The organism is Moorena producens 3L (assembly GCF_000211815.1).
GTDB lineage: Bacteria > Cyanobacteriota > Cyanobacteriia > Cyanobacteriales > Coleofasciculaceae > Moorena > Moorena producens.
Map to the genome: position 1 here is coordinate 24,901 of NZ_GL890939.1, position 56,912 is coordinate 81,812.

Sequence of the window (56,912 nt, forward strand, 5' to 3'; positions counted from 1 at the left end):
ATCCGGGGCGGGCTGTCTCACAAGGCGCGACCTTTATAGCAGAAGTCAGAAGTCAGAAGTCAGAAGTCAGAAGTCAGAAGTCAGAAGTCAGAAGTCAGAAGTCAGAAGTCAGAAGTCAGAAGTCAGAAGTCAAAAGCAAGCTAGGACTAGGTTTCGGAGTTTAGGAATGTCCTAACAGTAGCGCGTAGTGCTATATCACGCACCCTACGCCTCTTACCCCGATTCCCGATTCCCGATTCCCGATTCCCAATTCTAAATTCTAAATTCTAAATTCCCAATTCTAAATTCTAAATTCTAAATTCTAAATTCTAAATTCTAAATTCTAATTAAAATCGATTTTCATACTCTACAGTTATCTTGGTATCGTCTGAAAAATCCGTAGCACCGCGCAGCAGAATTTCTTCATTAACTCGATAGCGCAAGTTGTACTGAATTGGCTGATCAGTAGTCAACACTTTTAACAACGAAAATGATAAATTATTAGTAATATTAATCCCCGCTTCAGCACCTAGCTCTAACCTATCAGTGCGCCTATTATCATCTGTAACTGTAGTGGGGAACAGGCGAAACTCATCTAATCCTGCGGCATCACCAATCAGGTTGCTGACATTACTCAGTAGTGCTGACCCAGCTAAGTTGGCCAAACCCAAGGTACTATTGCCTCGACCCAAGGTATCCACAAAGCCACCCCCTAATAGGGCAACAATTTCCCCTTCACTACGTTTTGGCATACTATTGAGTTCCACTCGGTCAAAGAGCTGACTTGCTAGCCCTTTTACTTTTGCTTGAACCCGAATAGTTTCTGTAGTGCCAAAATTAGTTGGGCGATCGCTAATTTCATTAGCAAAGGTTTCACTGGTAATGGGTTGTTTCCTAGACTCAATTACTGATGCCACCATCTGCACATCTAACTCTGGGTCTCTGCCAAGAGTGGCTACAAATCGGGCGTTGTTGTTGTAATTTTTATCAAGGCGAAACTGGGTGGTAAACAGATTCACCTGACCGCGCAGCAGCTGAATGGTTCCTTCTGGTCTAATATCACTCATGTCCCCATTAATTAGAAGGGTACCGCTGGCGAGAAAATCTAATACTGGTAGCTGTCGAACTAGGATGTTTTTACCTAAGGTTAACTGTAAGTTATTGAACTCTATTAGTTCCTCACCTGCAGATCCGCTACTCCCGCTCGGGGCAGTTTGAGATTCAGAAATGGGTACTCGACCATCAAACAATTCGATGTAACCACCAATTCTAGGATTAAATAGAGTCCCAGTAATAATAGTCTTACCTTTAACACCACCACTGTAAATCCCTTTGAGATTGATGGCTAGTTGATTCAGGTCAACGGTGAGGGGATTCTCTAATGCTCTAGGTAGGTCTCGCAAGGGCAAATTCCCTACCGCTACTAATTTACCACCACCAAAATTCCCTTGTAAGCTGTCTACAATTTCCATGCGGTTGAAGTTAAACCGGATTTTGCCATTGACTTCTGTCAGGGGTTCTGGTAAAGCTTGGGCAGCAATAGTAGCGTCTTCTACATTAATGTTACCGACAACGGTAAGTTGCTCCAGTTGCTGTAGCCAATCTTGGTCTTGGTCAAAGGTACCAGAAATATCTAAATCTACTTGTCCTTTACCATCAACCCAAGCGATTTGTTGATTGGTAAGCATATTTAATCGGGCAAGTCCTTCGTTTTCAACCTTGAGTTGTACACTGACTTGCCGATTTTCTGGCTCTACTTCGGCAAAGGGTAACTTGTAGGGGATTTTGGCATTTACAGTTAGGGGTTCAGACTCTTTGGTCAGAAAACTTTGGGCAAAGACGTTCAACCGCGCATTCTTGTAACTAAAGCTGCCTTTGATGGATTCGAGGGGTGTTTGGTTTAAACTGGCATCCACGACCGATATTGCTCCCCTGGCTTGGGGATTGCTGAGACTTCCATAAAAGTCCGCTGTGGCATCAACAAATCCTCCATAACCAACAGAGCTAGGAAATCTGAACACTTCTCGAATCAAGGAAACCGGGACTTTCTTGAGCCTGAGCTGACCCGATGGACCAAGTTCACTGATACTACCGGACAAGGTGGCTAGGCTCTGACCCGATTGAATCCGCACAGGTAAAAGATTCAGTACCCCTTCTGCAAAATTTCCTTGGGCAATAATTGTCTCAGCTTTATAGGAACCCCATTGCCAGTTTTCCCCTTGGAAATTAAATTCAGCACGGATGCCATCTTTGACTGAACCGACCAGACTGATACTGCCAGTAAAAGCACCATTGAGCTCGGTAAGCTCTGGTAACAGAAAGCTCTCTTGACGCTGCTGCCGTTGTCTGTTTAGGAGCTTGACTATTTCTGACATCCGCCGCAGGGGTTTTTTGAGACCATTTTGTGAATTACCTACTCCACTAACGGCAAGATCAGCGGCTGTGCCGTAGACGGGGGTTTGGAAGCCTCGACCTAGGTCAGTGATCTCAAATAGTTGTAGGGTAGTTAGAACATCCTGGATTTCTCCGAGCTTAGCCTGGAGTTCCCCGTTAAATTCTGGGCCGTTGGGGGTTGGGGTGACGTTGGCAGCAAATAAGTATTGACTATCACCTTTTTCAAACAAGCCATCGGTCAGAGTCATCGTCCCTTGCTGGTATTGGAAAAAGCCTTCTAACATATCACCTCTGAGGTTGTCAAAGATGGGATTTGCGATCTCAATTTTACCGGATGACCCAAAAGTCTTGAGGTTCAGAGCCATGTTCCCACAGATGTCTCCCGCCAAGGGTTTGCTTAACCATGGTTCGAGGTTTTGACCGTCTACCATACCACTACTCAAAGCCAGACTCTTAATGGTATTGATCGGAAGATTCTCCACGGTCATTTGTAGCTCATCCCCTGACCGAATCCCACTAGCGGTCTTGTCCTGATACTGCACCAAAAAGGATACGGGTTGGTAATTGGGGTCTAGCACAACCTCCAGTTTTTCTTGATTCCCTGCTAGCTGGAGATTTACCCCTGACTTTGGTGCTATACTTACTCGACCTGTCAGTAGGGATTCAAACTCCAGAGGACCAGCAAAAAAGTACCGCAGTCTTAAGTCACCGTTAATTGTCGGAGCTTGAGGAGTACCGGCAATCCGACCGTTAAAACCGACTAAGCCTCCTAAATTTAACGCATAAGGCAGGTCAGCCGGTAATCGTTGCAAATTCAAATTCTCTGCTTGTACCTGGAAATCAAAGGTCTTAATTGCTTGTAAACCCTGACTGCCTGGGTTTAGATTGACAAAACCATTAGCATTGAATCCCTCGGCTGTGGCTTCTTTAATCTCTAGCCTTTGACCATTCCAGTCAAAGGATGTGGCTAGGGAACGCTCAAGTACAGAAATGCCTTTACTAAAATTAAGCTTACCCTTAGCTTGGATTGCTGATAGAGCTTTATCTGGTGTCAATAGCAACGGAGCAGAAATATTGACACTGCCATTGAGACGTCCTCGTAAATCGGGATTAATCTCCCACAACTGGAGATTAGTAGGCTGGAAAACCCCCTGAAATTTACCATTGCTAAACTCAGCTGTTCCTAGTAATTGACCACCAGCAACATTCAGTTGTCCAGACCCTTTGCCCTGAATGGCGTCAATGGTTAAATTATTTAGATTACCAGAGACAGTGACATTCCCGGAAACAGGGCCATTGAATTGGGGCGGGACCGGAGCAAGAGCACCCAAGTCGAGGTTAGAGGTTTGTACCTTGGCCTGGAAGTTACCATTGGCAATATCGATTTGAGAAGCCTGAATTCTACCCCCTTCCACATCTAAAGTACCAGACCCACTAGCAGTAATGGTGCTAGGACTTACCGAATCTAGATTCCCTGAGATGGTAAACTCCCCGGACGCTGGACCGTCGAATTGGGATGGTATTGGTCCGAGACGACCTAACTTGACATTGGATGCTACGACTTGAGCTTTGAAGTTACCTTTAGCGATATCTACTGCATCAGCTTTAATGGTTCCTCCTGCTACATCTAAACTACCAGACCCACTAGCGGTAATGGTGCTAGGACTTACCGAATCCACATTCCCTGAGATGGTAAACTCCCCGGAGGCTGGACCGTTGAATTGCGGAGGTATTGGTCCGAGACGACCTAACTGGAGATTGGATGCTACTACTTGAGCTTGGAAGTTGCCATTAGCGATATCGACAGCATCAGCTTTAATGGTTCCTCCTGCTACATCTAAACTACCAGACCCACTAGCGGTAATCGTACTAGGACTGACCGAATCCACATTTCCTGAGATGGTAAACTCCCCGGAAGCTGGACCGTTGAATTGGGGGGGTATGGGGGCGAGACGACCTAACTTGAGATTGGATGCGACTACTTGAGCTTGGAACTTGCCTTTAGCGATCGCGATCGCATCGGCTTTAATAGTCCCTGCTGCTAGGTCTAAACTACCAGACCCATTAGCGGTAATCGTGCTAGGACTCAAAGACAAAACATTCCCTGAGATAGTCAACTCCCCTGAGATGGGACCTTTAAATTCAGAAGGTACTGGTGCTAAGGCTTCTAGAGGAATATCAGAGGCTTGGACTAGGGTAGAAAAACCACCATTGATCAGTTTTACCTTGGTAGCACGCAAGGTACCAGCATCAACCGTTACGCTGCCGTAACCGCTAGCACGGAGGGTTTCTGGTTGGAAAGAATCAAGACGACCGGATAAATTAAATTGACCATTGAACGGTCCAGAGAATTGTGGCGGTAGAGATGGTGCAGGCAAAGTTTTGATGATTGGTGCCACGGAAATATTCTTAGCTTCTACTAACCCCTGCCAGCGCCCACCCCCCACTTGAACATTAGTAGCTCTGAGAACACCATCACCCATGGGCAGATTAGCATAACCAGTGGCACGAAAATTCTCGGGCTTGTCAAGGGGAGAAAAGATCTGGGTTCTGCCATAAACTCGACCCAGAGGAATGGGTAGATTAAATCCATACTGTTTTGCGATCGCATTCGCAGGCACATTCACAGCTTTAAGATCAAATACTGCCCCCCCCTGATCCATAAATTTGATATCCCCCTTGCCTGTGACTAAGCCACCCACTGTTGGTTTTGCCTGCAAGTTTCTAATGGCCAGCTCAGTATTAATAACGCTAAAGTCAGCAGTAATAGAGCTGAATTTCACCTGGTCAAGGGTGGCGGGAGTGGTGGTAAACGCCTCTCCAATCACAATCGGGTTGTCGATAGCTCCAGTGACCTGAAACGTAGCCTGTGCTTTACCTAAAGTTTTTACTGGTAGCTCTTTGATCCCAAACGTCTGTGCATACTGCTGTATCTCAACCGGTTCGCTTTTTACTCTGAGCTTGTAGCCTGACTCAATATCCAGCATTCCCCCAATTTGGGCAGGTACTTGACCGAATCTGGTAGTTATGTTATTGAGCCAAATCTGACTTCCTCGAAAGCTCAGCTTACCGTTGCTTTCAGTGAACAGTTGGGGCAAGGGTTCTAAGCGGGCGATGGTGTCGGAAAAGTTGATCGTACCCCAATACTGCCAAGGCTGTTCAGCATTATTCCGTTGTATTCTCAGGTTGCCACCCAGTTTACCCCCTTGAAGCTTCAGGGGAATCAGAAGTACTTTACTAACCTCTGCCGCACTCACGTTATCGACATCAAGGTGCAAGTCAGTTTCTTCTTGAGAGAGGCGGTAATCTCCCTTAACCTTTAAATTTCCCCCACTTAACGGCTGACTATTTACATCAAAGCGAATCAGCTCACCTCCGTCGATAAATTTACTTTTCCCCCTAACCTCAGTAAATCTCATCGGTGGTTGTTTGATTCCCACTTCAGATCTTGGCACCACCACCACATCCGCATCCCGCCACCGCACCACCTTTGGGTCTACCTTAAACGCAGAATCTTGGGCAGTTTGTGTAAATGCTGTAGACACCCAGTTTAAATCTTTGTCCTGTTCAACATATATATTAGGTTCAACTAGGGTTACATCCAGTTCTAGAGTTCTGGTAAACAGCAGTTTAACGGGGTTATAGCTTACCTTCACTGCCTCGGTAAAAAGATGATCGGGATCCGTAGGGGTAGCTGGTATTTGCGAAGAACCAAACCTTACACCATTTAGGGAAAAGCCCTCCACTGGTCCGACATTGACTTTCCGGTTAAGAAAGCTAGATAAATTTTTCTCTACCGTTGGTGCTAATTGCTTCTGGATGAAATACCAAGCAAAAAGGCTTCCGCCCCCTATCCCAGAAACTAGAATCATGACCATAAGCATGAAGACCGGACGTAGCAGCCTCTGCCAAAACCCTCTACTTACCGTAGGTTCTGGAGTATTTTCCGGAGTAGGCTCTGGTAGATTACCAGGATTGGGAGAGTTACTCATCTTGATTGGTTTGCACCTTACAACTGGAGTTCCGAGGGAATATGGGGGCATCGTCATCTTAATTTATCAGGGAAATACAGGGAGTAGGGGTATCAGTTATAGGTGCCTAATACCAAGTGCGTTTCAAGAGGATATCACCATTCCCAATCATGATTAGGAAGAAGGGGCAAAGGGGGAGGAGATGGAAGAAGGTGCTATGTCTCAATGGTGTGAATGCAACTCGGGATCAGGCAGATAAGACTACTACTTTTTTTCTCTGACGAAGCTCCCTATCTTGATAGTTTCCAGAGCCAAGATTGATCCGTAGGTTTAACCCTATAGTTATGGGTGGTTTCAATTCCCTGACGCAATTCCTCTGACGGTCGATAAAGTAAAACATTTTTGAAACCCTCCGGAATCTCCGGTATGTTGGTAGAGCTATTGGATTTATCCAATAACATCAGCTGTACATCCGGACGAAGTAGATGACACAGAGATAGAACCCTACCGGGAATTTCATTACTGATCAAGAGTGGTTGTGGGATTTGATTAATCCAAGCGGCTACGGGGGGATTATTGCGACTCTTTGCATAGCTCTTGTGCCACCAAACTGGCAGTTGAGAGCTGACGATACAGGAGAGTATGCCGCTAAATGCCAGAGCAATTGCTATAGACTTCCAAGTTTTAGGATTTTTTCGGGTTTTTTCCATGGGCACCATGTCATGGTCACCCCTTACTTGCCCATCTTGTCTATCTTCGGTATTTGCTAAATTTCCATTCATCATGCCCATGGTGGGCAATCCCTTTTTTCCCTTATCTTTGGTAAGTTTTCCTGAGTTTTTAGCTTGGGTTGTCAGGAAATAAGCAATAGCTAACTGAATGCCTAGATAACAGGGAATAGCATAGCGAGTAATGCTAGAACGGCGACCACCTAAGAGCACATCTGGACCGATTAGAGCAATTCCTGTCACTCCAATTAAGGTAATAATAAATACCCAAGCATGCTGAGGAGCCTTACGACAAAGATAGTAGAGGGCGTATACTGCTAAAAATAAACTGAGATAGTGGAGGGGACTCAAAGGATGGATGCCTTGGTTAACATCAAAGAAAATCCGACTGAGGTTTAAGGTCCAAAATAGAGGTAAGAAGCCTGAACGACTATGATTAACTGAGTCAGTATTAGCGATAAATTTGGAGAAATTAGTGATAACAATGATTAGCCAAGGTGAGAATAGTACTATTCCTCCTAAGGAGGCTAGTAAATAGCTAGTTACTCCCTTAGTCCAGCGACCACCTTCGGTAATTAATACATACAAGCCCTGTCCAATTAAGATCAAGGCAGAGAAAGGGTGAGTATAAAGTGCTAAGGCAACAGTAAAGCTATAGATAATCCATCGATAAGGTTTTTTAATAAATTGCTTTATTCTAGAATAATTCATTGCCCATAATAGGACTGCACTAGAAAGCAAAATAGTAACGGTCCATAAACTATATTCTCGGGCTTCTTGGGCATACAAAACATGAAAGGGAGAAATAGCAATTATGGCAACAGCTACCCACCCGATTAATTTTGAACCAAATAGTTCTAAACACAGCCAGTAAGCACAGGGCAATGCTAATAAGCTAATTATTACTGATAGCAGTCTAATAGTTACTACGGAATTGCCAAAGGTTTGTAACCATAACCTCGCCATTAGGTAGTAAAGGGGCGAATGTTCTGGATTACCTGCTAGGGAATTAATGGTGTCATTGATATCTTTTTTATGATTAGGAAATTGGTAGTATTTTAACAAATTTTCTACGCTGATAATCTGACCATCGAAAATTGTTTCTACTAGTTCGGTTCGAGTGTGACCAGAAATTCGAAGGGAGGTCATAGTCTCGTCGTACCAGTAAACTTTACGGTCTAGGTTGTAAAATCTAAAGACTACTCCCAGTACGATTACGATGATCAGTAAATTTCTAAACCAGATAGAATCAAGAGTAATTTTCTTGATCATGCTAACTACGATAATTAGGGGATAATTGAAACTATAGCAAAGGGAACAGGGAATAGGGAACAGGGAGTAGGGAGTAGGGAGTAGGTAGTAGGGAGTAGGGAGTAGGTAGTAGGGAGTAGGGAGTAGGGAGTAGGGAGTAGGGAGTAGGGAGTAGGGAGTAGGGACTTCGGAGCAGGGAGAAATAGGAAAGAGATCCAAAGAGTTTTTGATGTTATGATCAATCATCAAGATTGTTAATGAGCTATTTATAAATGCTATAGTAAAGATGGTTTTAAGGGAATTAGCATCAAAGAATACTGTACCTCATAACTCCGATAAACGCTAATCTAAAATATAAAAAGGATACTTGAAAAGAAATACCTTAAAATTGGCAATTATAGCTTTTTTTATCCTAATGAGGTACATTCAAGTTTCTTACCCCGACTCCCTACTCCCTACTCCCAGATCCGCTGTTCCCTTTCCTTAATTACCAAGTAACAGCAACGTTTCTCAAAATTGTCATTGGACCTTGGTCTTTCAGACGTTTCATTTGCTCTTGGTTTCGGACTAGGAGAGCTCCGGCAAATCCGAGGGAATTGACCCCAATTGACTGGAAATCTGGTTGAGAACGGGGTAAAAGCAACATCCATTGCCTTGTGGCGAGGAGATTGTAGGCACCAGATTGCTTGTTACCATTGGCATTATTCCATGGCAACCCCACTGCACTCAGTAATCTATGGTACAAATCAAGGGTGGCTTGAGCGGCATCCCACGGAGAGTTTACCCAACTAGGGTCAAGCTCAGCAATAGCATGGATGAAGGGCAGGGTTGGGATGGTGCCAACAGAGTCCTGAAAGTTAGCTGATGCGATCGCATTTTCGATCGGGATGTTAACTCCTTCAGGAGCTAGGGGCAGAGGAACTAGTTGCAAGTGCTTGTGTCGTTGACTCGCACCACCAATCTTTCCAGCATTATAGAAAGCCAAGCCATCAATTTCCCCAAGACATGCCCACATAGCTGCAAAATCCTGCAAGGTCAGCCAAGTATCTTGCTCCTCGAAGGCACGGGTGATGATCAGCAGGTGATGGTCAACTACGTTGTATTTGTTCAACAGACACAGGTGGGTGTCGGAAAGGTCTGCTACAAATAAATCTTGTTCGTAGGGAAGAAAAGGGTTGAAATCCTTCGATGAAGTAGCTGTTTTTTCGTCTTGCTTCTTCTTGGCTTTGTCTTTCCATACCAGATTAGACAAAATCCGCACCAGGAAGCGAATACCCTCCTGTTCTACGAATTCGTATTCTGTCGCTATGGAGTGGAGTGCTTTACATTCAAGAGCGTGTTGGGTTTGTGCTTTCAGTTTCGGCCACAATGTACCTGGTTCTAGTACTAGTGTTCTTTCGGTAATTGGTTGTTCTTCAATCATAGCGATCGCATTTCCTTCAGCTTCTATTGCAATCTTAAATCATTTGTCAAAAAGCAAGCATTCAGCGGTCAGCCGTGAGCTAAAAGCTCACGCTACTTGAGGTGCTTAAAATAAACCTCGAATAGGGACTTCGGAGCAGGGACTGAGGCCGTAGGCCACGCTACGCGTTCGGAGCAGGGGGAAGAAAGTTGACTGTACCTGATCAGAATAATAAACGCTATACTCTTATAGAGTAACATTCAAAAAGTAACCCTATCAATTAAAAATAAAGTAACTATTTTAAAATATAAACTACTATAGTTATTTTTAGTAATATGTATTAAAATTGATTTAGAATAACTCAAAAAAACTCTGATACCTTTGCTACTACTCCCGATTCCCGACTCCCTCGGTGCGCTTTCCGTAGGCGAATTAAATTCGCCACGGGTCGCACCGCTCCCGACTCCCGACTCCCTAAAGACCAGTACAAAAGTTACTCAACCAATTGAGCACTGCTATCAATAAAAGTAATCCTAAAGAGGTAATCCTATACCATGATCACAGGAAATTATGAACTGGCTGAACACCGGGTAATTTGCAAAAATGTCAGTTGGCAGATATTTGAACAATTACTCACAGAATTAGGAGAAGACCGCTCCACTCGCTTGGCTTACGATGACGGAACATTAGAAATTATGACTCCCTTAGGCCCCCATGAAAATAATAACCGCTTTATTGAACGCTTGATTGGTGCGATCGCTGATGAGTTAAATCTAACTATCAAAACCTTTGGCTCCTTGACTCTTAAGCGAGAAACACGATTAAAAGGGGCAGAACCTGACTCCTGTTACTATCTCCAAAATGAGCCATTGGTAAGACATAAGCAAACTATTAATTTAGATCATGACCCACCGCCTGATTTAGTATTAGAAATCGATATAACCAGTGGTTCTTTAGATAAGCGTCCTATTTATGCAGCGCTTGGTGTCCCTGAATTGTGGCGTTATAATGGACAAAACTTAGAAGTTTTTGTGCTACAACAACCGATTTTAATTTATAATCAAGTAAATCAGAGTCCAACCTTCCCTTGGATGCCTTTGAATGCTATACCTAGGTTTATTAACCAAAGTTTAGTTGATGGCGAAACAGCAACGTTACGGGCGTTTAGGGCTTGGGTTAGAAAACAAAATAATTTTGAGTGATAACTGCTAGCTTATTAGCTAGTATCTCAAAATAGATAATGACCTAAACACTGATTTATAATAACACCAAATAATATAGCAATTATTATAGCTATGAGGTACAAAGCGATCCCCCTAAATCCCCCTTAAAAAGGGGGACTTTGAGGTTGAGAAGCGTACCTCACAACTGCAATAAACGCTATAATCGGATTTCTTTACTCCTGTTCCCTATTCCCTACGGGTGCATCTCATTTTTGCTATTTGACCCAGTGGTGCGTTACGGGGTGGGCTATTTCAAAGCTGGCGAAGAGCTGGAAAATCAGGGCGATCCCACCCCTAACGCACCCTACGCAAAATTTACTGTTCTCTATTCCCTGTTCCCGACTCCCTCGGTGCGCTTTCCGTGATGGCGAGCAATCCCTCGCCATCACGGGTCGCACCGCTCCCGACTCCCGACTCCCTAAACAAATGACTAAAAACTTAATTCCCGAGAGTGAAGCTCCTGCTTCTCCTAAAGAAACCCTACCTACCATGTATGATCTGCCGAGTGAGAATCCGGAGGAACCTGGTTTGCCAGACGAATTTCACGATTTACAACCCGAATTATTAAGTCGCACCTTTCGTTGTCAGTATTACCCTTCTGAGGAAGTATTTATTGGTACAGATTTAAATCTTTACTATGATGTGCGCCATCCTCAATGGTATAAACGTCCAGATTGGTTTTTAGTAGTGGGAGTTCCCCGTTTATACGAGGGCACTGATATTAGATCTAGCTATGTAATTTGGCAAGAAGGAGTTAATCCCTTTGTAATTGTAGAATTGCTGTCACCCACAACTGCAAAAGATGATTTAGGGGATAATCTAGAGCAAGAATCTGAAGCATCTAGAAGAGTTGCTGGAAATAGTGATAAGATTCAACTACACGATAGTAATAAAACTAGTAATAGTAGCAGTGAGCTTACCCATCAAACTATTCCTTCCAAGTGGGAAGTCTATGAGCAACGATTACGGGTACCTTATTATCTCGTGTTTAGTCGCTATACCAACCAAATTCGGTTTTTCAAATTAGTCGGAGCTGGTTACCAAGAGCAAGGTATTTTAGCTGATCCACCCCAGATTTGGATTCCAGAACTAGACATAGGTGTGGGATTGTGGTGGGGAGAGTATGCGGGGATAACTCGTAATTGGTTGCGCTGGTGTGATGGTTCCGGAAATTGGCTTCTGACTGATACAGAACAGGAACGGGAAGCAAAAGAACAAGCCCAGCAACAAGTGAAACAAATTGTAGTCAATCTGTTGAAATCAGGGATGGATATTGAACAAGTTGCTAATATCACTGGACTTGATCGGGAGGAAATTAGAGAGTTAGCAGGAGAATCAGATGGGAGCAGGTGAAAAGTAAGCACTCAGCGGTCAGTGCTCAGTGCTCAGCCCTGAAGGGTGGCTCAGATAGTAATCAACATTCCATCACCGTAGCTTAAAAACCGAAAACGGTGTTGAAGAGCATATTGATACACTTCTTCAAGTCGCTTTCGTCCAAGGAATGCTTCAACAAGCAGCAGATGAGTCGTCTGTGGTTCGTGAAAATTGGTAATGACACCCCCAACGAGCTCAAACCGGAAACCGGGGGTAATAAAAAGATTTGTTTGGCCACTCATACCACGAACAGCGCTTTCAAGAGCCCGAACAACCGTTGTTCCAACAGCAATGACACGCCCACCCGCCTCTTTCCATCTATGTAAACGGTTTAACGTTTCTTGGGAGACCTCGAACTGTTCAGAGGAAGGTTTTTGCCTAGATTCAATGCAAAGAGAGCTGGAACTCCCGACCTGTAGCGTCACAAACTCCACCTGCTTCCCACTAGCACGTAGTTGACTAATAAGTTCGGGTGTAAAGTGCAAACTTGCCGTCGGCACTGCAACAGAACCAGCTTTATTTGCAAAGATTGTCTGATCATCGATCTTGTCTTGGTAGTCCCCCGATCCCTGTCGAATGTTGGGAGCCGTATCGTTAAACACCAAGAGATCACGAGAGCCAAGATGTTGAGGGAGAGAAGCGAAGGTTGTTTCCTCTATCTCTGCATCTGGAGAGGTAATCAGAAGCTTTGCCGCTTCAGGCGGTTGAATCGGACGTTGGGCGATAAACTCTGTTGGGAGTTCATAGGTAAATATTTCCATGGTTGGTATTACCAGTCTGTGTTTGCTTGGAGTATGTGGGGTCTGCTTGTATAATTCAAATTGAGGCGTTGCTTATTGTGGCTATGATTGAGCTCCCATAGCCATGCCCAATTTTGCCCCCACAATTGATAGCCCTGGCGAAACATTAGACCTTTTGCAAAAGTCTTTCGCGGTCTAATGGGTTATTGGCAATTTTTGATTTAGCGTACGCTTAAAACTAACAAACTTGCTTTGTGCTCTCTTTGTATATAAACCTAGTACACAATCAAGCTAATTTGTCCCAAAACTCTGATTCAGTACCATCTCCTGCTCAACTATCGCCAGTTATGCTTGAGTAGCGACATTATTAATCACCCAAGCTGCATACTGTTCGTTGACATGCTGTGTACTTAGTACCACAAATTCAGGGGTATCGTAGGGATGATAATTAGTTACAGTCTGCTCTGCTTTAGAGATCAGCTCCGTAGTTGTTTTGATGAGTAGCAGCACTTCAGAATCAGACTCAACCTCACCCTCCCACCAATAAACTGAAGATATCCCGGGAATAATGTTCACACATGCTGCCTCTCTACGCTCCAGAAGCTGATGAGACAGATTATGGGCAACAGCATTATCAGGACAGGTGACAAGTATTAAAACTATGTTCATGCTTTTGCTTAATTTTTTTTTGACCCGGGAATATATTAAACCAGATTCCTGACTTTACAATGTTTTATAAAGAAAACGGTTAAATCCGGATGGGAGCCACCTATTCAGGAATGGCTGGAAAACTCGATCAAGGATATTGCTATTTTGGAGAATGAGCAGTTTGGCAGTATTGAAAGTCAATCCGGAAACAGCTAAAAGTCTCCTTGCTGAATTTTTGAATGAATAAGAGTGGGGTAGGCATCCTGCCTGCCCTAAGCAGGAAACAGGCAAGATGCCTGTTCCACGCCTGATGCCCATTCCACAGCAAGATGCCCATTCCACGCCTGATGCCCATTCCACGCCTGATGCCCATTCCAGAAAACTCTTAAAATCATTCCATTATTAAGTAAGGCCGAAAAAGTTAGAGGAGTTAAGGATGGAAACTAGAGCCTTAGGCACTTCGGAGGTAAAAATCAGCCCGATTATCATGGGCACTTGGCAGGCCGGTAAATCTAGGTGGGTAGGTATTGAAGATGCTGAGACCATTAAAGGGCTGCGAGCAGGATTTGAGGCGGGGATAACTACGGTTGATACTGCAGAAATTTACGGGCAGGGTCACTCGGAACACATTGTTGGTCAGGCTCTAGCAGAGGTAAGGGAGCAACTGGTTTATGCTACCAAAGTGTTTCCAAATCATCTTAAATATGACCAGGTGATCGAGGCTTGTGAGGGTTCCTTAAAAAACCTGAAGACAGATTATATCGACCTCTACCAGATTCACTGGCCTTCTGGCACCTTTCAAAGTGAGGTAGTGCCAATTGAGGAAACCATGAGCGCTCTCAATAGGTTGAAAGAGCAAGGCAAAATTCGGGCAATTGGAGTCTCCAATTTTTCCCGCAGCCAGTTAGCAGAAGCTTCTCAGTACGGACGAATTGATAGCTTGCAGCCTCCCTACTCTCTGTTTTGGCGTCAGGTGGAGCAAGATGCTATGCCTTACTGTGTAGAGCACAATATCTCGATTATCAGAGTGGGAGAGTTTGAGAGGGAAAATTCATCCCCGACCTAAGAGGACGGGGTATTCTTTTCCCTCTCAAATAGTGTTAATATAAAAAGTAAGGGTCTCAAAAAAAACTGGGTATTGACCCTACTCAGCTACCCTCGGTGCGTTCGCGTAGCGTGGCCATAGGCCAGGGAAAGTTACGCCCATGGAGATAACAACCAACGCTGGTTGTGCCTGGGAATCCCCATTCCTCTTAGGATGGGGAGGTTCAATGCCTATTCTTCCTTAGCTCAGGGATTATTAACTGGCAAGTTTGGTCGAGAGCACAAGTTTCAGGAAGGGGATCATCGCAGCAAAAATAAGTTGTTCAACGGTGATAACTATCAACGAGCACAGCAAGCATTAGCTCAGCTACGACCAATTGCAGAGCGTCATCAGTGTACCCTGGCTCAGTTGTCTCTGGCATGGTTGATGTCTCAGCCACAAACGAATGCGATCGCAGGATTCCGAAATAGTGCCCAAGCTATTGACAATGCTCAAGCTGTTGAGGTTAAGCTGTCTGCTGATGAGCTACAAGAAATTGATCAGATTGGACGGCTGGTTACAGACCATTTAGATGATAATCCAGTGATGTGGGATCTTTAAGGGATGCTTCAACCTTACTTCTTGATGTCAGCGGTCAGCCGTCAGGGGTCAGGGGTCAGGGGTCAGCGGTCAGCGGTCAGCCGTCAGCTTATTTTATTCAAAAGTACTTCAAGTAGTATGGCCTACGGCCAATGACTGATTGCTGATAACTGATAACTGATAGCTGATTGCTGATAACTGATAGCTGAAAGCTGATTGCTGATTGCTGATTGCTGATTGCTTACTGTCAGTAACCAAAACCATTTCCCAGATAGTTGTTTAGACTATTTGGGGATTAAAGGGAATTAACAATGGTAATCCAAGTTGATCAATTTAGGCTATCGAGTGGTCAATCCTCCTTTGCTTCTTTAACTAACTTAGTTATCGCTTCGATCAGCTTCGTTATGCCTCCTAAGATTGTTGTAGAGTAAACAGTTAAGACAATGACTGCGGCCACTGCTGCTCCACCTTGGATCAGGAGGATCGGTAGTTCGCCATTACTAGAAGGTGTAGGGAGAGTTGATGGTACAGCTTCAGTAGCAACAACCTCGCTAACTTCCACATTGAAATCGGGATTTTGATATGCTAGCTTCAGATATTATGGGCTCTTTAAGAGCCGTGTTAATGTTGTTAGTTGTTAGCTAAGACCGCGATTCATCTCACACTCATGCTACCCCTTGAGATGTGAGATGAATCGCGGACAGGAACGTGAGATGAATGGGTTGAAAAATGCTATAATAAAAATAGCAGGGAAGACAAATTAAGAGCTAACCGCCACCTGCGTATTTAAAACTTGAACTTTTTGTTGTATTGTTCCGGTGCGGAGGGGCATCCCGTATCGTTAATAAAGCTTGCCGAGTATCCTAACCGATAGGTGGAGTTGGCAAGAAGCCCACACTTAACTCAAAGAGTCAGTGTGGGAGTATGTCACAAGGACAGCAGCCAGAAACGGCCTGCGAAACTGATTCTGGCTGAGTCTTTCTATTATGAAAATCTGGCACTACTCCACCTACATGGCAACGAGGCAAAGCACAGTAAATCACACAGATACACTGTGGTAGAGGTACCAATGACTACGATAATTGAAGGCTAAAACACTCCTCCACTTCCCTAAGTTATAGATTTACAACCCTAAGTTATAGAATTACAACTTTGAGATGCACCCGACAATGGCTCCTATAATCAGGAGCCGGTGATGGTGATAGTCTCACCTAGGGTTGTGTGGACGTAGCCTTCTAGAAGGGTAGACGAGTCAGTGGTAGACTCACTGGCTTTTTAAGAATACCTCTTACATCGACCATTTCCAGATTAGGAGCATTACCAAGAGCTGCCAATCAGAATGAGTCCATAGTTAGATCCCATATGACTCTAAAAAATCTGAAATGCTAAGCCCTTCGAGATATATGCAGATTATCTCGAAAAAGCCTATTCTGTCAAGGGATTTTTGGAAATTTGTAATAATTACCTACTTATATAGATATCATGTATTGATCTACCTGTGTTGCATAAATGGGGATTTTGTTATAAAAATTTACATTTAGAGATTGACAGGCGATCGCTTCAACATCAAACTAATCTTTCAATCCAATTATCCCCACTTATCTGGGGATAAATATTAGCTTGTCAAACTCCAGGGTAAACGCATCTTATTTTGAAATGGCTACTGGATATAAGATTCATGGGATAAGTATTTTTGCTTATGAATTTTGAAATCTTTGTCTTGATGCCGTAGCGAATGGGGTAAACCACGCCAGTTGCTCATAGGAGGAACCCCAAGAGCGCACTGGCTCCCCTTTGGCGGCGCTGCATCCCTACCAACTCTCCGAGTGCTCTCTTACTTAGATCCTTGTGATAGCAACCCCTGCAGCTCAAAAGCTGGCACATTAGCCAGTTCCTTCGGTTCTAATTTATACATGCCTCCACCATAAACTCTACCTTCAGCAACCATAGCTTTCCCAGTAATCTGGTTAAGAGCTTCTATCAGCAATTTGTCCAAGTTGGGATTTTGGTTTATGGCGTTTTCCAAATCTGGCTTGGGGTAGAGAATAAGATATGAATTGGTAACAATTGCTTTTGATTGGTTGAGAATAAATCTAAAGGGCTTTTTCCCTTGTTTATCTGAACGTTGTAATCAACTTGCTGATAGCTGTTCGCGTAGCGCATTAGCTAATAGCTGATGACTAAATGTTTACGGATAGAGAGAATTAACATTTTCATCAATTAGATAGTTAAGACTCATTCCCTTGTTGCCTAGCTTTTATTATTGCTCTTAATTGGCGCAGTTTCTCGGAAACAGGAGGCGGATTGAGTCGTTGCTGCTCCCTCATGGTATGACAATGAAAGAGCCAGTTTTTCATATATTCGCTGACAGCGTTTTGATTTTGCAGGTAATAGAGGATAGTAGCGTAGACTTGTTCTAGGGTTAATGATGTATAAGCTTGAGCAATTTCTTCTGGGGTTTTATGACAGTCTAGATAGTCATATAATATGGTTTCAATACCAATTCTTGTTCCTTTGAGGCGAATATCAGTAGGAGCAAGAAAGTTGAAATAATCTGTTAAAGCTTGATTTGACATGATCATTAGGTAAATAAACTAGTAAGTTTTATTGTAAACAGAAGTCTTTAGGTTATTGATGTGTAAACCCCGACAGTTACGTAGGGTGCGTTAGGGAAGGGCGAGCCCTCATTTTCTCGATAGCCAGGGTTAGGTTGCTGCCCGTAACGCACCACGGTGTCTACCTGTTTACCACTATCCCTAGGGCGAATAACCTTCAAGATTATTTCCACATAATCGCTCCAACAACTCCCTGGGAATAGCATCGAAATTTTCTAACAAAAAGTCCATCAGAGCAAGATGTCGTAAAACCTCAGCAGCAGGAGCCTTATAGCGCTTAGTTCCAGCAAACCAGCTGTTAACTGTACTGATGGAGCGGGAGCAGATTAATGCTATGTCTTCTCGACTGACCTCCCATTTCGAGATGAACTCCTTTGGTGTCATGGCCAGTTGCCAGTGACTGTACATTTGGATCAGGATACGGTCTAGGTCAGTTAGGGGACGAGGATAGGATTTTGGGCGGGTGGGTTTATTGCCTGCTAGTTGTGCCAGGCGGTCTAGGTATCGCTGATAGTAGATAGCATGATCAGTTGAGCGTTTTTTTGGCATGATGGAATTATCTCCAATGTCCTTGGGGAATAAGCCGCGCTGTTGGAATGATCGTCTCAAGAAGCGCGGCTTTTTGTCCGATAATCATCTCGAAATACCAGACATTTTTATTATTACTAATAAATCATAATGTGTCAAGATTATTTCTGGTATTTTTAACAGTTTTTAACAAACCAAAAATTTACTTTTGGCAATTTTAACGATTAGCTATTAGTGAAATTTATGGAGCAGTAATTTAATCAAGTAATATAGATTTTTTTAAAATAGGTAAGGTAAGCATATGCGCTACGCGCACGCTGCTTGAGGTGCCGTCAGCTTTCAGCCGTCAGCCATTCGCGAGCTGATAGCTGATAGCTGATAGCTGATAGCTGATAGCTGATAGCTTAGCTATCAACAATACATTTCGCCTCCAAAACCACCAATCCCTTAGTTTCAAACACCGAACAGGATGCCATCACTTGTTCCAAAGCAGGTTTTATCCCTTGTTCAAGTTGTTCAATAGCATGATTAGCGGCTGGCTGATACTGATTCAACCACTTTCGATCTTGAATAGCATCAGCCCTTAACTCGATTGGGTTTAGTACCCAAAAATCAATATCATAGGTTTTAATAAACTCCTTAACAACTGATAGATTAGCACTATATTGGGCATCAATTAAATCTAGAGTTCGTTGTCGAAATTTCTGATAATATCCGACGTGGTAAGGAATAGCATATTCACTGGCTACCAACACAGAACGCTGAGCAAAGGTGGGGATATTATTCATCTCTGGAGACAGAGAAGCAATTAAGCTATCTTTCGGTTGTTGTTGAAAATATTTATACAACGATGGAGTATCCCCGACTTTATACGCAGTAATGGGAAAATCATCCACAAAACTAGGATATAATAGTAATGCTGCTGCAATTATCGTAGTAGTTGCTATCGCCAAAACGTTAGGTATAGAAAAAATTCCAGAAAAACCGCTTTGGCTAGGCTGGCTTGCCCATTTAACTACGCTATCAATCAGAATGATAAAAACTATACCAGCACTTAGCACCATGATCACTCTCAGACTATGTTGAGTATAGCGACTAGGAAGATGCAATTTAAATAGCAAAACATGAGCAGCAACAAACATCCCAAGAGAGGCTATGACCATCTGGAGCAAAAGGATAATTTCTTTACTGATCTGCTTCACTAACGGAAATTTATTGGGAAATAAGGGCAAGAGCAGCAGTAAAAATCCCGCGCCATTAGTAGCTGGAGTAAGAATCGAAGTCAGACGAAGTCCGCTTCTACCTTTTAACCAAAACTTAGCGGGATCATCATCATAAAAAAAACGCGATCGCCCCCCTGGAAAAAACTCTGGTAACTGTCTCGCTTCAGCTACAGAAATCACTGGACCAAACTCATTGGTTTTCAGGGCATAGGGCAGCATCACCAAAAAGGCTACTATCAATCCCGCCAGACACAACCAACGTCGCTCTTGGGATAAGCCTAACTTACCATTGCGCCATTCAAATAGTCGTAAAACTAAGGTACCGGAAGAAATAAATACTAACTGGGGATAGAATAGACCTTGGAGTGCGATCGCACCCAAACAAAACCACAATGACCCCCGCACTAGGTAATACATAAACCCCAACAACAGGGGATAGACAAACGCCTTCGGTGTTCCAGACACCACCGTATCAGTCATGCCCAAGGCTTGAGACAGCAACAAGGTAGCACTAAAGGCTGCTGCTGGTACTGGCAACAATTCCAGACATACCCAAAAGCAATAGCTAGCGCTAACCAGATTCAACACTACCGGTAAGAGTTTGTTAAATAGCAATGGATTAACACCCAATGCTGCTATGATTCGATAGACTGTAGTGTACCCAGCTGGAGCAACCGTTTGAAAGTAATCAGCAATTAAGTCTTTAGGAAACAGCTCTGGATCAAGAAATCGCATCATCCAAAATATATGTTGTCGTGCATCATCTTGGACAATATACTCACCGCTGAACGCTTCCCTTAGTGCTAGCAAGCTATACACTACGGTAAAGGTTAGGCTGAGGCTAAACCAAAAGATAACTTGAGGAGTAAATCGTTTGTTACAAGGAGTTGTGAGTAATCTCTCAATAGGGGCAATCATTTAGTCAAGGGAATAGGGAGTCGGGAATCGGGAATCGGGAGTCGGGAGTCGGGAGTCGGGAATAGGGAATAGGGAGTAGGGAGTAGCGAAAAAATCTAGTGTATCTGATTACTATGAGAAACGCTATATAAGTGGTTTCTGCTTTTAAGCTTGCCCACTCCCTCTGTTTTTGTCAATCCTCTCTATGTCATTGGGATGAAATGCTTTGAGAAGCAGCAAATTACAAAACTAGTTGTAGTATTCATATCGGAGTAATTAGATTACAGTAATACTAATATTTTTGCCAATAGTGCTGAAAAAATTAGCAAAAATCTCTACCTCACGGAAAATGCGTGTGATCTCCTCTCACTATACAATTCTCGTCATAGGTGGCTGAAATCTAATTGCTTCACAGCTAGTCGAGGGTCTTTCTTTCAGTTTTGTATAGTTCGTCGAATTCACGTTAACAATAACAGTCTATTATCTATTTATGCAATGACAATCAATAATACCAATTCCAAAAATGAATCTTTCGATCTCATTATTTGTGGATTAGCTTTCCAGTTTCTTCCGTTATTAATTTGTGTATTAGTTTTATTAATTTGTGAAGGTTTTTCATTACCATTTCCTAGATTTTTAATTTCTTTAAGTATATCAGCAATAGCATATGGATATATACCTCTTCTCAAAGGATGCCGTCTATATAGTTACGACAAGGGATATGCAAGTAAGTGGGGATGGTTCGGATTATTAAGTATTTTGGGATTATCATTCCTATTACTTTTTCCGGAAAAGAGAACAAATTTTTATTCAGAAGGGTCATTGGGTAATGACTCAATAAAGTTCCCCTTTAATAAGCTTAATATTCCTGAATTTTTATTATATTACTCGATAGCTTTCCCAATTTTAATTTTAACAATATTTATAATTATATTGTTAATTATTGGATTATTTTCCTTGGTAAAGGGCAGTGATTTTATTGATTTATTTTCAAATGCTACCTGGGATATATTACCTGAATTATATGTCACCATTACATACTTATTTATAGGATTATTTTTATTTAGATATATCCGAATACTAGGATTCGATGTTGAAAAATTTGGGATTTTGAATTTTGGTAGTTTAAAGCCAATAATTAATTGGAAATTAATTATTTTAATAGTTTTTTTAAACTATGCTTTTGCTTGGGGCTTTAATTCCTTAATTTCATATTATATTTCATTTATTTACCCAGATTTTATTGAAAACTCGATTAATGAATTAGAATTTACAAATGTTATAGGGCTAATATCTTGGAGCTTTTCGGCGATTGTTTTTGCTCCGTTGTTGGAAGAGCTTATTTGTCGTGGAATAATCTTGCAGAAGTGGGCAATGAAATGGGGGATAAAAGCCGGAATAGTTACCTCATCTTTATTATTTGCGATTTGCCATTTGCGATTCGATATTGTATCCTTATTCATTGCCGGAACTATATTGTCTGTTCTATACTTTAAGACTGGCAACTTAATAGTACCAATCCTTTGTCATAGTCTTTACAATACTATTGTTACAATTTTTATGATTGGACGGTACTATAGTAGCTCAAACGTTGACTTCGTTTCGGTAAACGATTATCGAGTTTCCATGGAACCATTATTAGGTCAAAAAGCAATTGTAGCAGCTATATCCTTTGCCGTTATCATGTTTTTTTATATAGAAATTTTCCTAAACAAGATGACATCCTTCCCTACTATAGAAATTCTAAGTGATTGATTAAAATTGTAAGGAATCCAAGGGGTTAAATTCACCTGTCCTGTTGGGATTAGCGCTACCACCATCCATAAACAGGCATCTTGGTGGAACGGGCATCTTGCCCGTTTCATTTCCGGACGGACTATCCCAACTAGGCGCGACCAGGCGAAAAATGAGTGGGAGCCCAAAGCTGGTGCGTTACGGGGCGGACTATCCCAACCCTGGCCACGAGGCGAAAAATAAGGGCAAGTCCGCCCCTAACACACCCTACTTCTTAACCCTCAAACCTTCAACCTTCAACCTTCAACCTTCAACCTTAAACCTTCAACCTTGGCCAAAAGGCCACGCTACGCGAACAACCAAATAACCTTGGCCAAAAGGCCACGCGATCGCGTTCAACCTTCAACCTTCAACCTTCAACCTTCAACCTTCAACCTTCAAACTTCAACCTTCAACCTTCAAACTTCAACCTTCAAACTTCAAACCTTCAAACCTTCAACCGCTTAACCTCCAAAAAAAAACCCCCAATCGGGGGTAGTGCATCAAAACTTTGTTAACCAAACTGTGGCGGAAACTAATTAATCAAATACACGATTACAAACAGAACAATCCACACCACATCAACGAAGTGCCAGTAGAGTTCTGCGGCTTCTACACCAAAATGCTCTTCACTGGAGTAGTGCTTTGAATTTAGCGATCTCAATAATACTAACACAATTAACCCGAGTCCGCAAGTAACATGAAGACCATGGAAACCAGTTAAGGCAAAGAAAGAACTGGTAAATAAGTTAGTAGTCAGACCAAAGTCTACATGAGTGTACTCATAGACTTGTCCTCCTAAGAACATCGCACCCATCAGAGCAGTGATTCCAAACCAGAGTCGCAAACCAGATACATCATTCTTCTTAATAGCACTCTGGCCCCGGTGCATGACGAAACTACTAGTAATCAGGATGATGGTGTTGATTGTTGGCACCAATAACTCTAATTCTGTACCCTCTGGAGGCCAAGCTGGCATCGTCGCTTTATAAATTAAAAAAGCGGCAAACATCCCCAAGAAGGTCATACTATCAGCAGCCAGAAACACCACCAAACCAAACATCCGAAAATCCGGATGCTCCTCGTGATGTACCTCTGCTGCCTCAACCTCATGATGATAGTTGAGGCTAGTTTTAGACGGATCTATCGTTGAGCCTTGCATAAATTCCTTTGAATTAATCTTGAGCTGACATTTGTGCCTGTTGAGCTTCGATTAGGGTAGGTTAGGAGGTTAAATTAAGAATTAAGAATTAAGAATTAAGAATTAAGAATGTAGAATGTAGAATTCTACATTCTTAATTCTACATTCTACATTCTACATTCTACATTCTGACAGACAACCTTGGCCAAAGGCCACGCTACGCGAACAACCTTGGCCAAAGGCCACGCTACGCGAACAACCTTGGCCAAAGGCCACGCTACGCGAACAACCTTCAACCTGCTAACCTACCCAACATCTCCTTTAACTTCAACCAGCAACTCCTCGACCTGTTTATCGGTGTCAACACTATAACTGTCGATACCGTATTCGTAAGGACCGGACCACAAAATTGGTTCCTCGTCAAAGTTCTCAATGGCAGGAGGAGAGGTAGTTTGCCACTCTAATGTCAGAGCTCTCCAAGGATTGCGACCAGCAATCTTACCACGGTTCAAACTCCAGATGATATTAATCACAAAGGGTATGGTAGAAACGGCAAGAAGATAGGAGCCAATAGTGCAGATCATGTTGAGGCTTTGAAACTGGGGGTCATACATAGCAACCCTACGGTTCATACCCAATAGACCAAGCTCATGCATCGGCAAGAAGGTCATGTTTAGACCAATGAAGGTCAACACAAAGTGAATGCGTCCTAAGGTTTCGTTGACCATTCGCCCGGTCATTTTGGGGAACCAGTGATAAACCGCGCCAAATAACCCTAGCACACTACCACCAAACAGAACGTAGTGGAAGTGAGCCACAATGAAATAAGTGTCATGGACATGGACATCAAAGGGAACGGAAGCGAGCATGACACCGCTAAGACCCCCAATCAAAAATGCCGAGATAAAGCCCATACCAAAGAGCATGGCACTATTTAAGTTGATTTTTCCGCCCCAAATCGTTGCCACCCAGCTAAACACCTTAATCCCTGTGGGCACAGCAATCAGCATGGTGGCAGCCATAAAGAACATCCGCAACCAACCAGGAGTGCCACTAGTGAACATATGGTGCGCCCAGACAATTAGTCCTAGGAAACAAATCAACATACTGGAGTATGCGATCGCACGATAGCCAAAAACCGGCTTACGGGCATGTACCGGTAGGATTTCCGAGATTACCCCAAAGAACGGTAGCACCATGATGTACACCGCCGGGTGGGAGTAAAACCAAAACATGTGCTGGTAAACAATTGGGTCTCCTCCCCCAGCCGGGTTAAAGAAATTGGTGCCAGCAATTAAATCAAAGGACAGGAAAATTAACGCTGCTGCTAGGACTGGAGTACCAATCAAAACTAGGATTGAGGTTCCTAACATTGCCCAGCAAAACAGAGGCATATCATGAATAGTCATGCTAGGTGTGCGCATCTTCACAATAGTAGTGAAGAAGTTAAGCGCCCCTAGCACTGAGGAAGTCCCGATCACCAGGATGCTCAAAATCCAAATTTCTTCACCCACCTGAGAACTAATCAAGCTCAAAGGGGGGTAAGAGGTCCAACCGGCTTCGGGAGCACCTACGAAAAAACTACTCATTAACAGCAAACCCCCCACAGCATTCATCCAGAATGCCACTGCATTCAGCTTGGGGAATGCCATATCCTTTGCCCCAATCATCAAGGGAATCAGATAGTTAGCAAAAGCAGCACCAGCCGGGATAATCCATAGGAACAACATAATTGTTCCGTGCATGGTGAACACTCGGTTGTAGGTTAAAGGGCTCAATAAATCCGGGTCTGGTGTGGCCAACTCAGTGCGAATTAATCCAGCTAATGCGCCACCGATGAAATAGAACACAAATGAAGTGACCAGGTATTGAATCCCAATCACTTTATGGTCGGTATTGAACGTGAAGTAATCTTGCCAACGCCGCTCATGTTCTTCAACATGACCAGCATCCTTTACCGATTCCGGTTTTTCTAATTGCGTCGTCATGGGATAGTGGAGGTGTGATGGACTAAAAGGATAGGCAACAGCCAAAATTAAGAATGTAGAATTTAGAATTTAGAATTTAGAATGTAGAATTTAGAATTTAGAATTTAGAATTTAGAATTTAGAATGTAGAATTTAGAATTTAGAATTTAGAATTTAGAATTTAGAATTTAGAATTTAGAATTTAGAAGGTCGAATCAATAATTAAGAAGGTCTAAGGTCTAAGGTCTAAGGTCTAAGGTCTAAGGTCGAATGAATAATTAAGACTGTAGACTGTAGACTGTAGACTGAACTAATTCTTCATTCTTCATTCTTCATTCTTCATTCTTCATTCTTCATTCTTCATTCTTCATTCTTCATTCTTCATTCTTCATTCTTCATTCTTCATTCTTCATTCTTCATTCTTCATTCTTCATTCTTCATTCTTCATTCTTCATTCTTCATTCTTAAATGAACTTATTGGATAATTCCAGGATGATGGTGAGAGTGGTCTAGGTGTTGGAGAGTTTGGGAATCAATACCCATTTCAGAGGCATAGGGAGCCAAGAACTCACCCTCTGACATGGTAGTAGGATTAACAGCCACGGCTTTTTCCATGGTGTCTGCACTAGCGAATTGATTTTCCTGAACCCAGGCTTGATACTCTTCGGGTGTTTCAACGATCAACCGGGTTTTCATTCCTCCATGGTAGGACCCGCAGAGTTCAGCACAGATGATCGGGTAATCACCCACTCTAGTGGCTGTAAACCCTAGTTGACTAGTCCGACCTGGGATAGCATCTTGCTTAATCCGAAACTCTGGCAACCAAAAGGCGTGGATCACATCGTTAGCTTCGATATTCAGCTTAACCAGTTGTCCCACTGGGACATGCATTTCCCCAGAGATAACACCGGTTTGAGGGTAGGTGAAAATCCAGGCATACTGCATACCGGCCACATTAACCTCTAGGGGTTCACCTTGACCTTCTTGCCCTGGAGGCGTTCCAATACCTAGGGCAACTGTTCCTTGACCCGGAGCCATGGCAATCAGACTTTCATTCCCCTCTTGCCCAGATGGTGACATCTGATGATTGTGGGCAATTTCCTGTTGATGGTGGTCATGAGAAGCCATGGGATCCAGACCTCCCATAGCGTTGTAGACCTCAAAGCTATAGACAGCTAGGACAAAGACAATCACCGTCGGGATTGCGGTCCAAAGCATTTCTAGGGGAATATTGCCATGGGTCGATGGCCCATCGGTTTGGTCATTTTTTTGTCTACGAAATTTGATGACTATTAGGATAAGTGCCCCTTGGATGAGGATAAATAGACCAGTGGAAATGGTCATCATCAGGTTGAACAGACCATCTACATCACCGGCTTCTGAGGAGGCGGCTACTGGCATAAGTCCATGATTCTGACCGTACCAGAGACTAATCAGGGTTATGAAAATGCCAGCAATAAGGGTTGAAATTTGGCTTGGAATGTTCACGAGGTTAGGGTTGAATACTTATATCAACAAAACTAACAGGGATTATCAAGGCAGGCGAGGCACCAACATACTTAGTGTCCTAAAATGTCAGGGCATGGCTATATTTTTAAGGAAAATCAGCCTTCTGGTGAGCTACTCCCCCCCATAGTTCCCACATTAGAGACAACAAAGACAACAATTCTGATGCTCTGCTAGCAGTGAGGGGCGTGAGTAGAGGATACAGAGCTAGCTTGGCTGGCTCTATTAACTACGGTAAAGCAGCTAAACAATTGATTGGGTCAAACCTTGAGATTTTTAGACTTTTTTTTAGGATCACTAGCACAGCACCAATAAAATTTTCATAAAACTTAAGATTTTTTTCAAAAAAACTTAACATAGCTAAAAAAAATATAAAAAAGTAAATCAATAGTAAATCATTGAGTCTAAGTAACTGTGACCCTTTAGGGCAGGGGAATGGCAATCTGAAAAATCTCTAAAGCTTCAGAAATTAAGGAAAAGGCTGGTTACAGTGGTATAGGAATAGAGATGATCTTTGAGATTGGCAATCTTCTACCAACGAAAATGAGCCACTACTCAGGATTTGATTAACTTAGTTTGCATTTTCCTATTGCAGATGGCTATAGCTCAATCGGCTCTTGATCAGAATCAGAATGATGTAACCTCCAACAACCTTAGCCAGCCCCAGGCAAGGATTCGGAGCTTGGTGTGGAAAATTGCGATCGCAACCCTGCTGTTGATGGCAGTAGGCAGTGCCACCAGGGTGATGAATGCTGGTCTGGCTTGCCCAGACTGGCCCTTATGCTATGGTCAGCTCGTGCCAAGCCAGCAGATGAATTTGCAAGTATTTTTAGAGTGGTTTCACCGCCTTGATGCTTCCTTGATTGGTGTTAGTGCGATCGCTCTCGCTAGCTTATCTTGGTGGCATCGGCGGGATTTACCCAACTGGCTGCCCTGGATATCCACATTTGCTCTAGGGCTAATTATTTTCCAAGGAGTCCTGGGCGGACTGACGGTTACAGAACTGCTCCGGTTTGATATCGTCACTGCTCATCTAGGAACAGCACTGCTATTTTTCTCAACTCTAATCGTAATTGGTACACTGCTGACCCCCTATCAAGGAACAGGTTCAGTTGGGAAGTTACCTTGGCTGAGCTTAACCGCAGTGATTTTTGTTTATCTACAAAGTCTATTAGGTGGACTAGTCGCTTCCCGCTGGGCAGTGCATCAGTGTTTTGGCGCATCTGAGCTGTGTACCGTGATGAATAGCCATATTGCTGGTGTGGTGCCAGCCACCGTAGCAACTGTCGCCGTTGTGGTGATAGCATCCCGGACACCAGCTCTACATCCAGTACTGCGACAGTTAGCTAATCTCGCTGCTAGCTTGGTAGTTTTACAGATACTCCTCGGTGTTGCTACCTTCCGGTTAAGGCTACAAGTTGAACTACTAACTATCTGCCATCAAGCAGTGGGAGCAGCATTATTAGGAGTACTGGTAGGGTTTACAGTCTTCGCCTTACGTGACCGAACAAGTGTGGAGTGTCAAAGTCAGTAGAAGCAAAGCGAGAAGGAATTAAATATGAAGGATTAAGTATGAAGGATTAAGTGTTTTATTGGTCTATCCTACGGGAAACCTAAGGGCAAATATCCTTCATACTTGAGACTTTTTAGCGAAGGAATTGGTCAACAATCCCGACTGGGATTCCAACCCACCGATCAATCGACGGGCAAGAGATCCTGTAGTTGACCAGACTAAGCCAGTTCGACTGGCTACGTTAGATAGGCTATCGCACCCTAGGGTGCTTGCCAGCTCTAGGCTCTGAGGTTTCAGATTAAACATCTGTAGAGGGATTAAGGAAGTGTCTGAAACAGGACAAACCTATCTAACCTTGTCGAGGCAAAAGTAACACGCAAGTAGAAGAGACGAAACCATGTCTACAAACTACGTTCTAGTTTTAGATACCAACCGAAAACCGCTCAACCCTTGCAAACCTGGGATGGCTCGTAGCCTACTTAAAGCAGGCAAGGCAGCGGTATTTAAGCAGTATCCATTCACCATTATCCTCAACAAAGCAGTTGATGATGCCCCCAAACCAGTCCAACTCAAAATCGACCCAGGCTCAAAAGTAACTGGGCTTGCTCTGGTGCAAGATGACAAGGTTCTATGGGGAGCAGAACTCTATCACCGAGGGCAGCAAATTAAGGCTGATCTTGAGGACAGACGAAAATTGAGGAGAGGAAGGCGAAACCGTAAAACCCGGTATCGTCAACCTAGATTCTTAAACCGTACTCGTCCAGAAGGTTGGCTTGCTCCATCGATGCTCCATCGGGTTCTGACTACGATGACCTGGGTTAGACGATTAACCAAGTTTGTTCCCGTTACAGGAATCTCATTAGAGCGAGTTAGATTTGACATGCAGAAAATGATCAACCCTGAAGTTTCAGGTGTTGACTACCAGCAGGGTGAACTACAGGGGTATGAAGTTCGAGAGTACCTGTTAGAGAAATGGAATCGGCAATGTGCATACTGCCAAGCCACAGACACCCGTTTGGAAGTCGATCATATTCACCCCAAATCCAAAGGGGGATCTGACCGAGTATCTAACCTGACCGTTGCTTGCCATGACTGTAACCAGGCTAAAGGAAACCGAAATATAACAGACTTCCTCTCTGGTAAGTCTGACCTACTCAATCGAATTCTCAGCCAAGTTAAGCAACCGTTATTGGATGCGGCAGCGGTCAACTCAACTCGGAACAAGATTGCTGAGGAGTTGATTGCTAGAGGCTTACCTATTGAGTTTGGGACAGGTGGACAAACTAAGTATAACCGTTGCCGATTAGATCTTCCTAAAACTCACTGGCTTGATGCTGCCTGTGTAGGAGTTGTTGTCCATCTCACCCTTGAGACTAAGCAATGTTTAACCATCACAGCATCAGGACATGGAAACCGACAGATGGCTGGTGTTGATAAGTATGGCTTCCCATACCGCCACCGTACTCGTCAGCAAGTTCATTTCGGTTTCAGAAGTGGGGATATCGTCAGGGCGGTTGTACCCAAAGGCAAGAAAGCGGGAACCCATTTAGGTCGGGTTCTCTGTCGGAAGTCCGGTAGCTTCGACATCCAGACTAAATCTGGCAGAGTCACTGGAATCAATCACAAGTATTGCAGCACTATACACGGGAGGGATGGCTATGCCTACGTATTCTAAGGATGCGCTGTCGCGCTGCTGTCATGTAAGGGGAGAGCTTTCCTCCCCATGCGTGAATCGACAGGGGCTTCCAGCTCTCCCCTTGCTAACAATTGTCGGTGAATTGAATGCTTGGGACTAGTTTAACCCGTCAACATGAAAACTTAAGAGAGGTTATTCAAAGTTACTATCAACTAACAAAGCCTCGAATCATTCCACTACTATTAATTACGACAGCAGCGGGGATGTGGTTGGCATCCGATGGACAAGTCGATCCCATCTTATTGCTAGTTACCCTGGTCGGTGGTACTTTGGCCGCAGCATCTGCCCAAGTACTTAACTGCATCTATGACCGTGATATCGACTATGAAATGTTGCGCACTCGCCACCGTCCCATTCCCTCCGGGAAAGTGCAGCCTCGTGATGCCTTGCTGTTTGCGATCGCATTAGCAATCCTGTCGTTCACCCTGCTAACAGTCTTCGCTAACCTCCTTAGTGCCTTGCTAGCGCTATCTGGCATTATCTTCTATATGCTCATATACACTCATATCCTCAAGCGCCACACTGCCCAAAACATCGTCATTGGTGGTGCAGCAGGAGCAATTCCAGCGCTAGTGGGTTGGGCTGCGGTGACAGGAGAATTGAGTTGGGCCCCTTGGTTACTCTTTATCATCGTGTTCTTGTGGACACCGCCTCACTTCTGGGCTTTAGCCTTAATGATTCACGAGGATTACGCCAAAGTTGGGATACCCATGTTACCGGTAGTAGCCGGTGAAGAGGTTACTGTTCGTCAAATCTGGTATTACACCTTATTAGTCGTCCCCACTTCCCTATTGTTGATCTATCCCTTAGGAGAATCGGGAGTGGTTTATGGCATAGTTGCTATTCTTTTGGGCAGTATTTTTATCAAAAAAGCATGGTTGCTGCTTCAGGAACCTAAAGACAATCAACTTGCCCGGTCTATGTTTAAGTACTCAATTCTCTATATGATGTTATTGTGTACCGGTATCGTAGTAGATAGCTTACCCATGACCAGGGAAATAACTGCAACTGTGGCAGAGAATTCCCAAGTTTTGATTCAAACAATTTCTACAGTTTTGGAACAGGTAAGTATTAACTTAGTTTAGGGTGTTGGCTGGTAAGCGATCAGCGATCAGCAATCAGCTATTAGCAAATAGGGTTGGTGAGTTAGCTCTGAGGTATAGCGATTCGCCAACCCTATTGCTATTTATACTCTAGGGATCCTAAATCAATTGTGATAATTTTTGTTCCCTGTTCCCTTTGCTATCCTACTTACCGCCGTAGTAAAAAGCCATCTGGACGGGGAAAATTTGTGGGTCATAACACCTAAAATTGGAGGGTTATGACTCCTATTTTTTTTGCCGCCCTATGCTGTCGGTTATAAGAGTGACTGTGCTATTAGGCATGGTCGGTGGAACATATTTGGCGATATGACCATCATGTGTTGTAAAAATTGGTATTATGGGCGATAAACAGCTAGGCAAGTCAATTGTTCTGTGTGTGGTACTTGGTCTCATTACTGTAATTCTGCACTTGGTACTTGGTCTTTTATGTGTGTGGTACTTGGTCTCATTACTGTCAATAATATAATTACGGGTTCCACCTGAAACCACGGTGAGATATAAGACTCAGTATCTTTGTGTTCAGTCGTTGGAACTGGGTTCTAGTTCTGCCCAATGATTGTCTAGTATTTTGGGTTGATCAGATTCAATTTCCCCCCAACCATAATTTGCAGCTATTCGTTGTTTGACCTCTAAATAGCACTCCAAATTATGGGTGGTTTTTGCGTTACCGTGGCAGATTACAGTGTTTGCTGGCTTTTCGTGTTTAAGCGAAATTGATCGCACCGGCTCTGATTAGTTCATCCAATGTTTCAATCATCCGTTGGTAGTCAATTTTGCCATCATCGTCTAAGAACCACGATTCATAAGACTGGCCTGTGTTTTTTAGTAGTTTGGCCTGCTCACGTTTCCAGCTCAAAAACTGTGCATGGGTTTTAAATGTGAACTCTGATAGACTAAATTCACTTTACTTACCCCCGTAGTAAAAAGCAATCTCTTTGTCTTTAAGAGGGATAAAATCAGCATCGAGCAGCATTTGATTGAGTTCTGCTTGAGAGATATGCTTCGCTCCAATCCGCACAATTCTTGATCTCATGGTATTGCTGACACCGCTCCGTTGCCGTTGAGCTTCCAATCCCATCACTTGGTTGTAAAGGTCTAACTTAGCTTTGGGGATTGGCGAGCCATCTAAATCAATTCCCTTTGCGATCGCGTCATCAACGGCATCAGCACCTGTAGTGGTTTGAGTCTGGGAATTTCCTTCGGTAGACATGTTAAGCTGATAGTAATAGATACGAGAGTATTTTACCAGGGTATCGGTTTCCTTAACAAAGGGTGGAATTAGATTCAAAAGTCCCCCTTATTAAGGGCAGGGCTGTTTCATTCTGGCAAAAACATAGATGGGTACCCACCCCTAACCCCCAGGAGGCAGGGCTGTTTCATTATCGCCAAAAATAGTTTGAATGCCAACTGCTATATTCCCTGCTCCCTTAATAATTCCTGTTCCATAAAAAACCATAATTCTGTACTTAATAAAATCCCACGGTATATGTATGTTTTCCCGCAATCTCGCCTTGATCATCGGCATCAACAACTACCAAAACGGCATTTCCCCCCTGAACACCGCCGTAAACGATGCCAAAAAACTAATAGAAATTCTCCGCGAGAAGCATGGCTATGAAGTCTGGGAATGCTTAGACGAAGTAGCCACCCTCTCTAACTTCAACAAATTTTTAGACCAAACCCTACCCGAACAAGTCACTGAAAATGACCGCTTATTATTTTACTTTGCTGGTCATGGAGTAGCTCTCAATGGGGATGATGGCCCGGCTGGTTACCTAATTCCTCAAGATGCCAAACTGGGGGATACTAATAGTTATCTGCCCATGACCAAGTTACATGATGCTTTCCATCAATTACCCTGTCGTCATTTCTTGGGTATCCTAGACTGCTGTTTTGCTGGTGCTTTTAAATGGTCAAGTACCAGGGATTTACTCACATCGCCAGAAGTAATTCACCAAGAGCGTTATGACCGTTTTATTACTGACCCGGCATGGCAAATCATTACTTCCTCAGCTTCCGACCAAAAAGCCTTAGATAACTTTAATTTAGATAGCGAACGCGGTCAAATCGGCAATCATTCCCCTTTTGCTAGTGCATTATTAGAAGCCCTAGAAGGTGCAGGAGATATCTATCCTCCTGCCACGAATGGTAAACCGGCGGTCGATGGGGTAATTACAGCCACAAAATTATATTTATATTTACGGGATCGAGTCGAAATTCCCACAGAAAAATGCCGTGTGCGCCAAACGCCCGGTATTTGGTGTTTAGACAAGCACGATAAAGGCGAGTATATCTTTCTGTCTCCAGGACATGAACTTAACTTACCCCCCGCACCACCATTAGATGAGTCGAAAAATCCCTATCGGGGTTTAAACTCCTTTGAAGAGGAACACAGTCAACTATTTTTTGGTAGAACCGAACTAGTAGAAAAGTTACAGGATTTTGTCAATACTCATCCCTTAACTGTGGTTTTAGGTGCTTCCGGTTCGGGGAAATCGAGTTTGGTGAAAGCGGGATTAATTCCCCAGTTGAAACAGGAAAATACCGATAAATGGTCGATAGTGTCACCAATTCGTCCCGGAGAAACCCCCTTCCAAGCTCTCAATAATGCCCTGGTTGAGGCGGGATTACGAAAAGTCGAGTTAGGGAACAAACAAAAAACTCTCACTGAAAGTATTGCGGTTTGGGTTAAAAACAATCCCAAATCGAAGTTATTAATCTTTATTGACCAAAGCGAAGAAATCATTACACTCTGTCAAGATGAGCAGGAGCGCCAGGAATTTTTTCAACAGATACTGGCAGCAATTGATGGCTATCGGGAGCAATTACGAGTAGTATTGAGCCTACGTTCTGATTTTGAACCCCAAATCCGAGATGCGGGCTTAACGTTGGCACCGGAAGTACTAAATCAATTGGGAACCACGGTACTGATAAATCTTTGGCAAAGTGGACGATTTATTGTACCAGCCATGACACGAGGGGAACTAAGGGAAGCGATAGAAAAACCGGCTCAAGCACGGGTAATGTATTTTCAACCCCACGAATTAGTAGAAGAATTAATTGATGAAGTGGCGGATATGCCGGGAGCATTATCCCTGCTGTCTTTTGCCTTGAGTGAACTGTATCTCAAGTATTTAAGGCGGCAACGGCAGTCACAATACGGGGGTATGACTATTGACCGGGCGTTGACTCAAGCCGATTATATGGAATTGGGGGGAGTAATGCGATCGCTAACTCAAAGGGCTGATGAAGAATATCAGAAGCTAGTTCAAGAAAATTCCGCTTATGACCAAGTGATCCGTCATGTGATGCTGCGGATGGTGGCACTAGGTGGAGGTGAGTTAGCCCGTAGGCAAGTACCTTTATGGGAATTGGAATATCCGCCTCAGAAAAATGATTTAGTCAAGGAAGTAATTGAGCGTTTTAGCACAGCACGGTTATTAGTAGAAGGACAAGATGCTGAGGGGAATCCCTATGTAGAACCAGCCCATGATGCTTTAGTGCGGGGATGGCAAAGATTGCTGGGATGGAAGCAAGAGGAGGAGGAAAATTTACTTCTGCAACGGCGGTTGACTCCTGCGGCGGTGGAGTGGAAAAGTGTTAAAAGCAAAAAACAATCATCCGGTTTTGAAGTCAAGGCTGAAGCTGTGATTAATTGGTTGAATGGGAGACTTGACCTTGCTGAAAACTTTCTTAACAAAATAAACAAGCTCGAAAATACGAACTTGGCTCGATTGTGGCAACGGACATCGGATGAACAAAAAGGTTCGAGAGAGAAACCCGTACAGTTTCTTTGGAATGCCAATCCTTATCTCGATGTATTGAATAAAGAACTCAATTCTGAGGACAACTGGTTTAACCAGGTAGAAGTTGAGTTTGTGCAGCGTAGCGTCCGGCGAAAAAGCTTAAATACTCGTCGGAATTGGGGTGTTGCGATCATAGTCATTCTGGGGTTATCTACAGGTTTGGTATTCTCCTTAATTGGTCAGAAAGATGCCCTGATCGGTCAAATTCAGGCTTCTCAGCAAGCCGCTGAAGCCAACTTTGAATTAGGTCAAGAGTTAAACGCTTTGCTTGCCAGTTTACGGGCAGCAAAATCTCTTCAAGATTGGCCAGGATACTTATTCTTATTCAAGCCAGACAGTCAGCTTCAAACTGAAGTGTTACAAACTTTGCGAAAGGTATTCTATTCAACTAGAGAATATAACCGCAGAGAAGTGCCTCAAGGTTTTAAGAAGATGTTTTTTAAGCCTGATGGTACGTTAATTATTGCTACAGCAGAGGATGGTACTGTCCGCTTACAAGACTTCAAAGGCACACCACTACCCAAAATATTTTCAGGACATGAGGGGGACGTAGACCTTGATGTTAGTCCAGATAGTCGCTTATTAGCAACAACTGACAAGCAAGGGACTTTTCGCCTGTGGAACTTAGAAGGAAAACAGGAAGAGCCACGTCAGCTTACAGACTGTATTTCAGGGTTTACAGATACTGATATAGGTCTATTTCTTACTGATGGTGTATATATAGGTGTATATAACAGAGGGATCAGTTTCAGTCCTGATAGCAAGAAGCTTCTAGCCTATTTACAAAAGCGAACTAAGAAGGGCAATTCCAGTACTATCTGCCTGTGGGAAACGGGAGATCAACCGAAGCTATTGAAACGGGAAGTCAATTTCAGTAGTATTAGCTTTAACTCCAAGAACCAGCTAGTAGTAGCTAACGAATCTGGCGATACCCTCAGATTGTCGGACTACAGGAGTCGTAATCAGTTGGCAGAGTTTAAAAATTTTAATCAGGCACCCTCTGGATATCTGGCTTTTAGTCCTACACTCTCGGGAAATCTGGTTTTTAGTCCTATTAGTCCTAATGGTGAATATTTAGCAGGATTGTTTGGAGATGATGTAAGCATTGCCTACTTTCGTAGTTTAGATAGCGAATATTGGAAGGAGTTTAAACCCATAAGTAGAGCTAGCAGTATCATTTTTGATACCGAAGGTCGTCTGATTATTGGGCAAGAGGGTGAGGGTATTATTAGTGTTTATGATGAACCATATAAGATTAATGACTCTTTGTCAGACGCCTTGGAATTTGAACTGAAAGGGCATCAAGGTGGTATTCGTGAGGTGATTTCTAGCTCGTCGAAGGGCAGACAAATTGCTAGTTTAGGTGATGACAATACCCTGGTCTGGTGGAAACTAGATCAGAAGCCATTAGAGGAGTTAGAGCTAATTCCGAATTTAAAAAGTATCAGCATCAGCCCCGATGGTAAACAACTAGCTGTTGTCGGAAGTGATGACACTATTCGTCTGTTGGATTTGAAGGGTAAGGAGTTGAAGCGATTTCCAGATCTTAAAACAACAATAAGGCAAATCATTTTTAGCCCTGATGGTACACAATTGGCTGGAGTTGGTCAAGAGAATAGGATTCGCTTATTGGATTTGAATGGCAATGAGTTGTATAAATCTAAAAATTTTAATAAAACAATTAGCCAGCTTCTTTTTAGCCCTGATGGTACACAATTGCTTGTTGTGGAGAACGATAGTACTGTATATCCGCAGGGTTATGATGATAATAAAACTAGTACTCTCCATCGGTTAAATTTAAACAGTAAAATCTGGAAAACTGAACCTAAGCTATGGGGTGAAATCGCTTTTAGCTCCGATGGCAAGCTGTTAGTGGCGCAGAATGCTTTCGAGGATCACTGGGTAGAGAGAGGTAATATCTTTTTAAAAGAATTGGAGTCTGGTGAGGAATTAGTTAAGTTTAAGAGTGCTAATCGGAGCTTTGATAGTATCGGTTTTAGTACCCAGGGTGGCTTAGTGGTTAGTGCAGAGCGGCATTATGAGGAGAAGGATTATACCTATGTATGGCATATGTCAGGAAAATTATTGACTGCTTTTGACGATGGGCATCAAAGTAAAGTTAATGAAAGTACAGTTGATGAAAGTACAGTTACAAGTATAAGTTTTAGTGCTGATGGCAGCGTACTAGCCACTCTTGACAGTTCCGGAACTGCCAAGTTATGGCGTATAGGAGGGTTAAATGATTTAATAGCCAAGGGTTGTGATTGGGTGCGAGACTATCTTAGTAACCCCAATCTTGATGAGAGCGATCGCAATCTCTGCAAAAATGTACCCCCTCTCTAATCATTTGGCCTATATAGGGTTTATAAATGAGATGAAACAGCCCTACCCTTATTAAGGGGAATAATGGGGGATATCAATCAAGCATTAACAAAACTGAAATGCGACATTGGAAAGTATTATCCCGATTTATTCTATTCATCCTCTCAGCAGTGATCGTACTGCTGAGCTCTGCCCTACCCAATAGTCTTCTTGCCTCCCAAGCTGCTAGTCCTCTTGCCCAAGTACGCATCAAGACCGAAACAGTAATAGGTCAGCAGGATTTTTTCCGAGTTGGTAAATCCCACAAAGGTCGTTGGTGGTTCATTGACCCGGATGGCAAACCCTTCCTTTACCGGGGTGTGACCTCCGTCAACTTTGGCTATCCTGACCCCTATGTTCCGGTTGTCGAAGATAAATATGGTCAAGACCCCGCTGCCTTTCGGGAAGCTAGCTTTGAGCGGCTGCGGAGTTGGAATTTTAATGCTCTAGGAGCATGGACACCACCTCAATTGTGGGATCAGGGTATGCCCTACACGGTTATCCTAAATTTCGTTAAAGCTGCTCCAGACAGTGAACTTAGGGTTGATGACAGGAAGCTAAAGTTACCGGATGTGTTTGATCCGAAATGGATTGAAGGGATTGATGCTAAAGCTAAGGAAATCGTAGCACCGGTGGCAAGTAGTAAGCTGCTAGTGGGATATTTTACTGACAATGAACTTAATTGGGCACACGCGGAAACACGAGACCGAAAGGTTAACTCAGAATTGTTGCTCACCAAGCTCGCCAAGCCATCCTTACTGCAATTTTGCCTTAGCCTCAATCCAGAAAAACCCGCCTATAGTGCTGCGTGGGATTTTGTTTTAAAGCGCCATGGTAATAGTCTAGAGCAATTAGCTAAAGATTGGCAGGTCCCGATTGAATCTAGAGACACGATTAAAGCATGGACTAAGACCAAACAAGGGATTGTTTCTAAAGGCTACTTAGTGGATCAGAATGGGTTTCAAGCAGAATTTGCTCGACGCTATTTTCAGGAAACTGGAGCAGCAATTCACCGCTATGACCACAACCATTTAATCCTGGGATGTCGGTTTGGGGCACCTCCTTCTGATGCAGTATTTTCCGCCATCAAAAGACCTTGGGTAGATGTGGTATCTGCTAACAATTATCGCTACAACATGTATGAGCGCATAGACCTATACTACCAAGCTACAAAATTGCCAGTGCTCAACAGTGAGTTTAGTTGGGGACACACCAGGTTTACTCAACGAGCCTTACCCGATGAACCAGAAGACGGCTTTTCCGAAAGGTCACGGATGATGCGTAATGGCGCTAAGTCCTTAGCCAGGGCTTTGACTCATCCCGCTCTTGTTGGTTATACCTGGTATCGTTGGGTAGATTTGCCCGGTCATACACCCCCGATTAGTTTTGGTCTGGTCAATCTTGAGGATGATCCCAACCTCTCCCATACAACCTTACTGAAGCGATTGAATGCTAGAGCGGATGCGATCGCAACTACAGCAAAGGGAATAGGGAACAGGGAATAGGGAACAGGGAGTAGGGAATAGGGATGCAGCACGTAGCGCATAAGCTGATAGCTTAACTACTTACTTGCTGTAATAAAAACAAAACGGTCAGGAAATTCAAGGATAGATTGTTGAGCATATTTTTCTGATATTTCTGCTAAACCTTCCTCTAACTGTTGATCATCAAAGAATGACAGTAATGACATATAGCGATTTTCTACCATTTTCAAGTATTGCTCTTTAGGAATTGACTGAATATATTCAACAAAATCAACTGAGACGTTGAAGCCTACTTTCTCAAGTAAACTAGTGAGATCGTTATAGTTAGGCTGCCCTCTTTCATATCGCTCTAAAGCTGCTTTGAATAAAGGATACTCAATAGTTGGAGGCAGAAGTATCAGCAAAAACATTCCTCCACTAGTTAGCTTTTGAAACAAACTACTAAATAGTAATTCTTTATTATCTATATGATGAATTGCTTCCTTCATATAGACCTTATTATAACCTGAGGTTTCAGAAACAAAAGTAATCGCATCTACTGCCCTAATTTGGTATTGGGGGTTTAAGGGTATTTGTGAGAGCATCTCTTCAGAAGGATCGACGCAGATCATCGGATTATCTAACTGTATTTCCTTAGGAATTGCTTGGGTAAAAAGCCCTGTGCCACAGCCTAAATCTACAAGAATATCTGTTGAGGTTAAGCGTAAATATTCACTAATTTTTAACCCCATAAATCTAATGTAGTCTTCTGAGTAACTCCACAAATCATCATAGATACTACCGATTTTTTTATAGTGTTTTTGATTTGAGCTACTCATGGCTTTAATTCCTATTGTTCTTTATGATTATCAATATAGCGGTTTTCAATTGGTGAAGTACAAACTTCTGGGTTTTAGGGAGCAGGGAACAGGAAAAAAATCCTGTAGAATAGGCATCTTGCCTGTGTGGAATAGGCATCTTGCCTGTTTGGCAATCTTTTGGGGCGGGCAGGATGCCCACTCTACCGGTGGAATAGGCATCTTGCCTGTTCAGCGATGTTTTGGGGCGGGCAGGATGCCCACTCTACCGGTGGAATAGGCATCTTGCCTGTTTGGCGATGTTTTGGGGCGGGCAGGATGCCCACTCTACTTCTATTCATTGAAAGATTCAGCAACGCCCGAAGTCTAGTTAATCAACGGCAAACTCTGTGTATTGGCGCATGTTGGGGGAGTGGAAGCCAAGGACAATATCCTCAGCTGGAACACCGAGTTCAAGCAATTGGGTAGCAATGCCAATTTCGGTGCCATCATGCTGAATCCAGATTTTACCATTTTTGATATCTAAGTGGAGGCTACATCCGTGGGTGCGACGGTTATCCTTCCAGCCAGTGTGCAGCAACAGATAATGATCTCGTTCTGTGTCCAAAACCGCCTGGGCTTCGATTTCCGGGAAGGTGCGCTTGCGATTGGCTCGTTCTAGAAGTAATTCCTGAATCCACTGACGATATTGTTCTACAGATTCTTCTACAGCCATTCCTGAATAACCTCCTGAGTTTGGTCATAGATCAGTAAGTTGATTTGAGTCTTCTCAATTACTGATCTTACAAAGCGTCGCTGGAAGAAAGATTGGTAAATTGTTTCAGGAATAGCAAGGTAAAGATTACGTTGAGAATCAACTTCATTTAGGGCAAATTGATAATTGATGCATTGCCCAAGGGCAGTATGAAAATCGGAGACAAGGGATCGACCAATAAAGCTTTTGATTTCCACAGCAATTTTTTCTCCTGCTCGTTCCGCAGCGATTAGCTCTTCAGCAAGATCAATTTCAAAATCGACTTCCCCAACACTCAGTTGATAGGGATCGGCAGTAATTACCCAGTTCTCTTTTTCTAGGGCAGTTCTCACTGCATTGTGGAAACGATCCTTTGCCATGAACTTTTACAATAAACAGGAAGCTTTTCTGGTAAGATTATATGCTAGATCGAATGTATTGATCATGCGATCGCACCAGCAAACCTTACTTTTAAATAGTTCACCGGTCTAGTGGTATATCCTCATACAGGAGGCTAGATAATGGCATTTGAGTTATTTTCACGGGTGGCCCTGGGGGAAGATTTTCCCAAGCATAAGTTGCAGCAAGGGGATATTGCAACGATTGTCGATCACCATCCAGTAGAAGACGCAGAGGATGGTTATAGTCTGGAAGTTTTCAATGGGATCGGGGAAACGATCGCCGTTTTAGTGGTTTCCGAGTCACAAATTGAGCCATTAATGAAAAATGAGGTTCTGCATATCCGAATATTAGATGAAGCGGTTTGAAGCTACAACCGATCAATCTCATCAACGCTCAACCCCGTATATTGGGCAATATCCTTCAGGGGTAACCCTGCCGCCTTCATCTGTTTAGCAATCTGCTGTTTTTCTTGTTGTCTGCCTTCCTGAATCAAGGTTTCGGCAATACTATTCATATCCCGATAGACCTTCAGGCTATCTTGGTAACGGAATTGCTCCGCAGATGAGAAATTGGCAATCTCGGCCACCTCAAATAGCTGGGCAAATACATCCTCTTGCAACGGTTCAGGGGGTTCATTCAACTGGGCTAGGTGTTTGAGTAAAAATAACCACTTGTCAAAATGGGTTTCTAGTTGATCAACAGACTTAGTAAATTTGGGTAGTTCAACGTAGATAAATTTGAGCTTATCGTAGAACACTTCACACCGCTGATTTTTTAGCTCCACCACATGCAACAGTTCCGACTCGTGCTTGTGGTCATCAAAGAGAAAATCTAAAATGCCAACGGTATAAACTGCGGTGAGCTCATAATTCCAATATCCCTGTTGAGCCTGTTCTTGGATAGGGAAAGTAGAATAATAGACACTGCGATCGCTGAAAGCGGGACTTCGTCCATCTTTAAAGAAATTTTGCTTGGCCTTCTGCATTTCCACAATGAAGCGTTCACCGGTCTCGCTCTGACAATAAATATCAAAGATAGCTCTTCGATCTACTAAGGTGTTGCCCAAGAACTCCGGATTCTTAAAGGTGACATCCTGAATCTGATGATGGGGAGGCAACAGAGTATTCAAGAAGTCGATCAACAGTGCCTTGTTTGGCTCAGTGCCAAAGACGCGCTTAAAACCGAAATCCGTGAGCAGGTCAATGTATTTATCTGGCAACGGGAAAACCATATCAAAAGCCTCAGATACTGGGGTCAAGCAAAGCTATCAGCTATCAGCTGATGCGCTCACCCCACCGCAAACTCGGTATACTGCCTCATAATCGGTGCCTGATAGGCCAAGACAATATCCTGCTTTGGTACGCCCAACTCAACTAACTGATCTGCGATCGCAATCTCCGACCCATCATGCTGTATCCAAATCTTGCCATCTTTAATATCCACATGTACAGAACATCCATAAATACGGGTGATGTTATCTTTCCAACCCGTATGAACCATCTGGTAATGATCCCGTTCCGTATCAAAAATGAGCTGGGTTTCCATAGCCAGATTCGCCGACTTAATACTGGCACGTTTTTTCAGCAAGTCCTGAATATGCTGCCGATACACCTCTAATTTATCCATTGACTAATCCTTGGTTGCGAAATATCATAAACTACAATAGGAACCTGATTACGCTTGATCGACTTTTGTATGAAGGGATAACTGAAAAAAGCACTGTAAATAGTGTTAGGAACCGCAAGATAAAGTGTTCGATCAGGCTCCTCATCTTCTAAGGCAAGACGATAGTTAATAAACTGCCCAATTGCACCATGGAATTCTGAAATCCTTGAAGTTGATAGAAAGCTTTTAACTTCAATAGCTATTTTTTCATTATTGCGTTCAGCAGCAATCAGGCGTTCTGCCCCCAAATCAATGTAGAGATCGGTAAAACCCAGATCAATGCGATAAGGATCGTGGGTAATGCTCCAACCGTCATTGATTAGAGCATCCTTAACTAGATCATGGAATTGATCCTTAGCAGACATGGGGAAATAGGTACAGGTGTTAACAAACGTCTATCATATAGGTTAGCAAAAAGGGAATCAGCTTTTTTGATGGGTTAATTGGGTTAAGTACTGTTTCGATTTCGATCACTCCTGATATGAGAGGATTTTCGAGGCAAAAGAGATCTGAACCTAAAACTCTTAGTTATTACTTTTAGTTATTAACTTCATCAGTTACTTCCTCCTTGAAAGAATTAGAAGCAAAAAGACCGCGTCCCACTTTTTTCCACCTCCCTTCTTTTGCACCTCGACGCAATTCCGTAGACAAGGAGTTTTTAGCACGGAGTTGCTCATCATCAGATTTGGCATCAAATAGTCTGCTGACAATCTGTTCTCGGTTAACCGGAGCAGCAAAGTTATCTAAGATAATCTCTACCGCTTCCCAGAAGGTTTTACCTCTAAATTCTGGATATAACATATCTCTGGGATTGCGCTTATCACCCTCCTCATCCTCTTGGTTTTTTATTTGGTTTTCTTCAAATGATTTCTCCTCTAATTCATCATCAAAAAAATTGACTTTGCCGACATTGCTATTTGAATTTACAGTGGTATCTTGTTCAGACAAATGATTGCTATTGACCTCATTTTTTTCCTGCAAGGCTATCGCTATGTCCGCTACCATATCAATATCATTGCTGGATAGTTCTGCTTCAAGCTTATCCTTAAAATAGGCAACATTTGCCCGCTTTTGCTCGACTAAATTATTTAATTTAAGAAGGTTTGCTTCCGCTTCAGCAAGTTCTTGCTGGGTTTGTTTTAGCCGATCTTTGATCCAATTAATATGGTCTTCTTGAGCAGATTTAATATTCATGGTTGTGAGCTGAATGTTTTTTTATCAAGCTTTTACGGAAAGTATACCAGTCTTTTTTTAGTTTTGGCAATCGAGCAAAAAATCAATAAAAATAACAAATAGTTATTTTGCTCAACCCCTTAGTATCCTTCTGTCCCAATCCTGCTAAAGAAAGGTAGTCACAAGTACAGGACTTAGGCAAAACTGGTCAACAAATCCTATAAATAGTAGGATGCATTAATAAAAACCGCTACAGGTAGGGTTGCTGGGGAAGTCCTGACTCTTATGAGTATGTAATAGGATTGCCTGTTTGCCTGCGCTGCGCTCTACCTTAAAACGCGATCGCTCAATCACTTTTAGTTATTTATATATAACTAATTAATAAACTATGAACCCAGAAGACTTTGAGGATAGCTCTATTGTACTTAAGTTTCATGTGTCACAAGAGAGTATCAAGTTTCCCAAGACTTACCCAGTAGATCTACCTGTAGAGTGTGTGATTAACCCACCCTACTACTGATAGAGTTTCGTCTCTAGTTTGGCGTCAGTCCTTTACCTCAACGGCTTTTTGCTGACTTCTGGCTCCTAATCAAGACTTCGAGCATAACCAGTCCAAGATCCTCTATCTGCTTCTTCTGTGCAAGTCAGTCCAGCTGTCGATGCAGTGTTAATCAATAGTTACCTAATATCCTTGATTAATTTTAACGTATAACGCCCCCTATGTAACTTTAAATCCAGCTCTAATTTAGATGAACTAGTTAATTGTTTGCTATAACTAAAAAAAATCTGTGATCAGAGCTGCTGTTACCTTGTTACAAAATTAATCTGTCGTCTGATTTTAATAGTTAATATTAGCTATATAAATAAACCTGATTTTTTGCTGAGTATCACCTAAATTTAGCCTTAAAATTAAGCAAAAGTATTCTTATTAAATTTAAATTAGTTTCACTAGCTTTAGCTCCCAAAAACTATTGTATGATGATCATCAACAAGCAATTGATACTGCAATTGTTTGTTGGCCACTCTCTAGAAAGCTGATCGCCCTAGGCTGAAGGCTAAATGCTTAACTGCCTTCAGCCGTCAGCCGTCAGCCGTTAGCCGTCAGCTTTTAGGTCACCCTAAACGAACAGCCGTAAACTGAGGTAACAGAGATTAAACCAATGCTTACTTGTTTTATTCAAAAGCTGTGCGCTTAGCGTGCGCATAAGCTGATAGCTGATAGCTGATAGCTGATAGCTTACCTGTAAACTTATAAACTTTTGTTAATTTCATTACCCAACAAGCTATTTAAGATAACCATATCTGTAGATAATTTGATTACTATGTCTCAAGTTCAAGTGCAACGCTCCCAACTCATGATAAGTACAAGAAGAAGCAGTCAATCTCGTCCCCGAAACGTCATGAAGGGTTTAAAGTTAGTTTCATTAACATTACTGGCAATGGTGATGGTACTGGTGGTACATGCTGAGCCGAGTTTCGCACAGGAATCCGCTAGTAGTGGAGGATTCAATCCCCAAGAAATATTGCGCAATGCTTTGCAGTGGATTGATAGTCTCGGACCCATCGGAGCGATCGCATTTATCGCAATCTATATCATTGCTGCCGTAGCATTTTTGCCTGGGTCTATCCTAACCCTAGGGGCTGGGGTAGTATTTGGTGTTTTCTTAGGCTCAATCTATGTGTTCATCGGAGCCACTATCGGAGCCACGGCTGCTTTTCTGGTTGGACGTTATCTAGCTAGGGACTGGATTGCTCAAAAAATTGCTGGAAATGATAAATTTAGTGCCATTGATGAAGCAGTAGGTCAGGAAGGATTGAAAATTGTGTTCTTGACTCGACTATCTCCGGTATTTCCCTTCAATCTCTTAAACTATGCCTATGGTCTAACTGGGGTTTCGCTGAAAGACTACGTCTTAGGCTCCTTTGGCATGATTCCAGGAACATTAATGTACGTTTACATCGGTTCTCTGGCTGGAGACCTGGCCACTCTTGGTAGTGGTGACGCACCCACCAATCCCACTGTCCAGTGGGCAATTCGGATTATTGGTTTTATCGCCACTGTGGCAATAACACTTTTTATTACTAATCTGGCTAAGAAGGCTTTAGACAAAAGAGTTTCTAAGGAAACAGTTTAGAAGGTTAACAAGTTGAAGGTTAGCAGGTTTAAGGTTAGGAGGTTGAAGGTTGTTCGCGTAGCGTGGCCTTTTGGCCAAGGTTGAAGGTTATAGGTTAGGAAGTTGAAGGTTGTTCGCGTAGCGTGGCCTTTTGGCCAAGGTTGAAGGTTGTTCGCGTAGCGTGGCCTTTTGGCCAAGGTTTAAGGTTAGGAAGTTTAAGGTTAGCAGGTTAAAGTTAAAGGTTATAGGTTATAGGGATCCGTTTAGGAATTGTAATAATTTTTGTTCCCGATTCCCGATTCCCGATTCCCGATTTCCGACTCCCGACTCCCGATTCCCGACTCCCGATTCCCGACTCCCGACTCCCTACTCCCTAATCCCTAAAAAAATAATCTAATTTTGAACTATCAAAGGAGTTATTATAAATGTCAAGTTCTCAATACCAAAGAGTTACTGTCCCACCCATGGATGAGTATAACCAGAGGTTGGTTAACTACGTTCATCCAGGGGATTGGGTTAATCCGAAACCTGTTGATTGTTATGACTTAGTAGTTATTGGTGCTGGTACAGCTGGATTAGTTACAGCAGCAGGTGCAGCAGGTATCGGTGTTGGTTTGAAGGTGGCGTTGATTGAACGGCATTTGATGGGTGGGGATTGTTTAAATGTAGGTTGTGTCCCCTCCAAGTGTTTGATTCGGTCATCTCGGGTAGTGGCTGAGATGCGCAATGCCGGAGCCTTTGGGGTTAAAGTTCCAGATAATATTGAAGTAGACTTCCCCGCAGTGATGGAACGGATGCGTCGGCTACGGGCAGGGATTAGCCATCACGATTCTGCTCAACGCTTTAAAGATACCTATGGTATTGATATATTTTTAGGCAATGGTCGGTTTACCGGTGAGGATACCATTGAAGTAAACGATACTACCCTCAAGTTTAAGAAAGCGGTAATTGCTACAGGAGCAAGAGCAGTGCGACCCCGAGTTGAGGGCATGGAAGAGGCGGGGTATCTCACCAATGAAACGGTATTTTCTCTGACAGAACGTCCCAATCGACTAGCTGTTATTGGTGGCGGTCCAATTGGGTGTGAATTAGCTCAGTCTTTCCGCCGTTTAGGTTGTGAAGTAGTGCTGTTTCATCGCGGTTCTCACATTTTAAATAAAGAAGATGCTGACGCCGCCGATATTGTTCAAAAAGTCTTTTTAAAAGAAGGTATCCGTTTAGTCCTGGGTGCCCAATTGAACCGGGTCGAGAAGACAGAGGCAGGTAAAACCTTACACTTCAATAGCTGCACTGGTTTGGAAGAGTCGGTCACAGTAGATGAAATTTTGATTGGTGCTGGACGTGCGCCCAATGTAGAAGGGTTAAATTTGGAACTGGTCGGGGTAGAGTATGACCAGCGTAAAGGAGTTAAGGTGAATGATTACCTTGAAACTACCAATCCCAAAATTTATGCTGCTGGTGATATTTGCATGGACTGGAAGTTTACCCATGCAGCGGATTCAGCAGCACGGATTGTGATTAAGAATACTCTATTTTCTCCCTTTGGCTTCGGTAAATATAAACTGAGTAATTTGGTTATGCCTTGGGCAACCTATACTGATCCAGAAATTGCCCATGTGGGGATGTATGAACATGAAGCTCAAGCCAAAGGGTTTAATGTTAATACGATTAAAATTCCCTTTAGTACTGTAGACCGAGCGATCGCAGATGGCGAAGAAGAGGGATTTGTTAAAATTCACCACAAGAAAGGGTCAGATCAAATCCTGGGAGCAACTATTGTGGCAACTCATGCAGGGGAAATGATTTCTGAAGTGACTACAGCAATTGTCCATAAGATTGGTTTGAGTAAGCTTTCGAGCGTAATTCATCCCTATCCAACTCAAGCAGAAGGAATTAAAAAAGCGGCAGATGCCTATCGCCGTACCCTCTTAACACCAAGAACTAAAACATTTTTAGAATTCCTGACTAAGCTTTCTTAGGGAAAAAGGAGCGTTGCTTAATCATTCCATGATTAAGCAACGGCGTTTTATCTGGAGATGATTGCCAGTAGGCATCTAGGAAGCTAAATCTTGAGTAAATCAGGAAACAACCCTACCATCAGGCATAACCGTACCCCATACTTCTGCATCCTTCCAGTCTACTTCAGCGAGATCCCCACCCTTGAAATTGGCAGCTCTCAAATCTGCTCCACTTAGGTTTGCTCCAGCAAGTTTCGCTCGACCTAGATTTGCCCTGTGAAGCTTGGCATCAGTCAAATTAGCTTTTTCCAATCCCGCACAACGCAACTTAGCCCCACTCAAATCAGCTCGGCTCAGGTTAGCCCCGCTTAAATCTGCTCGACTCAGATTCACACCACTAAGGTTGATACCACTCAGATTAGCTTGAACTAGGTTGATAGCACAAAAATCTCGTTCCCCTGCTGCATACCTTTCTTGGAGTTCTTTGCTATTCATGTCGCCTTACCCCGATTTTACTTTAGTTAAAGGTTTCTATTAAAGAGAGTAAAAATATTGCCCAACGTGACAAACTCAAACATTTTTTTTTCATAGCTAATAAACGCACAAAAGTGCCTGTGTACTAACAGTTTCACAGTCATCTTTGTAATTTAACTACAATTACTAGTTATTTATAGGGTGCATATCAATACCTGAAATTAGGCAAAAATCATAATAAAATTCCTACAATAATCACACTCCTCACAACCACACTCCTCACAACCACACTCCTCACAACCACACTCCTCACAACCACACTTACTTTATTGTTTAGAAAGATGAGATGGGGTGCATCTCATATTTGTAAAAAAGTTGTGTAGGGTGCGTTAGGGGGGGCTCATTTTCCGCTTCGTAGCCAGGCTTTGGATAGCCCGCCCCGTAACGCACCACCGTGTCAAACAGCAAAAATGAGATGCACCCGATGAGATGCTCCCTATCTAGAATTTTATTTTGCTCACCAATCCCGTTTATAAATAAAGTTTGCGAAGCTTATTGAGTGCTCGAAACTTTTTTTGCCGAATATTTTCTGCCGTATACCGGGGATAGCCCTTATGTTCTAAATGACTGGCAATTTCAGCACAGGAAAGCTTTTTAAAATAGAACAACTCCAAAATTTCTGAGTCTTGATCAGGAAGTTGTGTTATCTTCTCCCATACTTCCACGTTCTCTATATACTGCATAGGGTGAGTGTGACGGGCAAATGGAAGCACATTACTCTGACCAATCGAGAGTGAACTTTCCCACTGTTGGGAACTAATATCTAAAAACCTCTTATGATCACGGTGGAGTCCCCTTATGTAATTCAAGATAACTTTTCGGACCCAAGCTTTTGGATTAATAATTGGCTCTCTTAATTCACCCTTAATTATAACCAGGTAAAGTCCCTCATCAACGTCTAAATAGGACTCTAGTTTCCCGGATTCGATTAGTTTTTGGACAAGTAAAAAGACATCGTTTATAATGTCTTTATGGGTATACTTGCTATTAAGATTAAATTGGCACAGCCAAACTTTTATTTTAATCGATAGTGAATCTAAAAGGTTGGCAAGTTCTTCCTGTTCCATCATTTCACCCTGATCGGAGCAATTTTGATCTGTTTGGGGTTTTAGCATTTGAATTGTTTTCCTGATAATGCACACTGGTGTAAATGAAATCACTTATATCGTCGTCGATAGGGCAGGCTAGAAAAATATTTTCTGCTCTGCCCAATAACAAAAAGCTAGACTAAATTGTGATCAGCAAGCGCCAAGCCGATCATTTTCGCCTATCAACTAAATCAGGACGAGACTTATCCGGTTCACAATTTTCTAAGGGTTCACAGGATATAAGTCTTTGTTTGAAGAACCGAACATGCACAGTAACGAGTCTCTCTTGAGACTCGTTAGCAAGCTGGTGAGTCTGATGAAATCCAACGCAGACTAACTGACCTTCTATGAACTTTTTCTCGTCCTTTGTTCGGTAGCCCTGTTTTCCGTGCAAGTGCTCCACTGGATCATAAAAGCGGTGGGTAAGGGTTCCTTTGTAGACACGGATTATGGTAATTTTATCTTCGTGGACATGTATTTGTGAAAACTGACCCGGCTCCCAAGAAATAACAGAAATATTACCAAAAGGGGTCGTACAAACTAAGTGGGTATGGTAGTCACTCTTTTTAAAACTAATAGATTGCTCGATTAGCTTTTTACTCAAATTAAGCTTCACCGCAAGGTCTTTGAACCTCTCCATACTCATTTCTTGGGGCGCTATGGCATTTACCTGATAGATAAACTCTTCTAGGGAAAGGAGACCAGAGCAACCTGAAGAGGGAGAAGACTGCAAGGACTGGCTGATCAGCTGATCTACCTTGTCAATGCACTGGTCAAACTGCAGATCTAATACTGCCAGCTCAAACATTTGTGCCATTCTCTTACCATCTTCTTGGGCAAGCTCTTTTTGAGTCGCGAGCTGGTAATACTCTTGAACCAACTCAAAAAGCTCTGGCTGTTCCGGAAGATTATCTGGCTCACAGACTTCTCGCACTATTGTTTTGAGTTGTTCTTTGGAATCTTCTAAAATTTCACATTGACTAAACATAGTGACAAACTTCCAGGTATCTAATAGGCGTTCCTTGATCTACTTTTCAAAAGCGCTTGCTCTTGGAAAGCTTGGTTTCTATAAATAAGAGACCACAGGAAGCGAAACGTGACGCAGAGTTTTGTAAAGAATTATTACGGGTTATCACCACAGGTGCTGGCTAAAAACCAATACCGCCCCTCACCACCCATTCCACTGCTCCCTACCATAACGATAACTGCGCCTGTTCATAGCTAGCCATTCAGTTTTATCCAAAGATTCAGCAATGCCGAGAAAGCTAAAAACCAAAAGCAAAGAGGGTTTTAAGGGATGCAGTCCCTACTCCCGACTCCCGACTCCCGACTCCCGACTCCCTACTCCCTTAGCAATAGATAGTATAAAAAAAATACCATGGCCGTTGGCCACGCTAAACGAACAGAGGAAAACTATGGCAACAGGGATGCTCGTTAACGGAAAATGGACTAACGAAGTCTATCAGCAAGACCCCCAAGGGCGATTCATGCGTAATCCCACCAAGTTCCGTAATTGGATTCGTGCTGATGGCTCCACAGACTATAAACCAGCCTCTGGACGCTACCATCTCTACATTTCCTATGCTTGTCCCTGGGCGCACCGCACTCTGATTATGCGAACCTTAAAGGGATTGGAGGAAGCGATTACCCTGTCTATTGTTGACCCATTGATGGATAAAGATGGATGGGAATTTTCCGATGGGCCTGGTTGTATCCCTGATACAGTAAATGGTGCTCGCTATCTGCGGGAAGTTTATATAAAAGCTGACCCTAACTGTACCGGACGGGTAACGGTTCCAGTACTTTGGGATAAGGAAACTGGCACGATTGTTAATAATGAATCCCGTGAAATTATTCGGATGTTTGACATAGAGTTCGACGGGATTGCTCAGTCGGATATCAGCTTTTATCCGGAGAATTTACGAGAAGAGATTGATAAAACCATTGATGCCATTTACCAACCTATTAATAATGGTGTTTATCGAGCAGGATTCGCTACTACTCAGCAAGCTTATGAAGAAGGAGTAACTGACCTCTTTGATGCCCTTGACTATTGGGAAGGGGTGTTAGGTAAACAGCGTTATCTCTGTGGCGATCGCATTACAGAAGCCGATTGGTGTATGTTTACCACTCTGCTACGCTTTGATTCAGTTTACTATTTCCATTTCAAATGTAATTGGCAACGAATTCTGGATTATCCCAATTTGTGGAATTATCTCAAAGACCTTTATCATCAGCCAGGGGTAAAGGAAACCTGTAATATTGACCACATTAAGCAGCATTATTATAGGAGTCATCCCTTTATTAATCCCTCTGGTATTGTTCCAAAAGGACCACAAATTAGTTTTAGTGATTAAGGCTATCAGCCATAAGCTATCAGCCATAAGCTATCAGCTATCAGCTATTAGCGATCAGTTATCAGCTATCAGTTATCAGCTATCAGCCATCAGCTATCAGCTATTGGCTATCAGCTATCAGCCATCAGCTATCAGCTATCAGCTATCAGTTATCAGCCAAAGGTCTGTGGCCAAGCTACACTGAACACCTTTTGAATAAAATAAGCTGACGGCTGACGGCTGACGGCTGACGGCTGACGGCTGACCGCTGACGGCTGACGGCTGACCGCTGACCACTGACCACTGACCACTGACCGCTGACCGCTGATAGCTTACGTGTTAACTTATTCTTGATTCAAAAATGGAGACTTAGATTTGATTTTAAATACGGAATCTGAAAACTCACCAATAGAATCAGGGACAGATACAATTTCCGGTTCGGTGCGTTTTCCAAACATCAAGGTAGCCTTACTAGTCGAGGGAGAGAAAAGAATCTGTGTGATTTTGCTATAATCCCACCGTTTCTGATCATAGAGAGCAAGCACTTTCGTAAGATTATCTAAGGTCATCTCCTCCTTATTCTCGAACATAAACTCAACAGGACGATTAAAGACTTTGTCCAAAAACTTGCCGTAAAACTCATCAATATAGAGGTTTCGAGTTTGTGTCATCATCAGTACCTTACGCAATTCCTGACTTAACTCATAGGCTCCGTCTTTGGTGCAAATCACCTGCTCATTGATAGCAACCGATTTCCGAGACCGATTTTTGCGACAGGGATTATTGTTAGAAGACTGTACCACTCGTCCAGAGTTGAGGTCGTCCCCAAGTTGATCAAACTCATCAACCACTCCGCGTGTGCCTTGGATTATACGCCTGCCTTCACGAATGGTATTGGTTACTTCTTGGACATCTCGACGGATTTGGCGGAGCTCATCGAATAATCCAGCAATCTCGAAGGTGCTAACATTGCTATTGTCATGCTTCCGAGGTACTATTCCGGCTGTTGCGGGAAGCACTTGCCACATCACGGACGCTGACAACAGGTAAGCTGAACCTTGGAAAATGAATTTGTGAACCATGACTATGGAATCCTGACTTAAAGTGGTCCACTATCTTTTTCTTTTAGCAAAATGAAAATCCGGAAACTTATCAACAATTTTTCCGGATCTGGTTAACTTCCCCTTGTATAGCAGAAGTCAGAAGTCAGAAGTCAGAAGTCAAACTCTTGCGCTTCTTGATGCAGTCGCTCATGGGGGAAACCCCCAAGACCGCTTAGGTGCTTTTTCCGTTGGCGAATTAAATTCGCCACGGGTCGCACCTCTGCATCGCTTACAAAGGGTGTGAGACTTTTGTCATGTCCTAACTGCCCTGGCGACTGCTATATGATCTTCTCCGGTTGAATAGCTACACTTTCCACCCGACACCCGACACCCGACTCCTGACTCCCAATTCTAAATTCTAAATTCTAAATTCTAAATTCTAAATTCTAAATTCTAAATTCTAAATTCTTAATTCCCTACTCCCTACTCCCTCTCTCCTCGATTTCCCGTCGATAGCGAGGACGTGCTGGTATCCCCCAGCATACTTGCTGCTCTGGGATATTACTAAACACAGTGCTGCGAGCACCAATTACAGCATTGGCTCCAATGTGGACACCGGGCGCAATGAAGCAATCAGCGGCAATCCAGGCTCCATTACCAACACTAATCTCAGATGTGATTAAACCAAAGGCTGGGTCTTTCATATCGTGGCTACCAGTACAGAGGTAACATTTTTGAGAAATAACGCAATGACTACCAATGCGAATCCGATCCAAGCTGTATAAAACCACATCATCCCCAATCCAACTGTAGTCACCAACTTCTACTTTCCAGGGGTAAGTAAAACGAGCAGTGGGTCGAATGATGACATTAGTACCAATCTTGGCTCCAAATAGTTGTAGCAGCCATCGGCGGAAGCCATTGAAGTTATGAGGACTTAAGGGAAATGCGATCGCTTGCACCAACCACCAGAGTAAGATTAACCAGCCCGGACGTCCTCGGTCAAACCAAGATTGGTCGTACTGGCGTAAATCCACTAAGGGTGGTAAATCTAACGCTGGTAGTTTACTTAAGTCATTAGTCATAATCTAGAATGTAGAATGTAGAATGGAGAATGCAGAATGGAGAATGGAGAATGCGGAATGGATAATTCTTAATTCTTAATTCTACATTCTTAATTCTTAATTCTACATTCTTAATTCTTAATTCTACATTCTTAATTCAAAATGGATTCTCAGGGATTTGGAGAGACAACTGATGGCTTTGGCGTTACTGGTGTCTGTGCTGGTTCAGTTTTTTCTACATTCAGCTTACCGCTAAACTTTTGTAACTCATAGAGTTTGACACCAATTTGATACTCATACTGACTCAACAGGCGTCCATAAATGTACCCAGCTTTTCCATCTAAAAAGCCCAGCTGGATAAAGTAAAACAAAATAAACCGCAGTATTGGTTTAAACGGTAGTCTAACCCAGATTTTTTTCAGAAACCGCTTACGCTGCACGGCGCTTCCAAACAGATTTCCCCCGATGGTGCCAGAGTCATCTTTACCTGTTAGTAGATTTAGATAGACACGAGCTTCCCAATTGGAGTAGCGATTGTGCCGTTCTAGCCAATGGTAAATGTCCTTAAAGTCAATGTGCAGCATATCATTTTGAAGATAGCCAGCTTTGCCTTGTAGGACAACGTGTTCATGAACTTCGTTGTCTCCAGTATTGGGAATTCCTTCCGTTTTTAAGTTTTCGTAGCGACCTTTTTCGTGTTTAAATAACCGTAAATTCCAGTCTGGATATTTGCCACCAAAGCGAATCCATTTCCCTAGGAAGAATACTCTACGATTGATATAGTAGCCGTTATAATCAGCATTGTCGATTGCCACAGCAATTTCATCCCAAAGTTCTGGAGTAATGCGTTCGTCACAATCAACAATTAATACCCATTGATTGCGGAATTCAAGATTGTCTAAGCTCCAGTTTTTCTTTTTGGGCCAAAACCCATCAAAATAGAATTGAACTAGGTTTGCACCATATTCTTCCACAATTTCAATGGAGCGATCGCTGCTTTGGGAATCGACAACAAACACTTCATCTGCTCTATTAACACTCTCAAGACAAGCTGGTAAATTAGCCTCTTCATTTTTGGCTGGAATTAGAACTGATACCGGAAGTTTAGTGTTAGGGGATTTCATAATTAAACACCTGCAATTGTGGACGTTTTATGAAAAGTTTATTGGCCTAGAATAACTAACAGCAAGCCTTAACTAAAATTAAGGCTTATCAGTCAACAGTTAACAGTCAACAATCAACCAAAATTATCTGTGCTATAGCAAAGGGAACCTATTATCCAGTCTCATTAATGACTGGACTGATTGTGGGATAGAGAGGAGTTGCTCCTTTTTGACATCTCCCCCGGCTGAAGCACGGAGGATTCTACAAGGTTGTTACGAGGCGGATTAAAACCGCGCCTGTTCACTTCTTGTGCGGTACGATCTATTCAGTGACTTGAAAATTTCATACCGGTGTGGGAGTGTCAAGCTCCCTCTACCCACCTTAGCTAGGTCTATATTTAGCTGTGTGGCTACTTTCCTGGCAATGTTGGCCGCACCATTGCAGTCGGCATTTACCAGGTATCCCTCAGAAGTTTTATACAAACCACGCCTTACCCGACATCCTGACGGTTTCCACCCGTTGGGTTTTTCACCATATTTTGGTAATGGATCGTCGTCAAGGAAAGACGCTTTGCTGGTGTACGATTCCTCGGTAATTGTTAGTTTAATGCCGTACTCAGGGCAAAGTTGTTTCAGCCGTTCGATTAGTCTCTTGGTCGGGATGACTACGAAATTCTGATTGCCACGTTTGCCCATATTAGAACGGCTTTTCTGTTCTTCGTTCCAGCCGATAATTAGGTTTCCAATGCGATCATTTAAGCACCGATTGATAATGAATCTAGCAGCTTTGTTGATCGCATCCCGTATCTGGTTGTTTCGTTTCCGCTGCACTCGATCTAGCTTGGAATCCCAGTAAAACTCTGGTTTCCCCTGTTTGTACTTGGCGACTAACCGGCAGTAGCCCTGATTCATTGACTTGAGTTTTCGACCGTCAATTATCAGGCTCTTGCCAAGGGTTGAAAGCCCAGTCAGCCAGTTCGTCCCGCCGTGATCAAAACTCCACGCTTGGGAATAGTCGAGGTTGGGGTTATCAGAGATTGGTTGCTTCTCGTCATCAATTACCCAGTCGATCCAAAGTTGCCCAAGGTACGGACGAACAGTTATCTGTTTTACCCAGTCCGGATCTATAAAGTCCGGCGGCTCCAGGGTAATCTCGGTGATCAACTCAGGTTTTGTTTCTTTGCTGATCGAAGGGTAGAACAACCCTGACTTATAACCAAGAGCTTGTCTAGGGAAAGTTACAGCTGCCAATCCGCCTTTCTTTCTGTATCTTGGCAGTTTTGGTCTATCGACTTTTCCCTTGTAATAATGGCCGACTAACTGATTGTAGCTATTGATTGATTCGGCTACAGTCTTGAGAGTTTGTTGTGCCGACTGAGCTGCCATCGCCTTATAGTGAGGATTCTCTTTTAGATTCTTGCAGAGTTCGGCATATTTGACACTGCATTTATAGGTTTTCCACCCATATCTAAGATCATCCTCTCGCCAGTAAGTCGTAAAAGCTTCTTCTTGCTGTTCTAACCAGGTGTAATGTTTTTGTTTGGAGTAATAGATAGCACAATTTACCAGACTATTCGCTTGTTGGCATTGAAATACCCAAAAAGCTTGCTCTTCCTCTGTCAAGTTTGCTTTTACTGGAATCGTCTTGTACATTTGATTGCCTCCTACTAGAATCGTAACATTCGTGCGCGCAAATAGTATTCCAAAAATGAAAGACGAACGATTGATGATCCGAATTAATAAATTAAAAAAAATGCAATTAAAGCAAGAAGCAGAACGGCGTGGGATGACTCCATCTGAGTTGGTCAGAAGTCTAATATCCAAATTTTATGAACCTAAGCAGAGGGACACGGCGGGTTAAAACCCGTCGCGTCCGTTTCATCTCCTCCTTAAAAGAGAGGGGATCTCACGTTCCCGGATGTTTTGGTAGCATTCCTTTAATTACTGCACTCAGA

At 43.0% G+C, this 56,912-nt stretch carries 57 protein-coding genes and 1 pseudogene (1 of these 58 running past the window's edge); 21 read left to right on the forward strand and 37 right to left on the reverse strand.

The genetic code is table 11. The annotated features are described in order from the left end of the window. Positions 1 to 326: 326 nt before the first annotated feature. The 4 genes from LYNGBM3L_RS19305 to LYNGBM3L_RS48795 form a co-directional block, all read right to left on the reverse strand. The gene (locus tag LYNGBM3L_RS19305; RefSeq protein ID WP_008186814.1) at positions 327 to 6,365 is read right to left on the reverse strand and encodes a translocation/assembly module TamB domain-containing protein; all 6,039 of its coding nucleotides are present in this window, start codon (positions 6,363 to 6,365) and stop codon (positions 327 to 329) included. A 269-nt stretch (positions 6,366 to 6,634) separates the two neighbouring features. Continuing rightward, positions 6,635 to 8,569 carry a glycosyltransferase family 39 protein gene (locus LYNGBM3L_RS45925; RefSeq protein WP_008186817.1) on the reverse strand — a complete coding sequence of 645 codons (1,935 nt, stop codon included), beginning with the start codon at positions 8,567 to 8,569 and terminating at the stop codon, positions 6,635 to 6,637. A gap of 241 nt (positions 8,570 to 8,810) precedes the next feature. Next, a complete protein-coding gene (locus LYNGBM3L_RS19315) occupies positions 8,811 to 9,746 on the reverse strand; it encodes an ATP adenylyltransferase family protein (RefSeq protein ID WP_008186820.1) in 936 nt (311 codons plus the stop codon). A gap of 340 nt (positions 9,747 to 10,086) precedes the next feature. Next, entirely contained in the window at positions 10,087 to 10,215 is a 129-nt protein-coding gene (locus tag LYNGBM3L_RS48795) for a hypothetical protein (protein WP_267872060.1), read from the reverse strand. A gap of 64 nt (positions 10,216 to 10,279) precedes the next feature. On the opposite strand from LYNGBM3L_RS48795, the gene LYNGBM3L_RS19320 reads away from it, so the two are divergent. The 3 genes from LYNGBM3L_RS19320 to LYNGBM3L_RS19325 all read left to right on the forward strand — a co-directional run bounded on the left by LYNGBM3L_RS19320 (position 10,280) and on the right by LYNGBM3L_RS19325 (position 12,301). Then, a complete protein-coding gene (locus tag LYNGBM3L_RS19320) occupies positions 10,280 to 10,927 on the forward strand; it encodes a Uma2 family endonuclease (protein ID WP_008186822.1) in 648 nt (215 codons plus the stop codon). A gap of 140 nt (positions 10,928 to 11,067) precedes the next feature. Further along, the gene (locus tag LYNGBM3L_RS47620; protein WP_229414610.1) at positions 11,068 to 11,313 is read left to right on the forward strand and encodes a hypothetical protein; all 246 of its coding nucleotides are present in this window, start codon (positions 11,068 to 11,070) and stop codon (positions 11,311 to 11,313) included. A 61-nt stretch (positions 11,314 to 11,374) separates the two neighbouring features. After that, a complete protein-coding gene (locus tag LYNGBM3L_RS19325) occupies positions 11,375 to 12,301 on the forward strand; it encodes a Uma2 family endonuclease (RefSeq protein WP_008186827.1) in 927 nt (308 codons plus the stop codon). A gap of 50 nt (positions 12,302 to 12,351) precedes the next feature. On the opposite strand, the gene LYNGBM3L_RS19330 is transcribed toward LYNGBM3L_RS19325, so the two are convergent. The 3 genes from LYNGBM3L_RS19330 to LYNGBM3L_RS48800 form a co-directional block, all read right to left on the reverse strand. After that, a complete protein-coding gene (locus LYNGBM3L_RS19330) occupies positions 12,352 to 13,083 on the reverse strand; it encodes an S-adenosylmethionine:tRNA ribosyltransferase-isomerase (RefSeq protein WP_008186829.1) in 732 nt (243 codons plus the stop codon). Between the two features lie 324 nt (positions 13,084 to 13,407). Further along, positions 13,408 to 13,731, reverse strand: a complete 324-nt coding sequence (gene cutA / locus LYNGBM3L_RS19335; RefSeq protein ID WP_008186832.1) for a divalent-cation tolerance protein CutA — start codon at positions 13,729 to 13,731, stop codon at positions 13,408 to 13,410. A gap of 251 nt (positions 13,732 to 13,982) precedes the next feature. Next, positions 13,983 to 14,105 (reverse strand): hypothetical protein, encoded by a 123-nt coding sequence (locus LYNGBM3L_RS48800; RefSeq protein WP_267872061.1) that lies wholly within the window; start codon positions 14,103 to 14,105, stop codon positions 13,983 to 13,985. 41 nt (positions 14,106 to 14,146) lie between these two features. Between LYNGBM3L_RS48800 and LYNGBM3L_RS19340 the strand changes: the two are divergent. From LYNGBM3L_RS19340 to LYNGBM3L_RS48805, 3 genes and pseudogenes are all read left to right on the forward strand, one after another. Next, positions 14,147 to 14,734: pseudogene (locus LYNGBM3L_RS19340) on the forward strand (aldo/keto reductase); the annotation flags it as partial. A 204-nt stretch (positions 14,735 to 14,938) separates the two neighbouring features. Beyond that, on the forward strand, positions 14,939 to 15,355 hold the full coding sequence (locus LYNGBM3L_RS19345) for an aldo/keto reductase (protein WP_324293492.1): 417 nt from the start codon (positions 14,939 to 14,941) through the stop codon (positions 15,353 to 15,355). Then, the gene (locus LYNGBM3L_RS48805; RefSeq protein WP_267872062.1) at positions 15,343 to 15,471 is read left to right on the forward strand and encodes a hypothetical protein; all 129 of its coding nucleotides are present in this window, start codon (positions 15,343 to 15,345) and stop codon (positions 15,469 to 15,471) included. The genes LYNGBM3L_RS19345 and LYNGBM3L_RS48805 overlap by 13 nt, the downstream gene beginning before the upstream one ends. 212 nt (positions 15,472 to 15,683) lie before the next feature. Here LYNGBM3L_RS48805 and LYNGBM3L_RS19350 read toward each other — a convergent pair whose 3' ends face one another. The 6 genes from LYNGBM3L_RS19350 to LYNGBM3L_RS19370 all read right to left on the reverse strand — a co-directional run bounded on the left by LYNGBM3L_RS19350 (position 15,684) and on the right by LYNGBM3L_RS19370 (position 20,618). After that, the gene (locus LYNGBM3L_RS19350; protein WP_008186842.1) at positions 15,684 to 15,896 is read right to left on the reverse strand and encodes a hypothetical protein; all 213 of its coding nucleotides are present in this window, start codon (positions 15,894 to 15,896) and stop codon (positions 15,684 to 15,686) included. Positions 15,897 to 17,168: 1,272 nt separating this feature from the next. Continuing rightward, a complete protein-coding gene (locus LYNGBM3L_RS19355) occupies positions 17,169 to 17,423 on the reverse strand; it encodes a hypothetical protein (RefSeq protein ID WP_499881595.1) in 255 nt (84 codons plus the stop codon). A 139-nt stretch (positions 17,424 to 17,562) separates the two neighbouring features. Beyond that, positions 17,563 to 17,910, reverse strand: coding sequence for a DUF433 domain-containing protein (locus LYNGBM3L_RS19360; RefSeq protein WP_008186846.1), 348 nt, complete (start codon positions 17,908 to 17,910; stop codon positions 17,563 to 17,565). Positions 17,911 to 17,957: 47 nt separating this feature from the next. Continuing rightward, entirely contained in the window at positions 17,958 to 18,110 is a 153-nt protein-coding gene (locus tag LYNGBM3L_RS43920; RefSeq protein WP_154659855.1) for a hypothetical protein, read from the reverse strand. Continuing rightward, entirely contained in the window at positions 18,091 to 18,498 is a 408-nt protein-coding gene (locus LYNGBM3L_RS19365; protein ID WP_008186848.1) for a hypothetical protein, read from the reverse strand. The genes LYNGBM3L_RS43920 and LYNGBM3L_RS19365 overlap by 20 nt, the downstream gene beginning before the upstream one ends. 383 nt (positions 18,499 to 18,881) lie before the next feature. Further along, positions 18,882 to 20,618, reverse strand: a complete 1,737-nt coding sequence (locus LYNGBM3L_RS19370; protein WP_008186850.1) for a hypothetical protein — start codon at positions 20,616 to 20,618, stop codon at positions 18,882 to 18,884. Positions 20,619 to 21,092: 474 nt separating this feature from the next. Between LYNGBM3L_RS19370 and LYNGBM3L_RS34085 the strand changes: the two genes are divergently transcribed. The 3 genes from LYNGBM3L_RS34085 to LYNGBM3L_RS41205 all read left to right on the forward strand — a co-directional run bounded on the left by LYNGBM3L_RS34085 (position 21,093) and on the right by LYNGBM3L_RS41205 (position 22,838). Beyond that, a complete protein-coding gene (locus LYNGBM3L_RS34085; RefSeq protein ID WP_048815283.1) occupies positions 21,093 to 22,352 on the forward strand; it encodes a CPBP family intramembrane glutamic endopeptidase in 1,260 nt (419 codons plus the stop codon). 151 nt (positions 22,353 to 22,503) lie between these two features. Beyond that, the gene (locus LYNGBM3L_RS41200; RefSeq protein ID WP_131827264.1) at positions 22,504 to 22,698 is read left to right on the forward strand and encodes a hypothetical protein; all 195 of its coding nucleotides are present in this window, start codon (positions 22,504 to 22,506) and stop codon (positions 22,696 to 22,698) included. A 2-nt stretch (positions 22,699 to 22,700) separates the two neighbouring features. Next, on the forward strand, positions 22,701 to 22,838 hold the full coding sequence (locus LYNGBM3L_RS41205) for a hypothetical protein (RefSeq protein ID WP_154659856.1): 138 nt from the start codon (positions 22,701 to 22,703) through the stop codon (positions 22,836 to 22,838). A 67-nt stretch (positions 22,839 to 22,905) separates the two neighbouring features. On the opposite strand, the gene LYNGBM3L_RS19380 is transcribed toward LYNGBM3L_RS41205, so the two are convergent. The 4 genes from LYNGBM3L_RS19380 to LYNGBM3L_RS19390 form a co-directional block, all read right to left on the reverse strand. After that, positions 22,906 to 23,532 (reverse strand): cytochrome c oxidase subunit 3, encoded by a 627-nt coding sequence (locus LYNGBM3L_RS19380; protein WP_008186856.1) that lies wholly within the window; start codon positions 23,530 to 23,532, stop codon positions 22,906 to 22,908. Between the two features lie 146 nt (positions 23,533 to 23,678). Then, the gene (locus LYNGBM3L_RS48810; RefSeq protein ID WP_267872063.1) at positions 23,679 to 23,807 is read right to left on the reverse strand and encodes a hypothetical protein; all 129 of its coding nucleotides are present in this window, start codon (positions 23,805 to 23,807) and stop codon (positions 23,679 to 23,681) included. Positions 23,808 to 23,816: 9 nt separating this feature from the next. Continuing rightward, the gene (gene ctaD, locus LYNGBM3L_RS19385) at positions 23,817 to 25,499 is read right to left on the reverse strand and encodes a cytochrome c oxidase subunit I (RefSeq protein WP_008186858.1); all 1,683 of its coding nucleotides are present in this window, start codon (positions 25,497 to 25,499) and stop codon (positions 23,817 to 23,819) included. Between the two features lie 453 nt (positions 25,500 to 25,952). Beyond that, positions 25,953 to 26,966: a cytochrome c oxidase subunit II gene (locus LYNGBM3L_RS19390; protein WP_008186860.1), complete on the reverse strand. Its 1,014-nt coding sequence runs from the start codon at positions 26,964 to 26,966 to the stop codon at positions 25,953 to 25,955. A gap of 613 nt (positions 26,967 to 27,579) precedes the next feature. On the opposite strand from LYNGBM3L_RS19390, the gene LYNGBM3L_RS19395 reads away from it, so the two are divergent. Next, positions 27,580 to 28,518, forward strand: a complete 939-nt coding sequence (locus tag LYNGBM3L_RS19395; protein ID WP_008186864.1) for a COX15/CtaA family protein — start codon at positions 27,580 to 27,582, stop codon at positions 28,516 to 28,518. A gap of 96 nt (positions 28,519 to 28,614) precedes the next feature. Here the strand turns inward: LYNGBM3L_RS19395 and LYNGBM3L_RS41210 are convergent, their stop codons facing one another. Beyond that, positions 28,615 to 28,803 carry a hypothetical protein gene (locus LYNGBM3L_RS41210; protein WP_008186866.1) on the reverse strand — a complete coding sequence of 63 codons (189 nt, stop codon included), beginning with the start codon at positions 28,801 to 28,803 and terminating at the stop codon, positions 28,615 to 28,617. Between the two features lie 91 nt (positions 28,804 to 28,894). Between LYNGBM3L_RS41210 and iscB the strand changes: the two genes are divergently transcribed. Together iscB and LYNGBM3L_RS19405 are read left to right on the forward strand one after the other, a co-directional pair. Continuing rightward, a complete protein-coding gene (gene iscB / locus LYNGBM3L_RS19400; RefSeq protein WP_008186868.1) occupies positions 28,895 to 30,172 on the forward strand; it encodes an RNA-guided endonuclease IscB in 1,278 nt (425 codons plus the stop codon). A 107-nt stretch (positions 30,173 to 30,279) separates the two neighbouring features. Next, positions 30,280 to 31,278: a heme o synthase gene (locus tag LYNGBM3L_RS19405; protein WP_008186870.1), complete on the forward strand. Its 999-nt coding sequence runs from the start codon at positions 30,280 to 30,282 to the stop codon at positions 31,276 to 31,278. 721 nt (positions 31,279 to 31,999) lie between these two features. Here the strand turns inward: LYNGBM3L_RS19405 and LYNGBM3L_RS43925 are convergent. Next, a complete protein-coding gene (locus LYNGBM3L_RS43925; protein WP_008186876.1) occupies positions 32,000 to 32,152 on the reverse strand; it encodes a hypothetical protein in 153 nt (50 codons plus the stop codon). A gap of 48 nt (positions 32,153 to 32,200) precedes the next feature. Further along, positions 32,201 to 32,506, reverse strand: coding sequence for a small RNA NsiR4-regulated ssr1528 family protein (locus LYNGBM3L_RS19415; protein WP_044493949.1), 306 nt, complete (start codon positions 32,504 to 32,506; stop codon positions 32,201 to 32,203). 280 nt (positions 32,507 to 32,786) lie between these two features. Between LYNGBM3L_RS19415 and LYNGBM3L_RS47625 the strand changes: the two genes are divergently transcribed. Both LYNGBM3L_RS47625 and LYNGBM3L_RS43930 read left to right on the forward strand, forming a co-directional pair. After that, positions 32,787 to 37,445, forward strand: coding sequence for an nSTAND1 domain-containing NTPase (locus LYNGBM3L_RS47625; protein WP_008186883.1), 4,659 nt, complete (start codon positions 32,787 to 32,789; stop codon positions 37,443 to 37,445). 98 nt (positions 37,446 to 37,543) lie between these two features. Next, on the forward strand, positions 37,544 to 38,968 hold the full coding sequence (locus tag LYNGBM3L_RS43930; protein ID WP_008186885.1) for a hypothetical protein: 1,425 nt from the start codon (positions 37,544 to 37,546) through the stop codon (positions 38,966 to 38,968). Positions 38,969 to 39,024: 56 nt separating this feature from the next. Here LYNGBM3L_RS43930 and LYNGBM3L_RS19430 read toward each other — a convergent pair whose 3' ends face one another. Further along, positions 39,025 to 39,765, reverse strand: a complete 741-nt coding sequence (locus LYNGBM3L_RS19430; protein WP_008186887.1) for a class I SAM-dependent methyltransferase — start codon at positions 39,763 to 39,765, stop codon at positions 39,025 to 39,027. Between LYNGBM3L_RS19430 and LYNGBM3L_RS19435 the strand changes: the two genes are divergently transcribed. After that, positions 39,764 to 40,024 carry a hypothetical protein gene (locus LYNGBM3L_RS19435; RefSeq protein ID WP_008186889.1) on the forward strand — a complete coding sequence of 87 codons (261 nt, stop codon included), beginning with the start codon at positions 39,764 to 39,766 and terminating at the stop codon, positions 40,022 to 40,024. The genes LYNGBM3L_RS19430 and LYNGBM3L_RS19435 overlap by 2 nt on opposite strands. 90 nt (positions 40,025 to 40,114) lie before the next feature. Here LYNGBM3L_RS19435 and LYNGBM3L_RS19440 read toward each other — a convergent pair whose 3' ends face one another. After that, positions 40,115 to 40,459, reverse strand: coding sequence for a XisI protein (locus tag LYNGBM3L_RS19440; RefSeq protein ID WP_008186891.1), 345 nt, complete (start codon positions 40,457 to 40,459; stop codon positions 40,115 to 40,117). Then, on the reverse strand, positions 40,450 to 40,857 hold the full coding sequence (locus LYNGBM3L_RS19445; RefSeq protein ID WP_008186893.1) for a XisH family protein: 408 nt from the start codon (positions 40,855 to 40,857) through the stop codon (positions 40,450 to 40,452). The genes LYNGBM3L_RS19440 and LYNGBM3L_RS19445 overlap by 10 nt, the downstream gene beginning before the upstream one ends. Positions 40,858 to 40,998: 141 nt before the next feature. Here LYNGBM3L_RS19445 and LYNGBM3L_RS19450 point away from each other — a divergent pair, with 141 nt between their 5' ends. After that, positions 40,999 to 41,244, forward strand: a complete 246-nt coding sequence (locus tag LYNGBM3L_RS19450) for a DUF4926 domain-containing protein (RefSeq protein WP_008186894.1) — start codon at positions 40,999 to 41,001, stop codon at positions 41,242 to 41,244. Positions 41,245 to 41,246: 2 nt separating this feature from the next. On the opposite strand, the gene LYNGBM3L_RS19455 is transcribed toward LYNGBM3L_RS19450, so the two are convergent. The 4 genes from LYNGBM3L_RS19455 to LYNGBM3L_RS19470 form a co-directional block, all read right to left on the reverse strand. Continuing rightward, positions 41,247 to 42,110 (reverse strand): Rpn family recombination-promoting nuclease/putative transposase, encoded by an 864-nt coding sequence (locus tag LYNGBM3L_RS19455; RefSeq protein ID WP_044493997.1) that lies wholly within the window; start codon positions 42,108 to 42,110, stop codon positions 41,247 to 41,249. 56 nt (positions 42,111 to 42,166) lie between these two features. Beyond that, entirely contained in the window at positions 42,167 to 42,505 is a 339-nt protein-coding gene (locus tag LYNGBM3L_RS19460; RefSeq protein WP_008186899.1) for a XisI protein, read from the reverse strand. After that, entirely contained in the window at positions 42,493 to 42,909 is a 417-nt protein-coding gene (locus LYNGBM3L_RS19465) for an element excision factor XisH family protein (protein WP_008186901.1), read from the reverse strand. The genes LYNGBM3L_RS19460 and LYNGBM3L_RS19465 overlap by 13 nt, the downstream gene beginning before the upstream one ends. A 172-nt stretch (positions 42,910 to 43,081) precedes the next feature. Then, a complete protein-coding gene (locus tag LYNGBM3L_RS19470; RefSeq protein WP_008186903.1) occupies positions 43,082 to 43,738 on the reverse strand; it encodes a hypothetical protein in 657 nt (218 codons plus the stop codon). 367 nt (positions 43,739 to 44,105) lie between these two features. On the opposite strand from LYNGBM3L_RS19470, the gene LYNGBM3L_RS48815 reads away from it, so the two are divergent. Together LYNGBM3L_RS48815 and LYNGBM3L_RS19475 are read left to right on the forward strand one after the other, a co-directional pair. Beyond that, positions 44,106 to 44,237 (forward strand): hypothetical protein, encoded by a 132-nt coding sequence (locus LYNGBM3L_RS48815; RefSeq protein ID WP_008186906.1) that lies wholly within the window; start codon positions 44,106 to 44,108, stop codon positions 44,235 to 44,237. Between the two features lie 880 nt (positions 44,238 to 45,117). Continuing rightward, positions 45,118 to 45,852, forward strand: coding sequence for a TVP38/TMEM64 family protein (locus tag LYNGBM3L_RS19475; protein WP_008186908.1), 735 nt, complete (start codon positions 45,118 to 45,120; stop codon positions 45,850 to 45,852). Here the strand turns inward: LYNGBM3L_RS19475 and LYNGBM3L_RS41230 are convergent. Beyond that, on the reverse strand, positions 45,849 to 46,028 hold the full coding sequence (locus tag LYNGBM3L_RS41230) for a hypothetical protein (protein ID WP_131827262.1): 180 nt from the start codon (positions 46,026 to 46,028) through the stop codon (positions 45,849 to 45,851). The genes LYNGBM3L_RS19475 and LYNGBM3L_RS41230 overlap by 4 nt on opposite strands. Before the next feature lie 228 nt (positions 46,029 to 46,256). Here LYNGBM3L_RS41230 and LYNGBM3L_RS19480 point away from each other — a divergent pair, with 228 nt between their 5' ends. Beyond that, positions 46,257 to 47,810, forward strand: a complete 1,554-nt coding sequence (locus LYNGBM3L_RS19480; RefSeq protein WP_044493955.1) for a mercuric reductase — start codon at positions 46,257 to 46,259, stop codon at positions 47,808 to 47,810. A 99-nt stretch (positions 47,811 to 47,909) separates the two neighbouring features. Here the strand turns inward: LYNGBM3L_RS19480 and LYNGBM3L_RS19485 are convergent, their stop codons facing one another. From LYNGBM3L_RS19485 to LYNGBM3L_RS19495, 3 genes are all read right to left on the reverse strand, one after another. Continuing rightward, positions 47,910 to 48,284 carry a pentapeptide repeat-containing protein gene (locus tag LYNGBM3L_RS19485; RefSeq protein ID WP_008186913.1) on the reverse strand — a complete coding sequence of 125 codons (375 nt, stop codon included), beginning with the start codon at positions 48,282 to 48,284 and terminating at the stop codon, positions 47,910 to 47,912. Positions 48,285 to 48,793: 509 nt separating this feature from the next. After that, entirely contained in the window at positions 48,794 to 49,438 is a 645-nt protein-coding gene (locus tag LYNGBM3L_RS19490; RefSeq protein ID WP_008186914.1) for a sigma-70 family RNA polymerase sigma factor, read from the reverse strand. 142 nt (positions 49,439 to 49,580) lie between these two features. Continuing rightward, on the reverse strand, positions 49,581 to 50,399 hold the full coding sequence (locus LYNGBM3L_RS19495) for a cysteine dioxygenase (protein ID WP_008186916.1): 819 nt from the start codon (positions 50,397 to 50,399) through the stop codon (positions 49,581 to 49,583). 427 nt (positions 50,400 to 50,826) lie between these two features. On the opposite strand from LYNGBM3L_RS19495, the gene LYNGBM3L_RS19500 reads away from it, so the two are divergent. Then, positions 50,827 to 51,768 carry a glutathione S-transferase family protein gene (locus LYNGBM3L_RS19500; RefSeq protein WP_008186918.1) on the forward strand — a complete coding sequence of 314 codons (942 nt, stop codon included), beginning with the start codon at positions 50,827 to 50,829 and terminating at the stop codon, positions 51,766 to 51,768. A gap of 152 nt (positions 51,769 to 51,920) precedes the next feature. Here LYNGBM3L_RS19500 and LYNGBM3L_RS45930 read toward each other — a convergent pair whose 3' ends face one another. From LYNGBM3L_RS45930 to LYNGBM3L_RS19525, 5 genes are all read right to left on the reverse strand, one after another. Continuing rightward, positions 51,921 to 52,058: a hypothetical protein gene (locus LYNGBM3L_RS45930; RefSeq protein ID WP_165691867.1), complete on the reverse strand. Its 138-nt coding sequence runs from the start codon at positions 52,056 to 52,058 to the stop codon at positions 51,921 to 51,923. A 33-nt stretch (positions 52,059 to 52,091) separates the two neighbouring features. Further along, positions 52,092 to 52,829 (reverse strand): hypothetical protein, encoded by a 738-nt coding sequence (locus LYNGBM3L_RS19510; protein ID WP_008186920.1) that lies wholly within the window; start codon positions 52,827 to 52,829, stop codon positions 52,092 to 52,094. A gap of 437 nt (positions 52,830 to 53,266) precedes the next feature. After that, a complete protein-coding gene (gene hpsU, locus LYNGBM3L_RS19515; protein ID WP_008186921.1) occupies positions 53,267 to 53,875 on the reverse strand; it encodes a hormogonium polysaccharide biosynthesis acetyltransferase HpsU in 609 nt (202 codons plus the stop codon). 149 nt (positions 53,876 to 54,024) lie between these two features. Then, positions 54,025 to 54,978, reverse strand: coding sequence for a glycosyltransferase family 2 protein (locus LYNGBM3L_RS19520; protein WP_008186922.1), 954 nt, complete (start codon positions 54,976 to 54,978; stop codon positions 54,025 to 54,027). 264 nt (positions 54,979 to 55,242) lie between these two features. Next, a complete protein-coding gene (locus LYNGBM3L_RS19525) occupies positions 55,243 to 56,610 on the reverse strand; it encodes an RNA-guided endonuclease InsQ/TnpB family protein (RefSeq protein ID WP_008186923.1) in 1,368 nt (455 codons plus the stop codon). 55 nt (positions 56,611 to 56,665) lie between these two features. On the opposite strand from LYNGBM3L_RS19525, the gene LYNGBM3L_RS19530 reads away from it, so the two are divergent. Further along, positions 56,666 to 56,818, forward strand: a complete 153-nt coding sequence (locus LYNGBM3L_RS19530; protein ID WP_008186924.1) for a hypothetical protein — start codon at positions 56,666 to 56,668, stop codon at positions 56,816 to 56,818. Between the two features lie 45 nt (positions 56,819 to 56,863). Here the strand turns inward: LYNGBM3L_RS19530 and LYNGBM3L_RS19535 are convergent, their stop codons facing one another. Then, positions 56,864 to 56,912 carry the 3' portion of a glycosyltransferase family 2 protein gene (locus LYNGBM3L_RS19535; RefSeq protein WP_008186925.1) on the reverse strand. Its footprint extends 881 nt past the window's final position, so 49 of the gene's 930 nt are visible here — the last part of the coding sequence; its start codon lies beyond the right edge, outside the window; it ends in the stop codon at positions 56,864 to 56,866.

Bases quoted from the DNA above. Each gene is read 5' to 3' on its own strand.
- LYNGBM3L_RS19510 (WP_008186920.1), bottom strand. From the start codon at position 52,829: ATGGTTCACAAATTCATTTTCCAAGGTTCAGCTTACCTGTTGTCAGCG.
- LYNGBM3L_RS19415 (WP_044493949.1), bottom strand. From the start codon at position 32,506: ATGTCTACCGAAGGAAATTCCCAGACTCAAACCACTACAGGTGCTGAT.
- hpsU (WP_008186921.1), bottom strand. From the start codon at position 53,875: ATGACTAATGACTTAAGTAAACTACCAGCGTTAGATTTACCACCCTTA.
- LYNGBM3L_RS45925 (WP_008186817.1), bottom strand. From the start codon at position 8,569: ATGATTGATCATAACATCAAAAACTCTTTGGATCTCTTTCCTATTTCT.
- LYNGBM3L_RS19330 (WP_008186829.1), bottom strand. From the start codon at position 13,083: ATGGAAATATTTACCTATGAACTCCCAACAGAGTTTATCGCCCAACGT.
- LYNGBM3L_RS19530 (WP_008186924.1), top strand. From the start codon at position 56,666: ATGAAAGACGAACGATTGATGATCCGAATTAATAAATTAAAAAAAATG.
- LYNGBM3L_RS41200 (WP_131827264.1), top strand. From the start codon at position 22,504: ATGAGTGGGAGCCCAAAGCTGGTGCGTTACGGGGCGGACTATCCCAAC.
- ctaD (WP_008186858.1), bottom strand. From the start codon at position 25,499: ATGACGACGCAATTAGAAAAACCGGAATCGGTAAAGGATGCTGGTCAT.
- LYNGBM3L_RS19380 (WP_008186856.1), bottom strand. From the start codon at position 23,532: ATGCAAGGCTCAACGATAGATCCGTCTAAAACTAGCCTCAACTATCAT.
- LYNGBM3L_RS19500 (WP_008186918.1), top strand. From the start codon at position 50,827: ATGGCAACAGGGATGCTCGTTAACGGAAAATGGACTAACGAAGTCTAT.
- LYNGBM3L_RS19325 (WP_008186827.1), top strand. From the start codon at position 11,375: ATGACTAAAAACTTAATTCCCGAGAGTGAAGCTCCTGCTTCTCCTAAA.
- LYNGBM3L_RS19465 (WP_008186901.1), bottom strand. From the start codon at position 42,909: ATGTCTGCTAAGGATCAATTCCATGATCTAGTTAAGGATGCTCTAATC.
- LYNGBM3L_RS19450 (WP_008186894.1), top strand. From the start codon at position 40,999: ATGGCATTTGAGTTATTTTCACGGGTGGCCCTGGGGGAAGATTTTCCC.
- LYNGBM3L_RS19395 (WP_008186864.1), top strand. From the start codon at position 27,580: ATGGCTATAGCTCAATCGGCTCTTGATCAGAATCAGAATGATGTAACC.
- LYNGBM3L_RS19460 (WP_008186899.1), bottom strand. From the start codon at position 42,505: ATGGATAAATTAGAGGTGTATCGGCAGCATATTCAGGACTTGCTGAAA.
- LYNGBM3L_RS19315 (WP_008186820.1), bottom strand. From the start codon at position 9,746: ATGATTGAAGAACAACCAATTACCGAAAGAACACTAGTACTAGAACCA.
- LYNGBM3L_RS41210 (WP_008186866.1), bottom strand. From the start codon at position 28,803: ATGTTTAATCTGAAACCTCAGAGCCTAGAGCTGGCAAGCACCCTAGGG.
- LYNGBM3L_RS19490 (WP_008186914.1), bottom strand. From the start codon at position 49,438: ATGCTAAAACCCCAAACAGATCAAAATTGCTCCGATCAGGGTGAAATG.
- LYNGBM3L_RS19405 (WP_008186870.1), top strand. From the start codon at position 30,280: ATGCTTGGGACTAGTTTAACCCGTCAACATGAAAACTTAAGAGAGGTT.
- LYNGBM3L_RS19435 (WP_008186889.1), top strand. From the start codon at position 39,764: ATGGCTTTAATTCCTATTGTTCTTTATGATTATCAATATAGCGGTTTT.
- LYNGBM3L_RS19520 (WP_008186922.1), bottom strand. From the start codon at position 54,978: ATGAAATCCCCTAACACTAAACTTCCGGTATCAGTTCTAATTCCAGCC.
- cutA (WP_008186832.1), bottom strand. From the start codon at position 13,731: ATGAACATAGTTTTAATACTTGTCACCTGTCCTGATAATGCTGTTGCC.
- LYNGBM3L_RS19480 (WP_044493955.1), top strand. From the start codon at position 46,257: ATGTCAAGTTCTCAATACCAAAGAGTTACTGTCCCACCCATGGATGAG.
- LYNGBM3L_RS19440 (WP_008186891.1), bottom strand. From the start codon at position 40,459: ATGGCTGTAGAAGAATCTGTAGAACAATATCGTCAGTGGATTCAGGAA.
- LYNGBM3L_RS19360 (WP_008186846.1), bottom strand. From the start codon at position 17,910: ATGTCAAATCAAGCTTTAACAGATTATTTCAACTTTCTTGCTCCTACT.
- LYNGBM3L_RS19445 (WP_008186893.1), bottom strand. From the start codon at position 40,857: ATGGCAAAGGATCGTTTCCACAATGCAGTGAGAACTGCCCTAGAAAAA.
- LYNGBM3L_RS19320 (WP_008186822.1), top strand. From the start codon at position 10,280: ATGATCACAGGAAATTATGAACTGGCTGAACACCGGGTAATTTGCAAA.
- LYNGBM3L_RS19475 (WP_008186908.1), top strand. From the start codon at position 45,118: ATGAAGGGTTTAAAGTTAGTTTCATTAACATTACTGGCAATGGTGATG.
- LYNGBM3L_RS19455 (WP_044493997.1), bottom strand. From the start codon at position 42,110: ATGGTTTTCCCGTTGCCAGATAAATACATTGACCTGCTCACGGATTTC.
- LYNGBM3L_RS47625 (WP_008186883.1), top strand. From the start codon at position 32,787: ATGTTTTCCCGCAATCTCGCCTTGATCATCGGCATCAACAACTACCAA.
- LYNGBM3L_RS19305 (WP_008186814.1), bottom strand. From the start codon at position 6,365: ATGAGTAACTCTCCCAATCCTGGTAATCTACCAGAGCCTACTCCGGAA.
- LYNGBM3L_RS43930 (WP_008186885.1), top strand. From the start codon at position 37,544: ATGCGACATTGGAAAGTATTATCCCGATTTATTCTATTCATCCTCTCA.
- LYNGBM3L_RS19430 (WP_008186887.1), bottom strand. From the start codon at position 39,765: ATGAGTAGCTCAAATCAAAAACACTATAAAAAAATCGGTAGTATCTAT.
- LYNGBM3L_RS48800 (WP_267872061.1), bottom strand. From the start codon at position 14,105: ATGATTTTAAGAGTTTTCTGGAATGGGCATCAGGCGTGGAATGGGCAT.
- LYNGBM3L_RS19470 (WP_008186903.1), bottom strand. From the start codon at position 43,738: ATGAATATTAAATCTGCTCAAGAAGACCATATTAATTGGATCAAAGAT.
- LYNGBM3L_RS34085 (WP_048815283.1), top strand. From the start codon at position 21,093: ATGACAATCAATAATACCAATTCCAAAAATGAATCTTTCGATCTCATT.
- iscB (WP_008186868.1), top strand. From the start codon at position 28,895: ATGTCTACAAACTACGTTCTAGTTTTAGATACCAACCGAAAACCGCTC.
- LYNGBM3L_RS19495 (WP_008186916.1), bottom strand. From the start codon at position 50,399: ATGTTTAGTCAATGTGAAATTTTAGAAGATTCCAAAGAACAACTCAAA.
- LYNGBM3L_RS19365 (WP_008186848.1), bottom strand. From the start codon at position 18,498: ATGCCAAAAAAACGCTCAACTGATCATGCTATCTACTATCAGCGATAC.
- LYNGBM3L_RS19370 (WP_008186850.1), bottom strand. From the start codon at position 20,618: ATGATTGCCCCTATTGAGAGATTACTCACAACTCCTTGTAACAAACGA.
- LYNGBM3L_RS19525 (WP_008186923.1), bottom strand. From the start codon at position 56,610: ATGTACAAGACGATTCCAGTAAAAGCAAACTTGACAGAGGAAGAGCAA.
- LYNGBM3L_RS48815 (WP_008186906.1), top strand. From the start codon at position 44,106: ATGAACCCAGAAGACTTTGAGGATAGCTCTATTGTACTTAAGTTTCAT.
- LYNGBM3L_RS19485 (WP_008186913.1), bottom strand. From the start codon at position 48,284: ATGAATAGCAAAGAACTCCAAGAAAGGTATGCAGCAGGGGAACGAGAT.